Raw genomic sequence first — 54532 nt, forward strand, 5'->3', positions numbered from 1 at the left:
AACTACAACACACCAAAATGAGCCAAGTCAGGTTTCATCGCCCGCGAATCCGGCATTAAAGATCGCCAAGCGCAATACCTCAAGAAGATTGACCGTTGGAGACATCTAACGGTGCTTCTACCCCGGTAGCGTCTGCAGCAGTTATACCTTCAAATTGCCAGCCCACCACTGCATTACGCACGGAGGCTTCAAGGAGGTTGGGTGGCTGAATGCAGCTGATGGTGAGAAGGCGCCCTGGCATGGGGCCTTCGCCCCAGATTGCAGGGTCTTCGGCGAGGCCTTCTTTTACTGGGTCGTGCATGTCGGTGGCGCTATAGACCAGCCAGTTGTCGCCGGAGTTTGCAGTGCGCAGGTAAAGCTTGTCGCCGAGGGCGACCTTGTGCTTGTTTGCGCCGCCGTCGTAGAGGTTGTTAAAGACAGCGGGAACGCCGGCGCCGGTGTGACCGGCGATGACGGTGATGTCTGGTGCATTAGTGCCAGGCAGCGAATATGGACGGTCCGCAGCGGTATAAGTACAGGCCTTCGCCATCGTTTCCGGGTCGATCGCGCCGTTTTTGACGCGGCAGGAGCCATCTTCGAATTCGGCATGGACCTCGATTGCAGGGATGAACATCTCAACAGCGGCGGAGGGCTCAATGACTGGAGCAGCTGCCACAGGGACTTGGTTGCTCTCTAGTCCTTCAGGAGGATCGACCACGCGATGCATCGTGGCGGCAAGGGCCCCACTTGCAAGCGCCGCACTCGCAAGGACACCAACCGTAATACGGAACTTGCCCGAGCTGGACCACAAGTGCAGTACGCGAGTATGGGGCGCCGGCGTGTTCGTTTTTTGTGCGCGGTGGCGGCCACCCTTGCTTCGCGGCTTTGGTCGGGGGTTGTGCTTTTGGCGGTTGGGTAGTGTCTTCGGCGCTGTTGATGTTGATGTCTTCGGCGTCGTTGGGGGAGTGCGCCGCACGTAGGTGGGCTCGCCGTCGGGGTTGCCGTTGCCAGCGCGGCGGGTATCGATGGGTCTGCTATTGATGGGGCGGCGCTGTGTGCTGGCTCTGGTACTGCTGCTGGCACTGTCTGCCCGGGGGCGCGTGTGATCTGCGCTGTGAACTGGCAGATCGTGAGGATTACGCGGGGGCATAGGCGGCGGCTCCAGGAGGTGAGGGAGGTGGGTTCTAAAAGTAAGTAAATATTCTAACCAACTCTAATCCTTGGCAGGCGTTGAGCAGTAATAGCCGCAGAATATACCCAGGTGTGGTGGCTGCAAAGTTGTTGGTGTGGATGGGCTGTTCGCTGTAGTGTTATCGCCGTTATATCTCTAGGTAAAGGAAGTTTCGTGTCTCTCAACGAATCTGCTGCAGCAGCAATCAAGAAAAAAGTGACTCTCCTCGACGAGTCATTTGGCCGCTTCGCCGTCCGCGCAATTCTCGCCGGCGTCTACCTCGCAATCGGTACTGCTTTCGCTGCGGTTCTGGGACAGGCCGTGGAAAAGCATGCAGAGGGCCTCGGAGCTCCTGTCTTCGCTCTGTTCTTCGGCCTTGGCCTTTTTGCCATCGTTATCCTGGGCGCCGAACTGGCTACCGGCAGCATGATGTACGTGGTCTATGGCGCCATCAACAAGCAGGTTGGTTGGGGCAAGGGCCTGTGGTTGCTCATCGTGACCACGTTCTTCAACCTCGTCGGTGCGGCTCTTTTCGCAGCGGCAATGGGCATGTCTGCGAAGCTGGGCCATATAGACCCGACCCACCTCATTTCCACCTTGACCATGGGCAAGCTGGAGAAGGACCCTGCAGGCCTGTTGGTTGAGGGTATGCTCGCCAACTTCGTGGTCAACATGGCCATCGTCGGTGCTGTCTTTGCCAAGGACATCGTTTCGAAGTTCTTCGTCATCGTTCCGATCATCGCGTGCTTCGTGGGCCTGAGCCTTGAGCACGTTATCGCAAACTTCTGCCTGATGATGCTGACTTTCTTCTGCTCCACCCCACTGCCTGACGGCTTCACCTTGGGTGCTGTTCTCACCAACTGGTCCCTGGTGTGGATCGGCAACGTCATCGGCGGCGGCTTCCTCATCGGTGGCGTTTACGCCTGGCTCAACAAGGGCCCTGAGGCTTACCGCGACTAATCATCATCTTCTGCGCGCAGGATGCGCATGGCAACGACGAGTTCCGAGGAATACTCCCGGAGCTCGTCAATTAGGTTTTCACCCACAACGCGCAGCTCGGCGTCGTCGACAGGCTCCAGTGCATCGAGGATGAACAGCGCCGCGGTGGTGTCGTCGTGCAGCGCCGTGCGGGTGCACTGGCGCCAATTCCAACGGCGGCAGGTGACGCCGTTCGCATCGAGCCAGACCACCTCGCCCGGCTCGGGATGCTCGGTTACAGGCTCGCCTTTGTCCATAGTGGCGAAGTTCTCAGCACCGGTAGCTCGCACCAGCTGTGGAGATGATACATAGGCGTTCAGGTCTTCGCCGCCGAAGGGGATCTCATAAGTCACGGACAGCGAGTTATAGATGTCCGTGAGGCGGTTGATGCGAGGCAGCCCCTTTTCCGCGCGGCGCATGAGCGCCTCCGCGCTGTTGCAGGTGCGCGATGGCTTCGCGCCGAATCCTTGATAAGCCTCGCGCCATGCGGCGATGTGCGGGAAATCCGTGACGGCGCACTTGCCCAAGCGTGTGCGGGCGACCTCCTCGGCGTTGCGCAAGAGCTGCTCCGAGTGGGCGTCGGAAGGCGCAGGCGTGATGCCATCGACAGCGATGAGCAGCGCGCGGTAGTCGGGGCGTAAGGCCGCGACCTCGGGGCTGATGCTGGCGTCAGCAAGGAACTCGATGAGTTCGCTAGTACTGCGGATCTTGTTGGAAGAGCTGTTGTTCAACGCTTGAGTTCTCCTGACTTAAGTTCACCTGCGTAGATGTTGAAACGATCGCCGCGGGCAAACCCCACCAAAGCCATGCCGGTCTCCCGGGCAGTCTCCACGGCGAGGGAGGATGCCGCGCTAACAGCAACGAGCATTCCGAACCCCGCCATCGCTGCCTTTTGTACAAGCTCGAAGCTGGCGCGGGAGCTCATAACCAAAATAAGGTCGTCTGCGGGCAGGCGATCTTCAAGGAGCAGGTGCCCAATGACCTTGTCTGCGGCGTTGTGCCTGCCGACGTCCTCCCGCACAACGATGGGCTTGCCGTCTAAGGTGAATGCGCCGGCGGCGTGGATGCCACCGGTCTTGCGGAAGAGCTTTTGCTCGGCGCGCAGCTTCTCGGGCAGCTGCGCAACGACGGCCGGGTCAATCGTGATGGTGGGGAGCGCGTAGCGCGATTTCTTGTTTAAATCCTCGATGGAGCTAGTGCCGCATACGCCGCACGCGGAGTTGCTAAGTGTCAGACGCAGGTCGGACAAGCTAATGACGTTGTCGTTCGCAAGGTCCACGTCGAGCAGGTTGTAGGTGTTCATCCCGTCAACGGTGGAGCCGGCGCAGTAGCGGGCCTCGGCGACGTCGGAAAGCGTTGCGATGTGCCCCTCCGAATGAAGAAAGCCGTGCGCGAGCTCGATGTCGTGGCCCGGCGTGCGCATGGTGGTGGTTAGCGTCTGCCCGCCGACGCGGATCTCTAACGGTTCCTCTCCAGCCACGGTGTCAGCGCGGGTGTCGACCTGCGTGACCTCGATGCCGCTCTCGCCGCCGAGACGCACCTTGGTTACCGCAAAGTTGGATGTGACGCGACTTGCCATTACTGGATTGCCGCCTTGAGCTTGGCGATGTTGGCGCGAGCCTCCTCCGTGTCCTGGGAGGCCAAACCCACCAAGTATGCGGTCAGAGGTGCTGCCGGACGGGCGCGATTGTGAGCAACATCCTTAGTGAGATCGAGGAGCTCACGGACAAGGGCGGTGGCATCGTGCTTGTCGACGCCGAGAAGCTCCGCGGCCTCCTCCAGCCACTGGTGGGCGGATTGGATTGGGTCTTTTTCTTCGGTCATGACGGCAACTGTAGTCTGCCCGCTGTACACGCAACATGGCGGAGGCAACAAGTGGACGCTTTCGGGAAGAAAGCCATGGAACTTGCGCCGGGAGAGAGATTTGGAAAAGGGCAGGTAAGCGAGTAAAGTTGCAGGTCGGACTTGCGCCGAGGCGGCAGTGCGCCAAAATCTTCTTGGGATTTAGGCCCTGTGAGCTGCAGAAAGCGTCAAGCCGAACAAGAATTTAACAACATCAACTTTGTTGTAGGCCCCCCGCCGTTCATGGTGGCCCGTTGTATGTATCAAAGGGTGGCGAGCGCCTTACGGTATTGACCGTGGGGAGCGTGAGTAGCCCGAAATCACACGGAAAACGCTTAGGTGGGCGTGAGCTTAAAGCTCGCGCGTTTCGGAAGAAATGTAGTGGGAACCGCAACGAGAAAGGTACCGGTCACTCACATGACCATGACTGATCCTATCGCCGACATGCTGTCGCGCGTGCGCAATGCAAGCCATGCGCACCACGACACCGTGTCGATGCCGACCTCCAAGATCAAGGCAAGCATCGCCGACATCTTGAAGCAGGAAGGCTACATCGCTGACTACACCGTTGAGGACCGTGAGCTCAAGCTCACCCTCAAGTACAACAACCGTGAGCGCTCCATCGCTGGTCTGCGTCGCGTGTCTAAGCCGGGTCTGCGTGTGTACGCAAAGTCCACCAATCTGCCGAAGGTCCTTGGCGGCCTGGGCGTGGCTATCATCTCCACGTCTCAGGGTCTGCTGACCGACCGTCAGGCTCAGGAGAAGGGCGTAGGCGGAGAAGTTCTCGCCTACGTCTGGTAAGGGAGGATTGACACATGTCTCGTATCGGTCTAGCACCAATCGCCGTACCATCCGGCGTTGAAATCAAGGTAAACGGCCAGGAGGTCGAGGTTAAGGGTTCCAAGGGCACCCAGACCGTCGTTCTGCCAGAGCCAATCACCATCGCAGTCGAGGATTCCGTAATCACGGTTTCCCGTCCAGATGATGACCGCAAGCACCGCGCTCTGCACGGCCTGTCCCGCTCCCTCGTCAACAACGCTGTTGTTGGCGTGACCGAGGGCTACACCATCAAGATGGAAATCTTCGGTGTCGGTTACCGTGTCCAGCAGAAGGGCAAGGACCTCGAGTTCGCTCTGGGTTACTCCCACCCGATCCTCATCGAGGCTCCGGAGGGCATCACCTTCGCTGTGGATGGCGCAACCAAGCTCTCCGTATCTGGTATTGACAAGCAAAAGGTCGGACAGGTCGCCGCTAACATTCGCCGCCTGCGTAAGGACGATCCTTACAAGGGCAAGGGCATTCGTTACGAAGGCGAGCAGGTCCGCCGCAAGGTCGGAAAGACGGGTAAGTAAGCAATGGCTAACACTGAAAACGCAAAGCGCACCCCAATCGGCAAGGACATCTCCTCCCGCCGTCGCGAAGCACGCGCACGCCGTCACTTCCGCATCCGTAAGACCCTGCGCGGCACCCCTGAGGCACCGCGTCTGGTCGTTCACCGCTCCTCCCGCCACATGCACGTCCAGGTCATCGACGACCTGGCTGGCCACACCCTGGTCGCAGCTTCCTCCATGGAAGCTGACGTTCGTGCACTCGAGGGCGACAAGAAGGCAAAGGCCGCCAAGGTTGGCGCCCTGGTCGCTGAGCGCGCCAAGGCTGCTGGCATCGAGACAGTTGTCTTCGACCGTGCTGGCTACAAGTACCACGGTCGCGTTGCCGCTCTCGCAGAGGCAGCTCGTGAAGGTGGTCTGAAGTTCTAATGATCATGGCAAACGGAAACATCAACGGAAGGAACGCCTAATGTCGGACCGTGAAAAGCGTGACGGCGGACGCTCCGCCGAGAACGGTCGTAACAACGACCGCAACAATGGCGGTCGTCGCAACGATCGTCGTAATCAGCAGGACAACGAGCGCGATAAGTACATCGAGCGCGTAGTCACCATCAACCGCGTCTCCAAGACCGTTAAGGGTGGCCGCAACATGTCCTTCACCGCTCTCGTCGTCGTTGGCGATGGGCAGGGCATGGTTGGCGTTGGCTACGGCAAGGCTAAGGAAGTCCCTGCCGCAATTCAGAAGGGTGCAGAAGAGGCTCGCAAGAACTTCTTCCGCGTCCCGATGATCGCCGGCACCATCACCCACCCGGTCGAGGGTCGCGACGCAGCTGGCATCGTCATGATGAAGCCTGCCGCACCTGGTACCGGTGTTATTGCCGGTGGTGCTGCACGTCCGGTGCTCGAGTGCGCTGGTGTGCAGGACATCCTGTCGAAGTCCCTCGGCTCCGACAACGCCCTCAACGTCGTCCGCGCTACCGTGGACGGCCTCAAGCAGCTGGTTCGCCCTGAAGAGGTTGCCGCACGTCGTGGCAAGTCCCTCGAAGAGGTTGCTCCGGCCCAGATGCTGCGTAAGCGCGCAGGTCAGGAGGCATAAACAATGGCTCTGAAGATTACTCAGGTAAAGGGCCTGGTGGGTACCAAGCCGAATCATCGCAAGAACATTGAGGCTCTCGGCCTCAAGAAGATCGGCCAGTCTGTTGTAAAGCAGGACACCCCGATCATCCGCGGCATGGTTCATAAAGTACGCCACCTGGTCACCGTCGAAGAAGTGGCAGGGGAGTAAACCATGGCTGATATTATCAAGCTGCACGACCTGCGCCCATCCGCAGGAGCAAACAAGCCTAAGACCCGCGTCGGCCGCGGTGAGGCATCCAAGGGTAAGACCGCTGGTCGCGGTACCAAGGGCACCAAGGCTCGTAAGCAGGTTTCCGCTGCTTTCGAGGGTGGCCAGATGCCGATCCACATGCGTCTGCCGAAGCTGAAGGGCTTCAAGAACCCGAACCACGTTGAGTACCAGGTAGTCAACGTTGCTGACCTCGCAGAGGCTTTCGCAAACGGTGGCGACGTCACCGTTGCGGACATCGTTGCTGCTGGTCTGGTTCGCAAGAACCAGCCGGTCAAGGTTCTGGGCAACGGCGACATCAACGTCAAGCTGAATGTCACCGCTGACAAGTTCTCCAAGTCCGCTGTTGAGAAGATCGAGGCTGCTGGTGGCTCCGCCACCGCTACCAAGTAATCAACGCGATTCTTGACTAGATAGGTGCCCGTTTCCCCAAGGGGAGACGGGCACCTTTATAGTTTTATTACTCAATTCCTACCTGCATTGTGGCTAAGTTAGGTCAGGCTGGTAGGCTTGCAGGGTCATAAGTGTTCAACCGTCCTTTAGGGCTTCCCATAGCTCGCAGTGTTTAGCGTGCCAGGGTGGTCTGAACAGGACAGATGAGTTCCACCTCCACGCTGCCACCTATTGCCTTAGGCGTTGGCTGCGTAGGAAGGCCAGGAGGATTTTGTAGTGTCCGCCATTTTGCAGGCTTTTAAGGACGCCGACCTGCGTAAGAAGATCATCTTCACCATCGTGATGATCATTGCTTACCGCATCGGTGCCCAGATTCCATCCCCAGGTGTTGATTACGCGTCCATCGCTGGCCGCCTGCGCACCCTGACTGAGGAGTCCGGCAACCTGTACTCCGTCATCAACCTGTTCTCAGGTGGTGCGCTGTTGCAGCTTTCCATCTTCGCCATCGGCATCATGCCGTACATTACGGCGTCGATCATCGTCCAGCTGCTCACCGTAGTCATTCCACACTTCGAGCAGCTAAAGAAGGAAGGTCAGTCTGGTCAAGCCAAGATGACGCAGTACACGCGTTACCTGACCCTCGCACTGGCGCTGCTGCAGTCCTCCGGCATCGTGGCCCTCGCAGACCGTGAGCAGCTGCTTGGCCAAGGCGTCCCTGTGCTTGCTGAAGACCGTAACTTCTTCACCTTGATTGTCCTGGTTATCACGATGACCGCAGGTGCAATCCTCGTTATGTGGATGGGCGAGCTCATCACTGAGAAGGGCATCGGTAACGGTATGTCCCTGATGATCTTCGCGGGTATTGCAACTCGCCTGCCAACCGATGGCATCAGCATCATGAAGAACAACGGCGGCCTCGTCTTCGCCATGGTTGTCGCTGGCCTGATCATCCTTGTCGTTGGCATCACCTTCATCGAGCAGGGTCAGCGCCGCATTCCAGTCCAGTACGCAAAGCGCATGGTTGGCCGCCGCCAGTACGGTGGCTCTTCCACCTACCTGCCGCTGAAGGTCAACCAGGCCGGCGTTATCCCGGTCATCTTTGCGTCCTCGCTTATTTACATGCCGGTTCTCATCACCCAGATCGTTAACTCTGGCTCTGCAGTAGTTCCGGATAACTGGTGGCAGCGCAACGTGATTGCACATCTGCAATCTCCAAGCTCGTGGCAGTACATCGTGCTTTACTTCGTGCTGACCATCTTCTTCTCCTACTTCTACGTATCGGTTCAGTACGACCCTGCTGAGCAGGCCGACAACATGAAGAAGTATGGTGGATTTATCCCGGGCATCCGCCCGGGCCGTCCCACCGCGCAGTACCTCGGTTTCGTTATGAACCGTCTGCTGTTCGTTGGCTCCCTATACCTTGCATTGATCGCTATCTTGCCGAATATCCTTCTGGACCTCGGAGTTGGCCAGTCCACTGCGAATGGCGTCTCCGCATTCGGTGGTACCGCGATCTTGATTATGGTCTCTGTCGCCTTGACCACGGTCAAGCAGATTGAGTCCCAGCTCCTGCAATCCAACTACGAAGGACTTCTCAAGTAATGCGTTACGTACTCCTCGGCCCTCCCGGTGCTGGCAAAGGCACCCAAGCAGCTATCCTGAGCGAAAAGCTCGGCGTCCCGCACATCTCTACCGGCGACCTGTTCCGCGCCAACATCGGCCAGGGCACCCCACTTGGTGTTGAAGCAAAGTCCTACATCGATGCCGGCAAGCTGGTGCCAACTGACGTCACCGCACGCATGGTTGAGGATCGTCTGAACCAGGACGACGCTGCCAATGGCTTCCTCCTGGATGGCTTCCCACGCACCGTGGAGCAGGCTGATATCTTGGCTGATCTGCTGGAGAAGAAGGGCCAGAAGCTCGACGGCGTTATCAATTTCGAGGTCTCTGAGGACGTCGTCGTTGAGCGCATGCTTGCTCGCGGTCGCGCTGATGACAACGAGGAGACCATCCGTACCCGCCTCGGTGTCTACCGCGACGAGACCTTCCCGCTCATCCAGCACTACGGCGATGACATCATCAACGTTAAGGCTGAGGGCACCGTTGAGGAGATCAACGAGCGCACCCTGAAGGCTATGGGTAAGTAAGACTCATGGGTTTTAGACGCCGCAGCAAAGCAATCCCCGCTCGTACCCCGGGTGAACTCGACGCAATGCAGGCCGCCGGTGAAATCGTCGGCAAAGCATTGCAGGCCGTACGCGATGCTGCGGCGTCTGGCGTATCTACCCTCGAACTTGATGAGGTGGCCGAGCAGACCATCCGCGATGCCGGCGCAACCCCTACGTTCAAAGGGTACGAGGGTTTTCCTGGTTCGATTTGTGCGTCTGTCAACGACGTCATTGTTCACGGGATCCCCGGCAAGGACATCGTTCTTGCTGAAGGTGACTTGGTCTCCATCGACTGCGGTGCCACGCTCGACGGTTGGGTAGGGGACAGCGCCTGGACTTTTGGCGTCGGCAAGCTTTCTCCCGAAGCAGTTGCGCTTAACGACGCCACCGAATGGGTCCTGATGGAAGGACTCAAGGCTATGCTCCCCGGGAATCGTCTAACTGATGTCTCGCACGCCTTGGAGCAAGCCACCTACCGCGCCGAGGATAAGTTCGGTGTGGATCTGTTCATCGTAGATGGATATGGCGGCCACGGTATTGGCCGCACCATGCACGAAGAACCCTACCTCGCTAATGAAGGCAAGGCCGGTCGTGGGCCTTTGATTCAGGAAGGTTCGGTACTAGCGATTGAACCAATGCTCACCCTGGGTACGGAGGATAACGCCGTGCTTGACGACGATTGGACTGTGGTCACCCTTGACGGCAGTCTCGCCGCTCACTGGGAACACACCGTCGCCGCGACCGCCGACGGCCCACGAATCCTTACTCCTCGCTATTAGCCTTAATCCTTCCTATTAACCTGTCCCGCTGCGAGACTCCACAGCTGGTAGGTGGAAATTGCTGGGGGAGGACAGTGGCCGCGTCGAGTATGCGGATTCCACTTCAGGGTTTATACTCGTTGCCATGTCTAAACTTCGCCTCCGCAACGTGTCTGCTAAGGCACGTCGTGCCCTAATTGCCCCTATGACCGCCGGTGTCATGACCGTCTCCGTCCTGGCAGGCGCCCCAGCAGCTTCCGCTCAGACCGTTCCTTCCATTGAGTCCATGAGCTCCGATGTGCAGGCACAGATCGATAACTTCGTCGGTCAGTCCCGCGAGCAGGCTTGGAACACCCGTAACCAGATTCTGGATCAGGTCAAGGTCTTAAACCCTGCTGCGGCAGACGCTATTCAGCCGGCTGTTGATGCAGCTGTGAACGCAATCTTCCCTGGACTCATTGACCAGAAGAACGCAGAAGCTCGCGCTGCTCGCGAGGCTCAGGAGCGTGCCCACGCTGAGCAGGTTGCTCGCGAGCATGCTGCGGCCCAGGCTGCTGCCCGTGAGGCCGAGGCGCAGCGCCAGCGCAACGCTTTTGACCGCGGTCCGTGCCCGGCTGATGCACGTGTTTGCGTTGACCTCAAAGGCAAGCGTTCCTGGCTGCAGGATAACGGCAACGTCACCTACGTGGCATCTGCCATCTCCTCCGGCATGGCTGGTGAAGAGACCCCACGCGGCACCTTCTACATCAACCGCAAGGTAAAGGATGAGATCTCCCGCGAGTTTGGCAACGCGCCGATGCCTTACTCCATGTACTTCACCAACAATGGCCACGCTTTCCACGAGGGTTCCCCGGCATACGAGTCCAACGGTTGCATCCACCTGCCGCACCAGGACGCAGTCCGCTTCTGGAACGACGTTCCGGTTGGTTCCAAGGTTTTCATCTACTAAGCCGGAGCAACTAAAGCTTTAAGGCATTTCCTCATTCCCTTCGCGGCAAGAGCCGATGGAAGGAATGGGGATTTTTCATGTTTTGGTGTGTCGCTACGACTCTGCAGGTAGATGAGTTTGGAGATTGCGTCTGTGCAGCGTATGCTTGAGCGCTGGTGTATGTTTACGGATCTTAGGAACCGGGACGTCGCCAAGCAGTAGACAACAAACATGCAGGTGGCACGCACTTGTTGCCGCCTAGAAAAGTAGAGGTTATGGCTAAGGAAGGCGCAATCGAGGTCGAGGGTCGTATTATCGAACCTTTGCCAAACGCAATGTTCCGCGTCGAGCTCGACAACGGACACAAGGTTCTTGCTCACATTTCGGGCAAGATGCGTCAGCACTACATTCGCATTCTCCCAGAGGATCGCGTGGTTGTGGAGCTGTCCCCTTATGACCTAACCCGCGGACGCATCGTCTACCGCTACAAGTAAACACTGTAAGCCTCCTTACCCAACCGGCATAGGCTCGCTATGCCCACTCCACCTCAGGCTGCGATGGCCTGAGCCCGCGCTGGTAAGTAGCCCACAGATCCGGCATCGGCCCGGGCGAAGTGCTGCATGGAGCGGGACGGATAGGGAGAAAACCATCGTAACAACCCGAAAGGACACGCCACATGGCACGTCTAGCTGGTGTTGACCTCCCACGCAACAAGCGTATGGAGGTTGCTCTCACCTACATCTACGGCATCGGTCCAACCCGTGCCAAGGAACTGCTGGAAAAGACTGGCATTTCTCCTGACCTGCGCACCGACAACCTCGACGACGATCAGCTGTCGGCGCTGCGTGACGTAATTGAAGCTACCTGGAAGGTCGAGGGTGACCTCCGCCGTCAGGTTCAGGCTGACATCCGCCGCAAGATTGAGATTGGTTGCTACCAGGGCATCCGCCACCGTCGTGGCCTGCCTGTCCGTGGTCAGCGCACCAAGACCAACGCTCGTACCCGCAAGGGCCCGAAGAAGACGATCGCAGGAAAGAAGAAGTAATTCATGCCTCCAAAGACTCGCTCCGGCGCGCGTCGTACTGGCCGTCGCGTCGTAAAGAAGAATGTGGCCGCAGGCCACGCATACATCAAGTCCACCTTCAACAACACCATCGTGTCTATCACTGACCCGTCCGGTGCTGTTATCTCCTGGGCATCCTCCGGCCACGTCGGCTTCAAGGGATCCCGTAAGTCCACTCCGTTCGCTGCGCAGATGGCTGCTGAGAACGCTGCTCGCAAGGCAATGGAGCACGGCATGAAGAAGGTTGACGTTTTCGTCAAGGGTCCGGGCTCCGGCCGCGAGACCGCCATCCGTTCCCTGCAGGCTGCAGGCCTCGAGGTTTCCTCGATTACGGATGCAACCCCACAGCCGCACAACGGCTGCCGTCCAACCAAGCGCCGCAAGGTTTAAGGGAAAGAAAGAGGTAAGAAAATGGCTCGTTACACTGGCCCCGCTACCCGCGTATCCCGCCGTCTGCGCGTCGACTTGGTCGGCGGCGACATGGCATTCGAGCGCCGCCCGTACCCACCGGGACAGGCTGGTCGCAACCGCATCAAGGAGTCCGAGTACTTGCTGCAGCTTCAGGAGAAGCAGAAGGCAAAGTACACCTACGGTGTCCTTGAGCGTCAGTTCCGTCGTTACTACGCCGAGGCTAACCGCCGCCCGGGCAAGACCGGTGACAACCTGGTCGTTCTGCTCGAGTCCCGCCTCGACAACGTCGTCTACCGCGCTGGTCTGGCTAACACCCGTCGCCAGGCTCGTCAGCTTGTCTCCCACGGTCACTTCACCGTGAACGGCAAGAAGATCAACGTTCCTTCCTTCCAGGTTTCGCAGTACGACATCATCGATGTTCGTGAGCGTTCCCAGAAGATGGAATGGTTCGAAGACGCTCAGGACCGCCTCGTCGATGCCAACGTACCGGCATGGCTGCAGGTCGTTCCTGACACCCTGCGCATCCTCGTGCACCAGCTGCCCGAGCGCGCTCAGATCGACGTTCCGCTGCAGGAGCAGCTCATCGTCGAGCTTTACTCGAAGTAAACTCTGTAACCGAGTGCTGCCCCGGCTGCATTCGGAGAAGAGTGAATCTTCGAAACCTTCGTCTTTACCCCTTCTACCGGCGTCATATAGCGGGCGTCGACAAGGAGAATTTCAATGCTCATTTCCCAGCGTCCTCAGCTCACCGAGGAATTCATCGACTCGTCTCGTTCCAAGTTCGTCATCGAACCGCTCGAGCCGGGCTTCGGTTACACCCTCGGTAACTCCCTTCGTCGAACCCTGCTGTCCTCCATCCCGGGTGCAGCAGTAACTTCCATCAAGATCGATGGTGTTCTCCACGAGTTCACCACCATCAACGGTGTGAAGGAAGACGTCTCTGAGATCATCCTCAACGTCAAGGGCTTGGTTCTGTCCTCCGACTCGGACGAGCCGGTTGTTATGTACCTGAGCAAGGAAGGCCCAGGTGTTGTTACCGCGGGCGATATCCAGCCGCCGGCTGGCGTGGAGATCCACAACCCGGATCTGCATATCGCATCCCTGAACGACACCGCCAAGCTGGACATGGAGCTCGTCGTCGAGCGTGGCCGCGGCTACGTTCCAGCAGCACCGACCTCTGGCGAAATCGGACGCATTCCGGTTGACCAGATTTACTCCCCGGTTCTGCAGGTCTCTTACAAGGTCGAGGCAACTCGTGTTGAGCAGCGCACCGACTTTGACAAGCTGATCATCGACGTCGAAACCAAGAACTCGATTTCTGCCCGCGATGCCCTGGCTTCCGCCGGCGGCACCTTGGTCGAGCTCTTCGGCCTGGCTCGCGAGCTGAACAATGCTGCTGAAGGCATCGAGATTGGTCCGTCCCCACAGGAGACGGAGTACATCGCGGCTTACAGCATGCCGATCGAGGACCTGAACTTCTCCGTTCGCTCCTACAACTGCCTGAAGCGTCAGGAAATCCACACCGTTGGTGAGCTCGCAGAGTGCACCGAGTCGGACCTGCTGGATATCCGCAACTTCGGTCAGAAGTCGATAAACGAGGTAAAGATCAAGCTGGCTAACCTGGGCCTGGCTCTCAAGGACACCCCTGAGGACTTCGACCCAACCCAGCTCGAAGGTTACGACGCAGAAACCGGTGACTTCAAGGATCCGTCTGCGGACGATTCCGAGTAAAGCACCACACTGAACTGCGGCTGGACTTTCCAGTCCAACCGCGCGCTCACTTTATCCGCACACGAGGAGTACATAATGCCAACCCCTAAGAAGGGTGCCCGTCTCGGCGGCTCCGCTACCCAGCAGGCTCACCTGCTGAGCAACCTGGCTGCTAGCCTGTTCGAGCACGGCGCAATCAAGACCACCGATGCGAAGGCGAAGATGCTTCGTCCTTACGCTGAGAAGATCATCACCAAGGCTAAGTCCGGCACTCTTGCTGACCGCCGCGCAGTGCTGAAGCTCATCCCGCACAAGGATGTTGTTGCGCACCTGTTCGACGAGCTGGGCCCTAAGTTCGAAGGCCGTGAGGGCGGCTACACCCGCACCATCAAGCTGGAGAACCGTACCGGCGACAACGCCCCGATGTCCCAGATCTCCCTCGTTCTCGAGGAGACCGTGACCTCCGAGGCCAACCGCGCTACCCGCGCAGCTGCTTCCAAGCAGGCTGAAGAGGCTAAGGTCGAGGAGACCAAGGCTGAAGAGGCTGAGGAAGCAAAGGCAGAGGCAACCGAGGCAGAGGTCGAGGAGACCGCTGCTGAGGAGACCGAGGAGAAGTAAAACTTCTCTCGCCTTAACTAGGCTGCAGAACCACCTTAGGTGGGGCTGCGGCCTTTTGTTATGCTTTCTGGGCCATATAACCCCGACCAGAACGTATACTCTATGACCCCGCTGTTTACTGTGCTGTACGTAATCGGCATCGTCTCTGAGGCGATGACCGCTGCGCTGTCCGCTGGCCGGCAAAAGATGGATTTGTTCGGCGTCATCATGTTGGGCGCTGTCACCGCATTGGGCGGCGGCACGATCCGTGACATGGTGCTGGGCGCCTACCCGTTGACGTGGGTAGCGGAACCGCGCTTCCTCTTGGCCGTGGTGGCCGCCGCCGTCGCCACGGTTTACATGTCCTTCCTCATGCACTATTTCCGGCATGTATTCCTGCTTCTCGACGCCCTGGGCCTTGCGGTATTCAGCGTTCTTGGCGCTCAAAAGGCCCTGGAACATGGCCATGGATTGGTTATAGCTGCCGTGGCTGCGGTGCTGACCGGTGTCTTTGGCGGTATTTTGCGTGACTTGTTGTCCGACCGTATTCCGCTGGTCTTGTCCGCGGAGCTGTACGCCTCCATTTCTGTTCTTGCTGCCTTTTCTTACGCGGGATTGATGGAGCTGGGGCTCAGCGCTGAGGTCGCTGGCGTAGTCACGGTATGCCTGGCGTTGGCGCTGCGCGTGGCCGCGATCTACTTCGGATGGTCGCTGCCGGTGTTTGAGTACCGGGGAGCCGAGCAACCCATGGACCCGCGCCTGCGCTTGTCAGCCCGCATTGTTCGGGATGGCGCCCGCAAGGCCAAGCGCAAAGCCGGCCAGGCCAAGGAGAATCTAAAGCACCCCAAGCGGGCTGGCTATGCCGCTTTGAGCAAGCTGGGCGTGAGCAAGAGCGCGAAGGGGCAGCGCGCGTCCCAGGATTGGGAACTCAATCGCGAGTGGAATGCCAACGACTAGGTAGGATCAGCATCCATGACTAACGTTCGCCTTCGCCTAGACCTAGCCTACGACGGCACCGACTTCCACGGGTGGGCCCGCCAGAAGGGGGATTTGCGTACAGTCCAAGGGGTTCTCGAGGACAATCTTTCAATGATCCTGCGCCACGACGTAGAGCTGACTGTTGCGGGGCGTACCGATGCAGGCGTGCATTCCGCGGGGCAGGTAGCGCACTTCGACGTACCGCCGGAGGCTCTAGAACAGCGATCGATTGATGGGGACCCGGCCAAATTGGTGCGTCGTCTAGCAAAGCTCCTTCCTGAAGACGTTCGTGTGCATGCCTGCACAGCGGCGCCAGAGGGATTCGACGCCCGCTTCTCGGCACTGCAGCGCCACTACGTTTACCGCATAACCACGCACCCACGCGGCGCACTTCCGACCCGCGCGCGGGATACCGCGCAGTGGCCAAAACCGGTGGACATTGACGCAATGCAGGAAGCCGCGACCACCTTGGTGGGTCTCCACGACTTCGCTGCGTTCTGTAAGGCCAAGCCGCACGCCACCACCATCCGGGACCTGCATTCCTTCGAGTGGGTGGACGTCTCCACGCCCACCGAGCCGCAGCTCTATGAAGCACGCGTGTCCGCAGATGCCTTCTGCTGGTCTATGGTGCGTTCCTTGGTGGGCTGTTGCTTGCGCGTGGGGGAGGGCGCACGCGACGTCGACTTCGCCGCAGCGATGCTCGCTGAGAATCAGCGTTCTTCCCAAATACCGCTGGCGCCAGCCAAAGGCTTGAGCTTGGTACGCGTGGACTATCCGGCCGATGAGGAGCTCGCGGCGCGCGCGGCGGTGACTCGGGATCGTCGCGCTGCGGATGACGTGCAGTTGGGCTAAAGTAGCGCGCAGACTTACACAAATAAGCGCAGTCGCGTGAGGCGGTGGGGTGCCGCCTTACAATCCTTAGGGTAGGGGTTCGTTGACGCCATCCGCGGGGTGCGCACTGCGCGTGAATTTCGGGGGAGGTTCGCATGGCTCGTCCCATGCCTACGACAAAAGCACACGTCTCAGGGTATAAGTTTCTGCGCCGACGGGTGGAACACGGCTTGGTTCTGGGCGATATCCGGATGATTCATGATCCGCTCGCCAAGCGGCGCCGCGCGCTCGTCTTCGGCATCATCGCCGTGGCCTTTCTAGGGGTTGGCTCGGGGCTTATGGCGTGGTTGCAACCCAATCCCAATCCGGGGGATGCGCCCATCGTGCGCACGGACCAAGGCCAGCTCTTTGTTCTGGTGAATGAGGCCTACCATCCAGTCGCTAATCTGACGTCCGCACGTTTGATTGTGGGCGAGCCGGCGACGCCGCATGCCATCGGCACGGACTTTCTGGGCGGTGCCCGCCTAGGCGCGCCGCTGGGAATTGCAGATGCGCCGAACTATCTGGCGGATCCCACCTCGCCGCATTCGGCGTGGGCAGCCTGCTATTCGCCGCAGGAAGACGTAGGCGATGAAAACCTCACCACCATCGACGACGATGCGGGGCGCCCAGGAGAGACCATCGTCGTGGCGAATGCGGATGTGCAAGGATTCACAGCGCAGGCCGCAGCCTTGGTGGAGTCCGGTGGCAAGAAGTGGTTGCTCACCGAGGCAGGGCGCGTGGCATTGCCCGCGGACACGAGCACACAAGGCAGGGTGCTGCGCCGCGCATTGGGGCTGCGCGATGACACGTATGCGTGGAAAATCTCGGAGGAGCTTCTCAATGCTTTCGCAGAGTTGCCGCCGCTGTCCTTTCCAGCGGAGCTACCGGAGATCCTGGATACCGGTGACGGCCTGTGGGCGCGCAGTGAGCAGGGAGTAGCAGCGATTACTCCCACCCAGGCGGAGATGCTGGTGGGGATGGGGGCGCAGCGCCTGAACACTGAAGCAACGGAGGTCGCAGCGCTTGGCGACGCCCCATTAGGCTTCAACCTGCCTTCTACCAGGTACGAGTTCCATGGCCCCGATGCGGGCTGGCTGTGCGCCAACGACGAAGGCGGAGGTGCTCTCAGCACACCAGTCGCGGGCAGCGTCGCCGTGGCGGGCGAAAGCGCTGCAGACCGGTTCGTGGGCCTAGAAGCTGGCGGGGTGGGCGTCGACAGTGGTCATGGCTACCATGTGATTTCCGCTACTGGACTTCGGCATGCAGTCTCCCAAGGCACCCTCATGGAGGCTCTCGGGACTACCAGTGACGTGCAGGTTCCTTGGGAAATTTTGCGGCTTCTGCCTGAGGGATCGCCCCTGGAGCGAGATGAGGCGCTGCGCGGCTGAAAGCGGTGCTCGGAAGAGATGCAGGCGGGCCGGACAGGTAGCTAGAATCAGTGCGCATGGGAACAATGCGCGAGGCGGTGCATGAGCGCGTAGAGAATTTTCGTGACCGGCACTCGCGCTCAAAGGAAGCCAAGTACGGCTTCTTGGTCCGTCCACTGACGCTGACCTTGGGATGGACCATCCTGATCGTCGGACTCATCACCATCCCGCTGCCCGGCCAAGGATGGCTCACCACCTTCGTAGGAATCGGGATTCTCTCCCTTGAGGTGCACTGGGCCCGTCACCTTTTGGAGTGGGGTGTTCACCAATACGATCGCTTCTTCGACTGGTTTGGCCGTCAATCCATGCGTACCCGCGCGCTGCTCATCACCTTGCTGATCGTGATTATTTGGCTCGTCTTCGCGCTCATTCTGTGGGGCTCATGGGCAACCGGATACCTGGACTTCCTCAACGGTTTCTTCGCGTGGTTGGGAATCACGCGTCCCGAATTCGGCGCAGCGTAGCGCTTAAGACAACAAGCCCGCCCAATGAGGCCACGAGCGCCATCAACCGCGCGGGCGCAACACTGCGTTCAGCGGCGGCTGGCCGAACAACTACGGACTTTTCTGGTGCAGCTGCATCAGCGCTCGCGTTGGGGCTTTCCCGATCCTGGTGGAAGGTCAGGGCGCTGAGCGGATCGATGAAACCGTTGCCTGGTTCGGCAGCAGCATAGATGCGGGCACGCAGCTTCGCGGGGCTTTCATGCGGATAGCGCTGCGCGAGCAAGGCGACGGTTCCGCTGAGAACCGGTGCGGCAAAGGAGGTGCCGTGGAATGGGGAGGGCTGGCCGTCGCCGGTGGTCTTGGCGCGTGCCCACTCGCCGCCAGGGGCTAGCGCCAAGGGCACGTGGCCGTCGGCGCTGAGACGACGATCCTTGTCGTGAATAGGGATGGAATACTCGGCGACGTCGTGGGCGTTTGCCAGTGCGCCCACGGCCAGCACGGTGGCAGCATGCGCAGGATAGACCACGTCTTCTTTGGTGCAGCCGCCCGAGGACGCATTGCCGGAAGCTGCAACAATCACCGCACCGCTATCCTCGGCCCGCTGCAACGCGGCGTCGAGATCGCGCGTGTCCACCCGGTGTGCGTCCTTGCGCGGAACGCAGGAAATTACAGAAATGTTGATGACTTTGGCTCGCTCATCCAGAGCGCTGTTGATCGCAGCGGCAAGCGTCTCCAAGGTCCCGGAGGAACTGAGGTTGTCCTCTGAGCGATGGCGGTAGTGCCCGCTGGTCTGCCGGATAGACACAATTTCCGCACGGGGTGCGATGCCGATGTCATAGCCAGCAATCACGCCGGCGACGGCCGTTCCATGGATATCGCAATCCCGTAGGGAATCGGGTTCTTCCGGGGTGACGAAGTCGCTGCCGCCGCGTAACGCCCGTAGTTGCGGATGCGGGCTGACACCAGTGTCGATGACGGCCACGGTGATTCCTTCACCGGTGGCAAAGGAATGCAGCCGTGCCCGGTACGCCGCTTGTTCCTGCGAGGAACGCGGTGAACGCTCCGCAGGAATAGGCACTGCGCATGCGACGTCAGGTTCGCGGGCCTGCGCCGGCGCGGGAAGAATCAACGACACCCCAAGAAGCATCAATGTAGCCGCCACCCGAAGTGAGCGGGCGAGAGCGCAGCCTGAGGCAAAAGACTCCTGAGCTTGCATGGCGTTTCCTATCCGAGACCACGGATGAGAAGGAAGATGCCTGCCACGTGTGCGGCTAGCGGTAAGCACGCCGCAATCGCGAGCGTCTCAGCGCGCTCGCACCACGCAATCGTGGTGGGCGCAGCCAGCGCAACCTTGGACGCCCACAGGGGAGTGGACACCATCGCGGCGAGCACACCTACAGCGAGTGCGCTGAGTACCCAGATGCTCCACGGCGGACTGGTGGTGAGAGTGCTCCAGCTGCGGGCAGCATAGATAGCGGCCACAGCCGTGGCGGCCACCGCCAGCCCAGTCAATGCCCACGATGACACCACGCGGGCATGGCGTACCGCATGCAGCACCGTGGCGCCAGCGAGTGCCACGCACAAGAGCTGGGCGAAGAGGACCGCCACCAGGTTGGTAGAGCTCACCGGCATTACGGCCAGAAGCGCCAATGCCGGAAGGCCCGCCGCGGCAGCGCCGATGCACACGCCCTCGTAGGCCAGCCCGGCGCGATCTGCGCGCTGATCCACGTCATCCTGCACGGAGTCCGAGACGTTGAGGTCTTGACCCGCGGTGGGCAGTTGCGGGACCTTGAGCCCGACTAGGTGCGTGGTGAAGGAGGGCGCACCGGCCAGCAGTATCACCGTCGCGGCGAGCGCGCATGCAGCGCCTGCTGAGGGAACTACTTCCGGGGCCTGGGTGCCCACGAGGTCGGCGCCCTGCGCGCCGGGGAGTAGGCTGCCTGCGGCGCCGATCGCGCACAACAATGCGGTGGTTAATGTGGCAAGGCTCAAGCGCATCCCGCCTAGTTTGGTGACGTGGCAGGCTGCCAGAGCAATAAGCGCACCGACGCACCCGGCCCAGAGCGCCCAGGGGCGTTCGGCTTCTTGGGGCGAGATAAACACCCAGCCCGCGACGGCTGCCGCAGCGATACACAGGCAGGTCAAGAGAGCCGAACGCGTCCATAACGCCAGTATGAATGTCCCAAGTGCAACGAGCATGGCGGCCGGAAGCAGGCCCAGCGTGGCCGCGATGATGCTGCTTGCGGCAAGCAAACCGGCGCCGGCCCACACGGTTGCGGATTGCGCTGGCAGTCCCGCCGCCGCATTGTGGGCTAGAGCTTCTGCCGCGTCACGCACTACCGGCGCCGGTTTCTCTTCGACCGGCTCGATGATGAGTACCGAGCCTTCACGCAACGGTGTTCTTTCGAGCATGGTGCTAAGCGGGATTGCCTTGCCGCCCGCAGTGCTTGCCTGGAGTGGGACGGTGAAAATGGGGGCGTCGACAAGCTGCATCAGCTCCCCTAAAGACTCCCCAATGCTGGCAGCCAGCGGCAGCGCAACGTCTGCCTCCTTGCGGAATTCAAAAATATGGAATCGCACCGTGACCCGCACTGATTGCGTCTGCGTGGTGCTCAAAACTTCCGTCATGCAGAAATCCTCCCCCGAGAAAAACTGGTGCCTTATGGGCCTTCCCCACAAGGCTTCCCCCTTGCCTAACTCCACACATTGTGGCTTACTAGTGGCATCGTGTCCACCGCAAACGGTTAATCCGATTCACGGTGATGCATGGTGTAGGGCTGGGGTGCCGTGCACTGTGCAACGTAGTGAAAAGCAGTGGGGACGTGGGGAAATCGGAGGGATTTTATGGGGGAATTATGTCCATACCTGGACTCTCACATGCGTTATACAACGGAGTAAACAATTCGCTTGCGCGCGAAAAGATTGTCGAAGTACTAGATTCCGGCCAGCGTGAACCGGCACCACCTTTGCCGCAAGGCAGCGTGGATGCGGAGGCAGTGCCGGAGGCGGTGCGACCGCAACCGGTGCCTTTGATACGTATTCTTATGCCGCTGGTGATGGTTGGCGCGATGCTGGGCATGGTCGCATTGATGGTGTTGGGTGCGGGGCCAGAACGCCGCGTGAGCCCGATGGGCTTGATGTTTCCGCTCATGATGCTGGCGAGCGTCTTCATGATGTTCAATCCACAAGGCGGCGATCAGAATCCCGATGAGACGCGGCGGACCTACCTGCGGCACCTGAAGGCGTTGCGGGAAAAAGTCTTGGAGCTGTCAGCGGCGCAACGCGCGCATGAGGAGCACCGAAATCCGGCGCCCGAACAGGTGGCAGCGTTGGTGGGAAGTTACCGGATGTGGGAGCGCGTCGCCGACGACCCCGATGCGCTTGAAGTGCGCGTGGGCACTGGGCCGATGTCTTTGTGCGTGCCCATCAACGTGCCTGATTCAGGTGCCACGGAAGACCTTGATCCGGTGTGTGCGGTGAGCGTGCGGCACACGGTCAATGCCTTGCGGACGTTGGCGGAGATGCCGGTGGTCATTCAGCTGCAGGCATTTACCTGCCTGGGGCTTTCGGGGGAGCGAGCCGCGGATGTGGCACGCGCGATGTTGCTGCACTTGGCCGTGGCCCATGGCCCGGAGACGGTGGGCATTGAGCTGCACCCGCGGTGCAACACTGAGTGGGAGTGGGTCAAATGGTTGCCGCATACGAAAAGGCCTGAGCAGGCACGGTTTCGCATTGTGCTTGTCGACGCCACCCGCATCCCAGCGCATGCCGATCTACCGGAGGATGATGAGGTCACGAGCTATCTCTGCGTGGGCGTGCAGCGGCATACGCCGCTTGGGCAGCGTGCGGAAGAAGACGGAATCTTTCTCGTAGCAGGCGAGGATTTGCAGGTCGTTACCGCTGCAGGGGATGAGGTACTGGGTGTGCCCGATGACGTCGATGCTGAGACAGCGCTGCTGGTCGCGCGACAGCTGGCACAGTATCGCCGTCCCGACTTGCACGGCGCGGTCCGCTCGCGCAGGCGCAGTAACGACCTCATGGATCTGGTGGGCTGTGGGGACATCGATGAGCTGGCCGCCAGTGGAATGTGGGCGGGCAGACAGGCTGAGCAACGCCTCAAGGTCCCGATTGGGCTGGACGAGGTGGGGCAACCGGTGTACCTCGACCTCAAGGAATCCGCACAGGGCGGCATGGGGCCGCATGGCCTGTGCATTGGGGCTACCGGCAGCGGAAAGAGCGAATTGCTGCGAACACTCGTGGCCTCACTTGCTGCGACCCATAGTCCGAAAGAACTCAACCTAGTCCTGGTCGACTTCAAGGGCGGTGCGACCTTCCTGGGCTGCGATACGCTGCCGCATACCTCGGCTGTCATCACCAACCTGGAAGGAGAGTCCACGCTGGTGGAGCGTATGCACGATGCCATTTCTGGTGAGATGAATCGCCGTCAAGAGCTGCTGCGCGCAGCAGGAAACTTTGCCAACGTCGATGCTTTCAACGCCGCTCCGCGCGCGGTAGAGGAGTTTGGCCGCATCCCGGCTCTTGTCATCGTGGTCGATGAATTCTCTGAGCTGTTGGGACAGCATCCCGACTTCGCGGAGCTCTTCGTCGCGGTGGGCAGGCTTGGCCGTTCCCTGCACGTGCACCTGTTGCTGGCTTCGCAACGCCTAGAGGAAGGGCGGTTGCGTGGACTGGATTCTCACTTGTCCTATCGCATTGGTTTGAAGACTTTTTCTGCTGCGGAATCACGGCAGGTTCTCGGCGTCACGGACGCCTATCATCTGCCCGCCCAGCCCGGCGCGGGCTATCTTAAGACGGATGCCGACGCGCCAACGCGCTTCCAAGCCGCCTACGTTTCGGGCCCGGTAGAGCGCCGCGTCGCAGCACCAGAATCCCAAGGCACTGCGGACTCCGCGGGGCGAATGCAGCAGACGCGGCCGCGCGTGACGTTCTTCTCCGGATGGGCGCCGGCACAGGATGAGGACGTTGACGCGCACGCAGTAGCAGCGCAGCACACGGTGGTTGATGAGTCGCAGTCGCTTCTCGACGCCCTCGTTGCAGCCGCCGAGCTGGAGGCGCGGCGTCGCCAGCAGCATGCGCACCGCATTTGGCTGCCGCCGCTGCCGCCTGTGGTGGAGCTTTCCGCAGTGGTGGCAACACCTGAAGACCGGGGCAGGAATGCAGGTGCACAGCCCTTCCTAGAGGCGGCGATCGGCATCATCGATAGGCCTTATTACCAGCGTCAAGACCCGCTCGTGGTGGATCTTGCTGCGGAAGGCGGGCACCTCGCCATTTGTGGCGGCCCGCAATCCGGAAAGTCGATGGCCCTGCGCAGCGTGGTGACGGCATTAGCTGTGGTGAACAAACCGGCGCACGTGCGCTTCTACGTCATTGATCTGGGTGGTGGGCAGTTGACCGCGCTAGCACGGCTGCCGCACGTTGCGGGAGTGGCCAGCCGGGATGAGCCCGAGAAGGTCCGGCGAATTGTGGATGAGGTGGCGGGCCACATTCGCCGCCCCAGTGAACCACATACGTTCCTCGTCATCGATGGATGGCATCACATCGGCACTGCCGGCGCCGAGTACGAAGACCTGGCGGAGCCCGTCACCGCAATCGTGGCCGATGGTGCATCGGCGCGGGTTCACGTGGTGGTCACCACCAACCGGTGGACTAGTATGCGCCCGAATGTCCGCGATCTGATTTCCCAACGTCTTGAACTGCGCCTTGGCGAAGCGATGGATTCGCTCATCGACCGCAAAGCGCAGCAGAAGCTCCCCGCCGCGCCGGGCCGGGGACTCACGGTGGGCGGCGAGAACATGCTCATTGCGGCCACGGCCAATCAAGACCTAGCGCATGTCGCAAGGATTCACGTCGATTCTGAACCGGTGCCTGCACTCAAGATGCTGCCGGACGTGCTGCGTGAGGTCGAAAACGTGGAAGGAATCAGCGGAATCACCTGGGGTATCGGCGGGCCCGACCTGGAACCGCTGGCCTGGGATCCCGCGGCGACGCCACACGTGGTGTGCGTGGGCTCCCAAGGCTCTGGAAAGTCAGCGTTTCTCAGCACTGTGTTGCAAGGAATAGAAAAGCTTCCGCGGGAGGAAGCGCGCATCGTCGTCATCGACCACAGGCGCGCGCACCTGGGGACACTCGAACCTGACATGGTGGCGGCCTACGCGGCCAACACCGCGGCCACACAGCAGACGATCATCGATACAGCGCGCACCCTGGAGGCGCGTCTTCCTGGCGCGGACGTGACGCCCGCTGAGCTCGCCGCGCGTTCCTGGTGGCAGGGCCCGGACATTTACCTGGCAATTGATGACTTGGATTTGGTCAGCGAGATTGCCTTGGCGCCTTTACTTGAACTGCTTCCGCATGCGCGTGATATCGGGCTGCACCTGCTGATTGCTCGCAAATCGGGCGGAATTGGCAGGGCACTTTATAGCCAGTTCCTCTCCGCCGTCCGCGACCTTCAACCCGCAGTATTTCTTCTCGACTCCGATCGTGAGGAAGGCACCATCTTCGGCCTCAAACCCGCGGCCCAACCACCTGGACGCGGTCAGTGGTCCATTCGTGGCGCCCTCGTTGGCGTTGCCCAATCTCTTTACACCGAATCAACCCAGGAGAACTTCTCATGACTTCCACTCTTTCCGGCCAATTTACTTCCGCAGGGCTCGGCGACACCGACACTCTCATAATCACCATTTTGGATGCAGCCACCATCTACGAGGGCCCAGAAACGGTCTATCGTTATGACCTTCCCGGTACCGGCATCGTGGATGGCTGGGCGCTGTCCCCAGTAGTAGAGCAGTGTTCCAAGATTTGTGGTCCGCAATGGCCAGAGGTAACAGCTGAGGTCATCGTCGACGTTTCCGGCACAGAAATTTCGGTGGAGGCGTCGGCAATTTTGCGTAGGCAACTCGAAGTGGCGGGGGTCTTGGTGGCTTCAGATACCGATGCCGAATACGCCGGGCCTGTATTTACACCCGACATGGAACCCGCAGAAACGCCGACCCAAGAATTCCACGTAAAGAACACTTCAGTCACCGAGCGCCCAAGTGCAGGATATGAACTTGATGATCGTGGGTACCAGGAGCACATGCTTGACGACGCCGCGACTTCGAAACCTAAAGCAAAGCCCCGCAAGGCAGCCAAGCGGCCGAAACTCAAGCCCCTCTCATTGCCCGCCTGGTTTGATCCTTTTTATGCGGGTATTGCTGCAGTCGTATTCACTGTCGCTGGCCTGTCCTGGTGGGCAATGGGGCGCCACGAGGAACAAGCATCAGTAGAGCGACTTTCGCAGACGGTAGCCCAAGCGCCACAACCAAGCGCTGCGCCAAGTAGCGTCCCTGCCGCTGAGGAAGCCAAACCGGGTTTGAACCCAGGGCAGAAGGAACTCGACGTTGAGGGGATGAACGTGGTTCTCCCACAAGGTTTCCACCCCAAGGTTGAAGATGGCGTGGTGACAGTAACCGGTGAGGACCCGAATTTGCGCATTTTGCTTTCCGCCGATCCCCTCTACGCAGTGCCAGTGGACATGCTTTTTAAGGAGCTGCACGCGGAAATCGAAACGGATCCCGCTTTGTCCGAGCCAAGGGAGGAAGCTGGGCGCTTAAACTATCTGGAAGATCCCGGCGATGGTTCCAAGGTGTCGTGGATGACATGGGCCGATGGCGAGCACCAGCTTTCGGTTGGATGCCATACGCGCTACGAGCCGAATGTGGTGCAAAAAGCCGCCTGCCGCATGGCAGCGGAGTCATTGGTGAAGAAGAACTAAAGAGTTTTTCGGTTCCGGGGAACCGATTCTGATTCAGCGCAGTCTAATAAGTATGAGAAAGCCGCACTCGGCTTTTTCGGGGGAAATACACACCACTTTGAGCCCAAGGAAGGGGCAAGAAATGACTCAGCTGTTTAAGACTGAAGCCGATGTAATGGTGGCTACTGCTGGACGCGTGGACTCCACCAATGACGAGGTGCAGGGGGAACTCACTCGTCTGCAGGGCGTCGTGGACTCGGTGCGTTCCAACTGGGATGGCCGTGCGCAGGTCTCATTCGACAATCTCATGCAGCGCTACAACACCTCGGCACAGCAGCTGCGCGAGGCGCTGACCGCAATCTCTGACAACATCCGTGACAACGCTCGCAACTTCGACGATGTAGAAGCCACCAACGCGCAGGCCTTTTCCAACGTCGGCGGAGCAGGCCTTGCCCTCTAAGCCGTTCAAGGCTTAAAACTCACAGCACAACTGGCAATCACAGGAAGACGCAAAGAAGGAAAACATGTCTGCTATCAAGTACGAATTTGGCGCCATCGCGGGTGCTGCTGCCGATATCAACTCCACTTCCGGCCGCATCAACGGTTTGCTCGGGGACCTCAAGTCCACCCTGCAACCAATGGTGGCTACCTGGGAAGGCGAATCGGCCGCGGCTTATAACGAGGCGCAGGCAAAGTGGGACAACGCTGCTGCAGAGCTCAACACTGTTCTGGCCACCATTTCCAAGACCGTCTCGCAGGGCAACGACGCAATGAGTGACGTCAACCGCCGTGCGGCAGCAAGCTGGGGCTAAGGAGGAGTTGCTCATTCGCATCGAGCCGGGCCAATCTTCTTAAACACACCACACCGAGTAGGGAGCAAGGCGAACGCAACTGGTCTCGATGCACGCACCCCGGGCTTTGATATAAGCCCGGGGTGCGTATGTTTTCGCACCCTTAGTGCGAGAGGGGCGTCGCCAAGCAAAGCGTTTTGGGTTTTGAGCAGCTGACGGCTAAAGTTGTAGCCCTATGTGTTTGCATCCTTTTGGGGTGCGCGCTTTCTGCAGGTCTCCACCGGCCGCTGTACGGAAGCGTAAGGCATTCATAGCGTTGGCCGGCAGTCCTCAGACAGACTTTCAAGGAGTCATTTTGTCTACTTTCCACCCGAAGAGCGGTGACATCACCCGCAAGTGGTACGTCATCGACGCTACCGATGTGGTGCTGGGCAAGCTTGCTTCCACCGTTGCAGACATGCTGCGCGGTAAGCACAAGCCACAGTTCGCACCGAACGTTGATTGCGGCGACCACATCATCATCCTGAACGCGGACAAGATCCACGTTTCCTCCAACAAGCGCGAGCGCGAAATGCGCTACCGTCACTCCGGTTACCCGGGCGGCCTGAAGTCCATGACTCTTGGTCAGTCCTTGGACGCCAACCCGGTTCGCGTTATCGAAGAAGCTGTTAAGGGCATGATGCCGCACAACAAGCTTTCCGACGCCTCCATCAAGAAGCTGCACGTCTTCGTTGGTGAGGAGCACCCTTACGCCGGTCAGAAGCCGGAGACCTTCGAGTTTAAGCAGGTGGCACAGTAATGACCGAGCAGAACATCGCAAACGCTGACAACAACGTAGCCGACGCTGCCGACATCGCTGCAGCAACCGCTGCTACCGAGGAGTTCACCAACACCATCGGTGATTCCATCGCTACCTCCACCGAGGCAGAGGTTGAGACCGCTGCTCCGATTCACGAGGGCCCGATCCAGACCGTTGGTCGCCGTAAGCGCGCCATCGCTCGTGTTCGCCTCGTTGCTGGTTCCGGCGAGATCACCGTGAACAGCCGTTCCTTCGACAACTACTTCCCGAACAAGCTGCACCAGCAGGACATCCTCCTGCCGCTGACCCTGCTTGAGCGCGAAGGCCAGTTCGACATCAAGGTCACCGTTTCTGGCGGCGGCCCAACCGGCCAGGCAGGCGCTCTGCGTCTGGCTATCGCCCGCGCACTCAACGTCTACAACCCGGCTGACCGCCCGGCCCTCAAGAAGGCTGGCCTGCTCACCCGTGACGCACGTGCCGTGGAGCGTAAGAAGGCTGGTCTGCACAAGGCACGTCGTGCCCCGCAGTACTCCAAGCGTTAATTCTTCGCTTACGTACAGCTCGAGCCGTTGCTTCCTTTTCGGAAGTGACGGCTTGTGCCGTTTTCGCACCCGGCAAGGCTTACCTCATGCTGCGTGGTGGTGGGGCCAAAGTGCATAATTGAATCCATGACTCGACTTTTCGGAACCGACGGCGTTCGTGGTCTCGCGAATGAAAAACTCACCCCTATCCTGGCTCTGCGGTTGGGACAAGCGGCGGCGCAGGTGCTCACGGCAAACCGTGAGTCTTATGAGCGCCGCCCACTAGCCATCATTGGACGCGACCCCCGTGTCTCCGGCGAAATGCTGGATGCCGCCATTGCTTCTGGCCTGTCCTCCCGTGGCATCGACGTCGTGCGGGTGGGAGTTTTGCCCACCCCAGCTATTGCATTCCTGACCGATGATTATGGGGCAGACCTGGGCGTGATGATTTCCGCATCCCACAACCCGATGCCAGACAACGGCATCAAGTTCTTCTCCGCGGGCGGCAAGAAGCTGCCTGACGACGTCGAGGATCGGATCCAGGCCGCCATGGAAACCCTGACCGAGAATGGGCCTACGGGTACCAAGCTCGGCCGCATTATTTCCGAAGCTCCGGACGGACGTGAGCGCTACCTGAAGCACCTAGCCGAGGTGGTCACCACTGATCTTTCCGGAATCAAGGTAGTTGTTGACACCGCAAACGGTGCCGCCTCGAAGGTTGCGCCGAAGGCATACGCGGATGCCGGTGCTGAGGTCATCGCAATCCACAACAAGCCGAACGCGTTCAACATCAATGAAGACTGCGGTTCTACCCACATCGAGAAGACCCAGGCGGCCGTGGTGGAACATGGCGCTGATCTCGGCTTGGCGCACGACGGTGACGCGGATCGCTGCCTGGCTGTCGACGCCGAGGGAAACGTCGTTGACGGTGACCAAATCATGGCCCTTCTGGCAGTGGGCATGAAGGAAGAAAATGACCTGCGTTTCAACACTCTCGTTGCAACGGTGATGTCCAACCTTGGCTTGAAGCTGGCCATGCAGGAGCAGGGCATTGAGGTTAAGGAAACCGCTGTCGGTGACCGCTACGTGCTGGAAGAGCTCAACCGCGGTGACTACTCGCTGGGCGGCGAGCAATCTGGACACTTGGTTCTGCCTGATGACTGCACCACTGGTGATGGCACCCTGACTGGTTTGTCCATCATGGCTCGCATGGCTAAGTCGGGGAAGTCCCTCAAGGAACTGGCATCAGTGATGACTGTGCTGCCGCAGGTGCTCATTAACGTGCCTGTCTCTGATAAGTCCAGCATCATGTCTTCCGCCGAAGTACTGGAAGCAATTGCTGTAGCAGAAGAAGAGCTCGGTTCCACCGGCCGCGTGTTGTTGCGTCCGTCTGGCACGGAGGAGCTGTTTCGCGTGATGGTTGAGGCCGCTGAGAAGGAGCAGGCCCGCAAGGTTGCTGGAAGGCTCGCAGCTGTAGTCTCCGCAGTCTAATCCGCAGACTGAGCGGTAGCCGGGAGCCACGAATTTCTTGTGGTTCCCGGTTTCTGTAGTTTTGGGGGAACCGTCAGAGGCAAAGCGCAGTCCAATAAGGGCAGGAATTGATCTCGGCTGGCCTAGGAGTGCCTACAGTGACGGATGTATTTTTTGATGAGCAAGATATAGCTCAGCGTATTAACCGCGTCTTGGATGAGACACAAATTCAACGCATCGCCCATCTAGCAGATGCTCCCTCGTTTCCGCCCAGTGCCGCTGGGCGCGACTTTGCGGGACATGGGGCGCGGATTCAGGAGATGTTGGAACGCCTGCATGAGAGAGGCACGTGGCGTTTGGACAGTATAGCTTCGCACGCCGAAGCAGTACGGGCGCAAGTACAGGAATTTTCAGAGGCCGATATTGAGCATTCTGGGAATTTGACTCGCGTAACCCCGGACTTGGCGGGAGGGGAGAAATGAGCACGGCTACCAAGTCTTTGTTAGGGGACTATTCGCAGGCGGTGTCGCAGTTTCAAGCGGCAAGCCAAGGCTCATATGGTGGTCCGAGCACTCCGCTTGACCTACTTGGGAGTATGATTGGTTCTGTTGACGGAATCAAGCCTCAAGAGCTGGTGCAGGGCACTATCGCGGCGATGGGCGGTAAACGCCCAGCACGTGGCGGGGGAGGGCTGAAGGGTTTCCTTGTAGGGGTAGTGCTGAGCATTGCCGGCGACGCTTTGCTGGAACACCTCGGCGGTGTGCAGGAGGACTTCGAAAAAGAACGGGACGAGGCGGATGAGCTGACTGATAAAGCACAACAATGCTCTAACGCTATTGAAGAAATCGTCGATGTCTCTGACACAGCTTTGACGGAACTCATTTCTGCAGTTGTGCCATTGCTCAACATCTTGACCATGATCGCGGCAAAGCATCCGCTAGGGCGTTTCATTGTTCCCATTATCGCGACCATTGGCGCTGACCTTATCGAGCGCACGAATGACACAATCGTCAATACATGCCGTGACCGGGACTCCGCAATTGAACAGTGCTACGACAAATTCGAGGAGAGCTGCACAAAGGTTTGTGAACGCCAGCTACCCGAAACCGCACCAGATCCAGCTCGCAAGTGCCCGCAGCCAGCGGCAGAGACACCTTGTCAGCCCAGTTCACCAGGCGGGGTGATCCCAACGGCGCCTGCGCAAAAAACTGAACCACTGACAGCAGGGGGCGCTGATCCAGTCGTCGAGAAGCAAGCGTGTGAGACGAAGCCAAGCAACGCACCCAAGGAGGAGTCGCACCCAGAGCCGAATCCAAAACCCAAACCAGAACCAAAACCTGAACCAAGACCTGAACCAAAACCTGAACCAAGACCTGAACCAAGCCCAGAACCACGGCCTGAGCCGTGTCCCAAGCCGGAGCCCAAGATTAAGCCAGCACAGGTGCCGTGTCCGGAAGAACCAGAACCAAGACCTGAATCAAAACCAGACCCAGAGCCGTGCCCGCAGCCAGAAGAACAAAAACCTGTGGAGAATGAAGAAACACCCACGGATGACTGCGAGCACGATTGCAATGACGAGGCTCCCGTTGCCGAATGCGTGCCAGAGCAAGCATGCTGTGGTTGCTTGGGTGCGCTCGGGGTTGGAGTAGCCATCATGGGGGTTGGGCTTTTAATAGCGGCGGCAGCAGAATGCCTTGAGAATATGCCGGAACCTGAGGTGCCGGCTCCCGAACCGCCCCCAGCACCAGAGCCGCCAGCACCTGAGCCATGCCCAGAGCCAACTAATGACGGCGTGATTCCACCACCACCGGAGCTAGCGGAAGTAAAGGAACCGCCGCCACCGCCGGAAAAGGTGGCACACATGCAGGCCGCTACGGCGCCTGAACCAGTAGCTGTACCGCAGGAATCTGCTGCTCCAGCGCCAGCTCCGGCCCCTAGCCCGGCGCCTGCTCCGGAACCGGCGCCCACACCGCAACCAGAAGAAAAGACAGTTCACGCACGGAAGGCAGGGCAGTGGTAATGGCACCAGTAAATGATGAGTTTGCAGAGTTTGCGCGGGGGTTTAGGGAGCGCACCGCAGCCCGGCTGCTTGAGTTTGAAAAGGCGATGGCGAAGGCGCAGGATGAGCTCGAGAAGTCAGCTGAGAAAGCTACTGCAAGAGCACACATGGCTAAACAATCGCCGCAGTCGCAGACTGAGCGGCGACATCTGGGGCAAGGTCAGGTGGCCCAAAATCCGGCAGCGCAACGTTATATAGGAACATCCGGCCAGGTTAGTTCCTCTAGCAGGAGGGGCAACAGGCAAGTGAAGTCGGTGTTGCGGAGAGGAAATTAGTGCATCACATTGCCCGGTGCTGGCCACAATGCACAATGCCAGCCCGCGTTTAGCGGACTGGCATTGTGTTAGCTAGGCACCGGCGTGGTGTCTGTGGCATTTCAGTGGCCGTTTAGCTGTCCTTTTAGCCGCGGTGGATGCCTGCCTTTTGGGCTAGCTCTTCACCGAAGTAGCTCGTAACGCCCTTGGCGGTGGCGTCAGCTTCAGCGAAGTCGTCGTACTTAGACTCGCCGGCCAGAGTGGAAAGCAGGAAACCGGTTACTAATGCCCGTGCCGTTTCGGTCGCTCCAGCCTGGAACACGCCTGAGCCGATGGCTAGCTTGACCAAGCGATCCTCAGTGAAACCAGCCTGTGTTCCCTTGGCGAGCTCGCGGTAGGCGACCTTGCCGCCCCAGTTGTTTGCCAGCTCGGCCGGGTTACCCGCGCGGAACAAATCCTCGCGCTCAGAGCCCAAGATCAGTGCTGGGGCGGTAATCGAGCGGGCTGCCGCGTAGGAAGAAGGCGCAGTATCCGCTGGATAAATCGCAGCAACGGCGCGAATCTTTGGGTTATCAACTGCAGTCAAGGCAGCGACGCCGCCACCCATGCCGTGGCCTACTACGCCAAGCTTGGACGGAGAAACCGCAATTTTGCCGGTTCCCAGCTTTACACCCGCAGCAATTTGTAGCGAAGACTCCAAATCTGCCGCCAAGTTGCGGTGATTTGGCACTAGGCCGGTTTCCGTATCTGGAGCGACTACAACGATTCCCCAGCTTGCCAAGTGGCGCAGCGTGGCGTGGTAGTTCTTGACCTTCTTGGTCCAATCATGGGCGAATGCCACAGCAGGCAGGCCTTTTCCCTCAGCCGGGGTATAAACCTTGCCGTTAATACCGGCGTAAGAAAGGTCGCCGACGAGAACGCGGTGCGGGCCGCGCTTGGACAGAGTTCCTAGATGCTTCTTTAGATTCGCAGACACGCATTCCAGAATAGAGGAAGAACGCCTTTGGGCGGTGGATAAGCGCCGCGAAAGGCTGCGTGGGGCTTGTGCAGCGTTGCGAAAAAGGGGGGCGTCGTCAAGCGCAAAGCGTGCAAAGAATGCGTGAATCTTGTCATTGGCAAACTTCAACCAATAGAAGCAAACAAAACGGAATGTTTCTAAACGCGCAGGGTAGTCCCAGTCCGAATTGTCTTAAAGGACGGTCTAGCTGGGGCTTTTCTTCTGCTTTTAGGGGGTTTATTACATGCAGTTTGAGAAGACAGGGGCGCGTTTCTTATGAGGTAAGATCTAAGCCTATGTGTGGAATTGTTGGATATGTAGGTCACTTCGCTGGTGACCGTGAATACTACGCCCTGGACGTCGTGCTCGAGGGCCTTCGCCGCCTTGAATACCGCGGTTATGACTCCGCTGGTGTCGCGATGTACGCCGATGGTGAAATCGGTTGGCGCAAGAAGGCAGGCAAGGTTGCGGCGCTCGACGCCGAAATCGCAGCTCGTCCGTTGAAGGACTCTGTCTTGGGCATCGGTCATACTCGTTGGGCAACCCACGGTGGCCCGACGGACCTGAACGCTCACCCGCACGTCGTTGATGGTGGCAAGCTGGCAGTCGTGCACAACGGCATCATTGAGAACTTCGCTGAGCTGAAGACTGAGCTGGCTGCTAAGGGCTACAACTTTGTTTCTGAGACGGATACTGAGGTTGCAGCAACGCTTCTGGGAGACATTTTCCACAACGAAGCTGGCCAGGACCTTACCAAGGCAATGCAGCTGACCGGCCAGCGCCTCGAGGGCGCGTTCACTCTGTTGGCTATTCACGCCGAGCAGGCCGACCGCATCGTGGCTGCCCGCCGCGACTCGCCGTTGGTTATCGGTCTGGGCGAGGGCGAGAACTTCTTGGGCTCTGACGTCTCCGGCTTCATTGACTACACCAAGTCCGCAGTGGAGATGGAAAACGACCAGGTTGTCACCATCACCGCTGACGAGGTTGTCATCACCGATTACGCAGGCAACCCGGAACAGGGCAAGCCATTCGAGATCCTGTGGGACGCTGCTGCTGCAGAAAAGGGCGGCTTCAACTCCTTCATGGAGAAGGAAATCCACGACCAGCCAGCTGCCGTGCGTGACACTCTTTTGGGCCGTTTCGACGAGCAGGGCAAGCTGACTTTGGACGAAGTCCGCATCGATGAATCAATTTTGAAGTCCATCGACAAGATCATCGTCATCGCCTGCGGTACTGCGGCTTACGCTGGCCACGTTGCACGCTACGCCATCGAGCACTGGTGCCGTATCCCAACCGAGGTCGAGCTCGCGCACGAGTTCCGCTACCGCGATCCGATTGTGAACGAGAAGACGCTCGTCGTCGCTCTGTCCCAGTCCGGTGAGACCATGGATACCTTGATGGCTGTGCGTCACGCACGCCAGCAAGGTGCCAAGGTGATCGCTATCTGTAACACCCAGGGTTCCTCCATCCCGCGTGAGGCAGATGCTGCGCTCTACACCCACGCTGGTCCGGAAATCGCCGTGGCTTCCACCAAGGCCTTCCTGGCGCAGATCACCGCCACCTACCTGCTCGGTCTCTATCTTGCACAGCTGCGCGGCAACATGTTCGCCGACGAGGTCAACGCTGTTCTGCAGGAACTGCGTGACATGCCGGACAAAGTGCAGAAGGTCATCGACAATGAGAAGCAGGTCTACGACCTTGCCGTCTCGATGCAGGGTTCTGACTCCGTCCTCTTCCTGGGCCGCCACGTTGGCTTCCCAGTAGCGCTCGAGGGCGCGCTCAAGCTCAAGGAGATTGCTTACCTGCACGCTGAGGGCTTTGCTGCAGGCGAGCTCAAGCACGGCCCGATTGCGCTGATCGAGGAGGGGCAGCCGGTCTTCGTCATCGTGCCGTCTCCGCGCGGGCGTGACTCCCTGCACGCCAAGGTCGTCTCCAACATTCAGGAGATCCGCGCCCGCGGTGCCATCACCATCGTTATCGCTGAGGAAGGCGACGAGGCAGTAGAGGCATACGCTAACCACGTCATCCGCATTCCGCAGTCCCCGACGCTGATGCAGCCGTTGCTGGCTACGGTCCCGCTGCAGATCTTTGCTTGTGGCGTGGCCACGGCCAAGGGCTACGACGTCGATCAGCCGCGTAACCTGGCTAAGTCCGTCACCGTCGAGTAGACGATTAGCGCTACTTTTTAAGGCCGGGATTCCACCGTTGTGTGTGGAATCCCGGCCTTAATTATTGACGGGTCCACATTTTCAGGAGTCGGAGGCGATTGCGCTTGTGTCCAGTGGCACAATAGACCCATGCTTCGAACCAGAATCGACCTTGATGCCATCGCTCACAATGTCTCTTTGTTGAAGGAGAAGGTGGCGCCCGCGCAGCTCATGTGCGTGGTGAAAGCTGACGCTTATGGGCATGGCGTCAAGGAAGTAGCGCCCGTCATGGCGGCGGCAGGCGCGGATGCTTTTGGCGTCGCCACCCTTGATGAAGCCGTCGAGCTGCGCCGCAGCGGCATCGATCAACCCATCGCGGCTTGGATTTGGGATTCTACGGACGAGGTAGCGGAAGCACTGGCTTGCCGCATCCACATCGGCGTGCCCTCGCCCACCCACGCGCGCTGCCTAGTGGAGACGGAAGTCGCCGCGAAGGTGTACATCAAGGTGGAGACGGGCCTGCATCGCTCCGGCGTCGACGAGTCTGATTGGGACGAGGTCTTCGCGCTGTTTCGCGATGCCCCGCAAATCGAGGTCTTGGGCCTCATGTCCCACTTTGCTTGTGCCGACGAGCCCGATAATCCTTTCAATGATGAGCAGGAAGCGACTTTCCGCCGTGCAATTGAGCGCGCACGCGCTGCTGGCCTTGAGTGTCCTATCAACCACTTGGCCAATTCCCCGGCTGTGCTGGACCGTCCCTCTGCTTACTTCGAGCTCGTGCGCCCAGGCCTTGCGTGTTACGGGCTTGAGCCTATTCCCGGGCGCGACCATGGGTTGAAGCCTGCGATGACATGGGCGGCGTCGATTGTGAATGTAAAACCCATCGAGGCTGGGGAGGCGACCAGCTATGGCCAAACCTGGCATGCAGAAAAGCGTGGGTTCTTGGCCACGGTTCCGTGTGGTTACGCGGATGGATTGCCGCGCGATTTCCAGGGCAAGTTGCACGTGGGTATCGGCGGCAAGCTCTACCCGCAGGTGGGCCGCGTGTGCATGGATCAGATTGTGGTGGACCTTGGCGATAACGAGTATGGCGTGCAACAGGGCGATGAAGCCATTATTTTCGGGGTGGGCGGCATGAGCGCAACTGCGCTTGCCGACGCCGCCGGAACCATCAACTACGAAGTGATCTGCCGTCCGACCGGACGTTCCGTTCGGAAATATGAAGGGGGAATTCGGAAATGATCGGTGATTTTTCCCACTCGGGAACCCGCGAAATTGCGACCGCTGACGCAGCCCGCGAGTTCGGAAAAGAGCTCGGTGCAGTGTTGGAAGCTGGAGATTTGGTGATTCTTGACGGTCCTCTGGGCGCGGGGAAAACCACCCTTACGCAGGGAATTGCCGAGGGGATGCAGGTCAAAGGCAGGGTAACCTCACCCACCTTTGTGATCGCCCGTGAACATCGCTCCTTGGTGGGCGGACCGTCCTTGGTGCATGTTGATGCTTACCGGCTATTGGATCATTCGGAAAATCCTCTTGGTGAGCTCGACGCCCTAGACTTAGATACCGAGCTCGAAGACGCTGTGGTCGTTGCCGAATGGGGCGACGGATTCATGGACCAGCTGTCGGAGGCTTATCTCTTCATCAATATCAACCGCGAACGTGATGATGACACTCGAGTCATCACTTGGAACTGGGTGAACTAAATGCTTTCCTTCCTTGCTGAACAACCTCTCCTGACACTTTTTCTCATCATGGCGGTAGGTTTGGCTGTCGGCAAGGTAAGCGCCTGGGGCGTCTCCTTGGGCGCCGCTGCCGCGATGTTCGTGGCTCTAGGTCTTTCCACGGCGAATCCGGACATCGCGATTCCGCCCTTTGTGTATCAGTTCGGCCTGGCGGTCTTCGTGTACGTCATCGGCCTGAACTTTGGACAGTCCTTCTTCCGCGACTTCCTCTCCCGCGGTTGGAAGGTATCCCTGCTCATCGTCATAATGTTGCTGATCTTGGCAGGCGTCACGGTTGGCTTCCTGCATGCATTCGACCTAAATCCGGCTATCGCGGTCGGTACCCTCGCAGGATCTATCTCCTCGACGCCGGGTATGGCCGCGGCCGTCGAAGCTTTAGGCGGCGATTCCACGCCTGTGGTCGGCTACTCGCTGACTTACCCGGGCGCCGTCATCGGCACCATCATCGTTGCTGCCATCGGGGCGAAACTGCTGAAGGTTAACCACATCGATGACGCCAAAGCCGAAGGCATGATCGCCGCGCCCCTCGAATGGAAGGGCGTGCGTTTGGGCCGCGACTTTGCGGGAACAATCGACGATCTTTCCGCCATCACTGGTGAACGCATCATCGCAACCCGACACATCAACAACCCGCACGACCACAACTTGGCCTACCCGGAGCTGCCACTGCGCAAAGGCATGGAGATTATCGTCAACGGCACTGATGAGGCAATCGACAAGGCCATCGCCGTACTCGGCGAAGAGATCTACGTGAACCTGCACGAGGAAGATGGTCTGGTCTACCGCCGCGTCACCGTCTCCAATCCCGAGGTCGCCGGCCGCACTATTGATGAGCTCAACACCGAGGACAAGGGTTTCATCATCGCCCGCGTGCGCAAAGGCGACTCCGACGTGGTCCCTGCGCCCGAGATGGTGCTTAACTATTCCGACCGCGTCCGCGTCATCACCGCGCCAGGCCGCCTTGACGACGTCCGCCGCTACCTCGGCGACTCTGAGTCCAAGCTCGGCAACGTAGACCTCCTGCCGTTTGCCCTCGGGCTCTTCCTCGGCCTCGCCCTCGGCGCTATTCCAATCCCGCTGCCGGGCGGCACCACTTTGAGCCTTGGCTTCGGCGGTGGCCCCATTGTTATGGGCCTTATCCTCGGCGCTGTCGGACGTTCCGGCCCTATCAACTGGCAACTGCCTTTCCACGCGAAGCAGACTCTGTCCACATTGGGACTCACGCTCTTCCTGGCCGGTGTCGGTACCTCGGCTGGCGGTAGCTTCCGCGCCGCGCTTTCCGATCCTTCCTCCCTCATCTACATCGGCGTCGGCCTAGCGCTGACTCTCATTTCGGCACTCGGCCTGGCTGCGGGCAGCATGCTCCTGTTCAAGCTGAAATTTGACGAGGCCATGGGCGTCGTCGCCGGCATGACCACAAACCCGGCCATCATGGCCTACCTTAACCCGCAAACCGGCACCCAACTCGCGGAAAGGGGATACGCCACGGTCTATCCCACATCGATGATCGGCAAGATTCTGGTCTGCCAGGTGCTCGCGCTGCTGCTGGTCTAGGAGCAAAGACGCACGGTGCGGCGGCTACCGGATGGCTAACCTTCCAGGCGCTTCTTGTAGGATTAGCGGGGTCAACTACCCGTGACGTGCAAGGAGCGCTTTCATTATGACCAAATTCGGTCAATTCATCACCACTTTCCTCATCGGCCTGTTCATCATCGCCTTGGGCGCCATGATTGCACTGTCCAACATGCGTGAGCAGCCGCCAGTGGAGCGCACCCTGGAAAGTGCAATTTCGTCTCTCGACAAAACCAACCTCAGCGTCAGCGCCGTTGTCCCAAGCGAGGTCCTGGGCCACAAGTGGCAGGGCATGACCACTATCTGCGCTGACACCAAGAAGTCCGAAATCAAGGAAATCTACGGCATCAATGCAGAAGATTTGGGCATCACCGAAGACGTGGACAAGAACACCAATTACTTCGTAGCTATTGGCGGCCCAAACAAGTTCTATGCAGAAAAGCTCAACCGCGAGAAGATTAACCTGTGCCCAACGGGCCAGCCGCTGCAGCCTGCTTCGACTCAGAGCATTCTCCCGTTCGTCAAGGAAGGCGAGACCTGGAAGCTGGCCGCCTAATGCGCGTCCTCGCCATTGATACCGCCACCACTGACCTCGTGACCGGCGTGGTGGATACCGAAACCGGTGCAGTCACTGAGCGCATCCTGACTGACACCCGCGCGCACAACGAGCAGCTCATCCCCACGGTTGAGGAGCTGCTGCAGACCACGTCGCTGACTTACCCGGACCTTGACGCCATCGTGGTCGGTTGCGGTCCGGGGCCGTTCACCGGCTTGCGCGTGGGCATGGCCACCGCATCTGCGCTTGGCGACGCCCTTTCCATTCCGGTCCACGGAGTCTGCACACATGATGCCATCGCGGCGTCGGCAGCAGCACAGGGCCGCACCCTCGTGGCCACCGATGCCCGCCGCAAGGAAATCTACTGGGCAACCTATGAGGATGGGCAGCGCGTGGAGGGGCCGGACGTCGTCAAGCCTGCGGAGATTCAGGTCGCCGTGGACGCCGTAATCATCCCGGATAACCTCGTGGCAAAGCTTCCCGAAGAGCTGCAGAACCTGCCGCACACCGCGGCGAACCCACGCCCGGCGGGCCTGGTGGCTGTAGCCAACCTGGATGCCGCTCCGGAGCCGCTGACCCCGTTCTACCTGCGCCGGCCTGACGCGGTTCCGCCGAAGCCGAAGCCACGCTCCGCCGCGCTTCCTGACGTCGCCGGGTTCAACCTGTGAAACTCCGCGAACTCACCGCGGCAGACGCGCCCCGCTGCGCAGAGCTAGAAATCGTGCTCTTTCCGGGCGAAAGCCCGTGGCCAGCGGCGGCGTTCGTGCAGGAAATTGCCCAGCCGCACACGTTTTATCTCGGCGTAGAGGACGAGGAGACCCACACGCTCGTGGGCTATGCCGGAATCGGAATGATGGGGCCCGCGGCAGACCCGGAATTCGAGATTCACACCATCGGCGTCGACCCTGCCGCGCAACGCCGCGGGGTAGGGCGAATGATGATGGACAACATCGTCTACATCGCAGATCTGAAGAACGCGCCGGTCTTCCTTGAAGTTCGCGTGGGCAACGACCCAGCAATTGGTCTGTACGAAGCCTACGGTTTCATCAAAACCGGCATCCGCCGCAATTACTATCAACCTTCTGGCGCAGACGCGCACACCATGTTTCGGCCGCGCTCAAGTGAAAGGACCGCGAAGTGAAAATCCTAGGAATCGAGTCTTCTTGCGACGAGACCGGGGTGGGCATCATCGAGCTTTCCGCAGATGGGCATATGGAAATCCTCGCCGATGCCGTGGCTTCCTCGATGGAACAGCACGCACGTTTCGGTGGCGTGGTGCCCGAGATTGCTTCGCGTGCGCACCTCGAGGCGATGCCGCAGGTGATGCGCGCAGCCTTGGACGAGGCGGGCATTTCTAAGCCGGACGCCGTCGCCGCGACGGTAGGGCCGGGGCTTGCGGGCGCGCTGCTCGTGGGCGCTTCCGCGGCGAAGGCCTATGCTGCGGCGTGGGGCGTGCCTTTCTACGGCGTGAACCACTTGGGCGGTCACGTGGCGGTGGCGAACTTGGAAGGGGAGGAGTTGCCGCATGCGGTGGCCTTGCTGGTCTCCGGCGGGCATACTCAGCTGCTCGAGGTGCAGGCAGTGGGCAAGCCGATGAAGGAGCTGGGCTCCACGCTTGACGACGCCGCCGGCGAGGCCTACGACAAAGTCTCCCGCCTGCTGGGACTGGGCTACCCGGGTGGCCCGGTGATTGACAAGCTGGCGGCGCAGGGCGAGGCCACTATCGACTTCCCACGCGGTTTGTCGCGTGCGGAGGATCTGCGCGGCGAGCACCGCCATGACTTCTCCTTCTCAGGGCTGAAGACGGCCGTGGCGCGTTACGTGGAAAAGGCGGAGAAGGAAGGCCGCGTGGTCTCCATCGAGGACGTGTGCGCCTCCTTCCAAGAGGCCGTGGCGGACGTGCTGACGGCCAAGGCCATCCGGGCGTGCCAGGACACCGGCGCGAAGGTGTTGCTGCTGGGCGGCGGTGTGGCTGCGAACTCGCGGTTGCGTGCGCTTGCGGCCAAGCGCTGCGAGTCGGCGGGCATTGAGTTGCGGGTGCCGCGTTTCAAGCTGTGCACGGACAACGGCGTGATGATTGCGGCTGTGGCGGCGCAGCTGATTCATGAGGGCGCCGAGCCTTCCGGCTTGGCGTGCGGTACGGATACTCAGCTTGAGGTGGAAGTTCCGTTGGTCGCAGCGGCTGCGCGCTAACGTTCACCTAAAGTTTGCCTTCCTCCGGATGCGGGGTGGTGAAACCGGCGGTAATCTGCAGATCCGATACTGCCCACTTGGCTTTAAAAGGAGCTCTCATCCGCCATGACCACCGGTTTTCTTGTCAACCCTGATCTGACCCGCCGCAAGATCGAGTTCGAGCTTGAGCATGCCAACCAGTTCCTCGGTGGTGCTACCGAGGATCGCGTTTCCGTAGTCTTCCAGGACGACGGTTCCACCTACGCAGCACTCTTTAACCCACAGGCCAAGGCGGAGGGCGCGGAACCGAACCCGGTTGCCTCCCTGGCTCGCAATGCAGCCGACACCGGCAACTCTGCATTCCTGCAGGACCCAATCCGTGCGATTTCCGGCCCGGTCATCTTCGTCGAGGCGGATGGCGAGTCCGACAACTTTGATGCCGTCATCGATGCCGTCGAGAACGGCATCCGCGCGGTGCGCAACTACCGTGAGGATTTCCCGGAGGAGTACAACCTGTGGCGCGCAGCGGTAATTAATTCCGACAAGTCGGTCTAAGTTCCGCACTCCGCATTCCGAATCTGCCCCGCTTAGGCGGGGCTTTTCGTATATTCGCTAAGGGCGAACGGCGCGCGTCCGGTGTTTGTTGAGGGCTAGCAGTCGCGAGGGTAGAGTGCTAGGAAGGTTGTTTGACCCACAGTTGTTCACCCGCGACGACGGCTGTGCTGGACATCCACAACCGGCACATACAACTAACTTCCCGCTCCGCCACGAACCGTGGGGCAGGCAAAGATTTCATACGGAGGAATCATCATGGCAAACATCAAGCCGCTGGAGGACAAGGTCCTCGTTCAGATCGTCGAGGCTGAGACCACCACCGCTTCTGGTCTTGTTATCCCAGACTCTGCAAAGGAAAAGCCGCAGGAGGCTACCGTCGTAGCCGTAGGCCCGGGCCGTTGGAATGAGGACGGAGACGAGCGCATCGCCCTTGACGTTAAGGAAGGCGACACCGTCATCTTCTCCAAGTACGGCGGCACTGAGCTGAAGTACGACGGCCAGGAGTACCTCCTGCTGTCCGCACGCGACCTGCTCGCTGTCATCGAAAAGTAACCGAGAAGTAGGCGAAAACCCTATGGCAAAACTCATTGCATTCGACCAGGAAGCGCGCGAGGGCATCCAGCGCGGCGTCGACACGCTTGCCGACGCCGTCAAGGTCACCCTCGGCCCACGCGGCCGCAACGTCGTGCTCTCCAAGGCCTTTGGTGGCCCGACCGTCACCAATGACGGCGTCACCATCGCCCGCGATATCGACGTAGAGGATCCTTTCGAGAACCTCGGCGCGCAGCTGGTGAAGTCCGTGGCCGTCAAGACCAACGACATCGCCGGTGACGGCACCACCACCGCAACCTTGCTCGCTCAGGCACTCATCTTCGAGGGCCTGCGCAACGTTGCCGCTGGTGCTAACCCCATCGAGCTCAACCGCGGTATCGCCGCGGCGGCGGAAAAAACCGTCGAAGAGCTGATGAAGCGCGCAACGCCGGTGAACTCGGCGTCGGAAATCGCGCAGGTGGCAACCGTTTCCTCCCGTGACCCGGAGGTCGGCGAGATGGTCGCCGGCGCCATGGACAAGGTGGGCAAGGACGGCGTTGTAACCGTCGAGGAGTCCCAGTCCATCGAGTCCTCCGTGGACGTTACTGAGGGCATTTCCTTCGACAAGGGCTACCTTTCTCCGTACTTCGCTACGGAGGAGGAGACCTACAACGCAGTGCTTGACGACGCCGCCATCCTTCTCGTGCGCAACAAGATTTCCTCTCTACCGGACTTCCTGCCGCTGCTGGAGAAGATTGCTGAGTCGTCGCGTCCTACCTTGATCATCGCGGAAGATGTGGAAGGCGAGCCGCTGCAGGCTCTCGTTGTTAACTCCATCCGCAAGGTGCTCAAGGTTGCCGCAGTGAAGGCCCCGTACTTCGGCGAGCGCCGCAAGGGCTTCATGGATGACCTGGCTGTTGTCACCGGCGCCACCGTTGTGGACCCGGAGGTAGGCATCAACTTGAACGAGGTTGGCCTCGAGGTGCTGGGCTCTGCACGCCGCGTGACGGTTTCTAAGGAAGACACCGTCATCGTCGACGGTGCTGGCTCCGCTGAGGCAGTGCAGGAGCGTCGCGAGCAGCTGCGCCGCGAAATCGAGCGCACCGATTCCACCTGGGACCGTGAGAAGCTCGAGGAGCGTCTGGCTAAGTTGTCCGGCGGCGTGGCCGTCATCCGCGTCGGCGCTGCTACCGAGACCGAGGTCAACGAGCGCAAGCTGCGCGTCGAGGATGCCATCAACGCTGCCCGCGCGGCCGTCGATGAGGGCGTCATCGCAGGCGGCGGTTCCGCACTCGTGCAGATCTCCAAGGAACTGGAAAAATTTGCCGAGGAGTTCGAGGGCGAGGCCAAGACCGGTGTGCTCTCCGTATCCCGCGCGCTGACCCGCCCGGCTTACTGGATTGCGCAGAACGCTGGACTGGACGGTTCCGTCATCGTTGACCACGTTTCGGCACTCGAGAACGGCCACGGCTTCAACGCCGCCACCTTGGAGTACGGCAACCTGCTGGAGCAGGGCATCATCGACCCAGTTAAGGTCACCCACTCCGCAGTGGTTAACGCCACCTCTGTTGCCCGCATGGTTCTGACCACCGAGGCATCCGTAGTGGAAAAGCCAGCTGAGGAAGAAGCTCCCGCTGCTTCCCACGGCCATCACCACTAATTTTTAGCCGCGAATCACCCCGGGTCTCCCACGTGGAGGCCCGGGGTTTCGGCTTAGGATGGCTAGGTGCACAACCAAGAATTCATCCGCGTTTCCGGCGCGCGATAATAATCTCAAAGAGATAAGCGTCGACATCACTAAGCAGAAACTCACCGTCTTCACCGGCGTTTCTGGTTCCGGCAAGTCCTCTCTCGTATTCGGAACCATCGCCGCAGAGTCCCAGCGGCTTACTCATTCAACGTTCCCTCCGCAGCTGGCCAGGGTGCCATCGAGGTCAACGGCGTGAAAGAGATACGCCGCTTCGAGCGCACTGGCGGCATGTGCCCCACCTGCGAAGGAACCGGCCGCGCGTCGCAGATAGACCTCACTCAGGTCGTGGACGAGTCTCTGAGCAGCAACGACGGCGCCATCCTTTACCCAGGCATCAAGATCGATTCCTGACTATGGAAAGCATATGCAGAATCTGGCCTTTATCCTGCGGATAAGCCGGTGCGTGATTTCACCGACGAACAGAAGCATGCCCTGTACTACTTGAGCGATGTCAAGACCAAAATCAACGGCATCAATATGAGCTACCAAGGCCTCATTGTGCGCTTGCAGTCCTCCGTCCTCTCCAAGGACAAAGACAGCCTGCAGAAACACATGAAGGGGTCGACGTCGACATCCCGCTTGGCGTGCTCAGTGCCATCACCGGCGTTGCGGGCTTGGGCAAGTCTTCGCTGCTGGCGTGTCTGCCGGAGGACGTCGCAAAGCGCATGCTCTTCACGGGGCCAAACCCCCATCAAGGGCTCGCGCCGCTCTAACCCGGCGACGTATACGGGAGAGCTGGACTCCATCCGCAAGGCCTTCGCCAATGCCAATTCCACCCCGGATAATACGGTGAAGCCCGCGCTGTTTTCCGTCAACTCGGAGGGTGCGTGCCCGAACTGCAATGGCACCGGCGTGATCTACGTGGAGTTCGGCTTCATGGGCTGCGTCGACGTGCCCTGCGAGGTGTGCGAGGGCCGCAGCTTAATACGCTTTCCGGCGGAGAGCGTCAGCGTCTCAAGCTCGCCGCGCGAATTCGTTGCGCAAAAAGAGCCCCTGACCAGCAGATACTTGGCTGAATACGTGGCTTAGGCGGTGACGGTGGCGCGCGATTGGCGAGTGCGCAGCGCGACAACGCGCTCAGACTCGCTCATGCCGCCCCACACGCCATAAGGCTCAGCGGAACGAAGGGCGTGCTCGCGGCACAGCTCGAGAACTGGGCACGAGTTGCAGATGGCTTTCGCGCGGTTTTCACGCTGGGCGCGAGCCCTTCCGCGCTCCCCGTCTGGGTGATAAAACACGTCCGAATTCTCTCCGCGGCAGGCGCCCTGAAGCTGCCAATCCCAAAAATCTGCATTGGGGCCGGGAAGCGAATGAGGCTGAGACACGTTCAAAACTCCTTTGTGGGGTGGCATCCAAAGCGCTTGAATACGGTGCGCACTTGCATGGATAAGACGATTAAGAAGTCTTGACCGTAGTGGTAAACGGTTGGTTACCGGTTCCTTTCCAGCATATGGACTTGCGAAAACGATCCGAGATTTTACCCCTTTGACCTGTGTGAACCAGCAAGATTAACGGTTTATGAACTTTCGGCGCGCCGGGGAATGAAGCGAAAATATCCACCCAAAAGGGCTAATTTGGTTTAGGTTAGTGGGGAGCTTTACCCTCGCGGTTCGGGCAAATTGGCGTGCATATGCCAAAATTGCAGCCATTGGCCGCGTGTCAGAACGCGGAAACTACCACCAAGGATGAACAGTGAGCGATACCGATAAAGAGCTAGCGGACCTCGTTCCGCTTGCAATTGACGGAAATCGTCGCGCACTCCAAAGCATCATGCGGATCATTCACCCCCAGGTGCTGCGTTACTGCCGTGCTCGCATCGGAGGTGGCCGCCAACCCACGCCCGAGGACGTTACCCAAGAAATTTGCCTCGCCGTAGCCACGTCCATCGGCTCGTACGAGGACAAAGGACGGCCGTTTATGGCTTATGTCTACGGCATCGCATTCAACAAAGTCACGGATGCACACCGGGCAATGGGACGCGATCAGTCTAACCCCACCGAAGAGGTGCCGGAAGGCGCTACCAAAGAGGCAAATCCAGAGGAAACAGCGCTGGTAGCAGACGGTAGTAACAGAGTGCGTGAGTTGCTCGATACATTAAGTGACAAAGCTCGAAACATTATTATTTTGCGTGTGTTCGTGGGCCTGTCGGCAGAAGAAACCGCAGAGATCGTGGGTTCTACTCCCGGCGCTGTTCGCGTCGCACAACATCGGGCATTGTCGCAATTGCGTAAGGCTATCGGCGGTCCCGCCGCATAGTACAAGCGTGTCTCTATTACATATATCTCATTCAAGGAAGGGGGCATCATGGCAAAGAAGGAAGAGCCTACTCACAGCGTTGCTGAGCAGCTACAGCCCTTGGTCGATGATGACGCATTCCTGACCAGCCTTTCTCAAGGACAGGACCCTTCCGCTGGTGAAGATGAGCTGGCTGCTCTCTTCCTCGAGCTGCGTGAGGACGTCGAGCGGCAAATTCCGCCTGCCCCTATCATCGAGGGCGCCGAGCTGGAGCCGGAGGTAATCTCCTTGGCTGCGGCCCGCAAGCGTCGTCGTTCGCGTCCTCTCGTCAATGGTCTTATTGGTGCTGCGGCGGCCACGTTGGTCATTGCTGGTGCTGGTACGGCCGTGTATAACGCAGGCCCGGCTTCGCCCCTATACGGAGTCAATCAGTCGCTGTTCGGCACTGACGACGCCTCCGTGGTCGAGCTTGCAACTACCCTCGAGGAAATGGAACGTCGCTCCGCTGAGGGAGATTTGAACGGTACCCGCGAACTGCTGGAAGCAGCACGCCGCATTATGGATAACGCTCGCTCCTCCAAGGAAAGCGCAGACGACAAACCAGCTCCTGCCCCCGCCCCGCGTACTACCGTGACCTCGACTGAGACCGTTGAGAAGGATGCTCCGGCAACCAACCCAGGGCCAGCCCCGGTAACGGTGACCGAATATCAGACCTTGACCTCGACAGTCGTTGTGACGAGCTCCGCGCCGCAGAACCCCCTGCAGCCCACCGAGGGCCAGACGGAACCGAGTGAAGATAACGGCGAAGGTACAGATAAAGGCAACAGCAATAACCTAGCGCCGGTGCAAACCCAGCGGTAAGAAAAATCCCTAGCTTCCGAAAAGGAGCTAGGGATTTTTTGGTGGCGTAGCCAAGCGCATTAGCGGCCGTCGAGGCCGTCCATGTAACCCAGGGCGTAGTCCCATGGGACGTAGCGGGTGGGGTCGGGCTCAGCGCCCGGCTCGTGGACCGGGGCGAGCTCGCCGGCCAGGGTGGCGCGCATGTTTGCAGCCATGATGTCCCACTCGTAGAAGTGGTTCTCCTCGCAGTCTTCGCAGAGGAAGAAGATGCCATCGATTCCCCGCGGGCCCAGCACCCGGGCAAATTCTTGGACCAAGGCGAGGTCGTGGATGATAGCCAGACGCTCGTCCTCGGAAAGCGGCATGACCTGCTCGTCCTCCTCCAGGAAGGAAGCCGGGTCGTTGGGATCGTCAGCGAATGGGTCGCGTGGCATATTGGCGAAGAAGTTCACCTTTGCGAGCCTATTAAGTCGCACCCCCTTTAGGCAATTTATTCGCCAGAATTCATTAGGTGCAGGTACTCGGACGCCCGGCTACCATTTCGCGCGCTTAAAGCACTAAGGTTGTGGTTACCGCGAAACCCCTCTTGGCCTTTAAGGAGTGTCCTTAACTCATGAGCGATTACCACGTTCGTACTGGTGGCGACGACCCAAACAAGGTAGCCCTCTACGGCTTGACCTTCGACGACGTTTTGCTTTTGCCGGCAGAATCCAACATCGTTCCGTCCGAGGTGGACACCTCGGCGCAGTTCACCCGAAACATCCGTCTTGGTGTGCCACTGGTTTCCGCTGCTATGGATACCGTTACCGAGGCCCGTATGGCTATCGCCATGGCACGTCAGGGTGGTATTGGCGTCCTGCACCGCAACCTGTCCACTGAGGACCAGGCCACCCAGGTCGAGATCGTTAAGCGCTCCGAGTCCGGCATGGTTACTGACCCAGTTACCGCAACCCCGGACATGACCATCCAGGAAGTAGACGAGCTGTGCGCTCGTTTCCGCATTTCTGGCCTGCCGGTTGTAGACGCTAACGGCACCCTGGTGGGAATTTGCACCAACCGCGACATGCGCTTCGAGCCGGACTTCGGCCGCAAGGTTTCCGAGATTATGACCCCGATGCCGCTGGTCGTGGCTAAGGAAGGCGTGGCCAAGGAAGAGGCGCTCGCGCTGCTGTCCTCCAACAAAGTGGAGAAGCTGCCAATCGTCGATGATGACAATAAACTCGTCGGCCTCATCACCGTCAAGGACTTCGTAAAGACCGAGCAGTTCCCTAACTCCTCCAAGGATTCCTCCGGACGCCTGCTGGTGGCAGCGGGTATCGGCACGGGTGAGGAATCCTATGCTCGTGCAGGCGCGCTTGTCGACGCCGGCGTTGACGTCCTCGTCGTCGACTCCGCTCACGCGCACAACAACCGCGTGCTGGAGATGGTTTCCCGTGTACAGAAGGACTTCGGCTCCAAGGTCGATGTCGTGGGCGGCAACCTCGCTACCCGCGAGGCGGCGAAGGCCATGATTGAGGCCGGCGCGGACGCTATCAAGGTTGGCATCGGCCCAGGCTCCATCTGCACCACCCGCGTCGTCGCGGGCGTCGGTGCTCCGCAGATCACCGCCATCATGGAAGCTGCGGCAGTGGCTGGTCCAGCTGGCGTGCCGGTCATTGGAGATGGCGGCATGCAGTACTCCGGCGACGTCGCCAAGGCATTGGCCGCTGGTGCCGACACCGTCATGCTGGGCTCCATGTTCGCAGGCACCACCGAGGCACCTGGCGATATCGTCGTGGTCCAGGGCAAGCAGTACAAGCGCTACCGTGGCATGGGCTCCATGGGCGCTATGCAAGGCCGTGGTCTGAGCGGCGAGAAGCGCTCCTACTCCAAGGACCGCTACTTCCAGGCCGACGTTAAGAGCGAGGACAAGCTGGTTCCAGAGGGCGTCGAGGGTCGCGTTCCTTTCCGCGGTGACATCGATGCCATCGTGCACCAGCTCATCGGTGGCCTGCGCGCTTCCATGGGCTACACCGGTTCGGCCACCCTCGAGGAGCTGAAGACCAAGAGCTTCGTCCAGATCACCGCGGCGGGCCTGAAGGAATCTCACCCGCACCACCTGCAGCAGATCATCGAAGCTCCGAACTACCGCTAAACGAATCTTTCGAGGAAAGAGAACATGCGCGATTACGTTGAAATCGGTATCGGCCGTGAGGCACGCCGTACTTACGATCTTGATCAGATCTCTTTGGTCCCTACCCGCCGTACCCGCTCGTCGAAGGACGTCGACACCACCTGGAACATCGACGCTTATACCTTCGACATCCCGTTGGTATCGCACCCCACTGACGCTTTGTCCACGCTGGAGTTCGTCATCGAGATGGGCAAGCAGGGAGGCTTGGGCGTCATCAACGCGGAGGGTCTGTGGGGCCGTCACGCGGACCTAGAGGAAGCCTTGGCGAAGGTCACCGAGAATCCTTTTGACCTTTCCACGCTGCAGGAGCTGCATGCAGCGCCGCTGAATGAGGAGCTGTTGGCAGAGCGCATCGCACAGGTGCGTGACTCCGGCGTGACCGTGGCGGTGCGTGTGTCGCCGCAGCGCGCGCGGGAATTGGCGCCGGTGGTCATCAAGGCCGGCGCGGAGATTCTGTTTATTCAGGGCACGTTGATTTCTGCGGAGCACGTGCAGCAGGGCGGTGAGCCGCTGAACTTGAAGGAGTTCATCGGTTCCATCGATACGCCGGTTATCGCTGGCGGCGTGGCGGATTACACCACTGCGTTGCACCTGATGCGTGCTGGCGCTGCCGGCATCATCGTGGGCTCGGGCGTTAACACCAACGCGGAGACCGTGGGTATTGATGTACCCATGGCCACCACCATCGCTGACGTCGCTGCCGCTCGCCGCGACTACCTCGACGAGACCGGCGGCCGCTACGTGCACGTGCTTGCCGACGGCGACATCTTCACCTCCGCAGACATCGCCAAGGCGATCGCGTGCGGTGCTGATTCTGTGGTCTTGGGTCCGGTTTTGGCCCGCGCTGCAGAGGCAGGCGGAAAGGGCTACTACTGGCCTTCGACCGCAGGGCACCCACGCTTCCCGCGCGGCGTTATCGAGGCTGCGGACATGGACCTCATCGCGGCAGGATACGCGCCGTTGTCGGAGCCGGAGCAGGTTTCGCTCGAGGTCATCTTGCACGGCCCGTCTAATGAGCCGCACGGCCAGCTGAACCTGGTCGGTGGACTCCAGCGTGCGATGGCCAAGTGCGGCTACACGGACTTGAAGTCATTCCAGAAGGTTGGCCTGGCAGTACGCTAACCGACCTTTGCCCGACTGCGGCGGCGTGCCTTCCACGGCACCCGTCGCAGTTTCGGTTTTGTGCCGCGGGCAGGCACCATCGTCTGTAGTACCGAGGCCATGATAACCAGCGCGATGGCCAGCAGCTTCAACGGACTGAGGTTCTGCGACAGCAGCAGCCAGCCGAAGAAAGCGGCAAACACCGGCTCGAGTGCCACGAGGATGGAAAAGACGTTGGGGTTGAGGCTTCGCAGAGCTGTGATTTCCAGGGAGTAGGGGATGAGCGAGGCGAGCAGACCCGTGCCGAAAGCAAGCAGCAGCAGATGGGAATCGGAGACGAGCACCACGGCGCCTTGGCCGCCCATCGGCAGCAGGGCGATGCCGCCGATTGTTAGCGCGACCGCTAGGCCGTCTTGGCCGGAAAACAGGCTTCCTGCTTTCTTCGAGGCCAAGATATAGGCAGCCCAACAAGCACCGGCGACCAGCACGAGCCCGACGCCGACGGGGTCAAGCGGCTCGCCGGTCAGCGAATCCCAGCCCAGCAGGCCGAGGCCGAAGACGGCGAGGGCGACGCAGACGGCGTCGCGAAGCGAACGCGATAAAAACGCCGCCAGCAGCAGCGGGCCGATGAACTCGATGGTCACCGCTGGGCCGATAGGGATGCGCGCGATGGCCGCGTAGAAGAAGCCGTTCATCATGCCCAGCGAGAGACCGAGCGCAGCTGCGGTGAGCCACTGCTCGCGGCCCCAGGTGCGCACCTTTGGCCGGCTGATGAGTAGCAGGACGGCCGCCGCCATCAGCAGGCGCAGGGCAGCGGTGCCCCAGGTGCCGCCGTCGTCGAAAAGCTGCACTGCGAGCGCCGCACCGAGCTGCAGGGAGATGCAGGATCCGATGACGCACAAGATAGCGAGAGGATTTGTCATGCCCATATTGTGCGGCAGAGGCAAACTGTTAGTCTATCTACACTTTTTGACATGTACCTGTAAGGAAAACTGCAATGTTGGATTTGCATCGCCTCCGCGTGCTTTTTGAGCTGCAACGCCTCGGAACCGTAACCGCAGTGGCGGAAGCTTTGCAGTACACCCACTCCGCTATCTCGCAGCAACTCGCGCAGTGGCGATCGTGCCGCGGCTGTTCCTGCCAAATCTCGGCAGCGTCCGCGTGCTGGACCTACCTGGAAATAGCACCCGCACGCTATACACAGCAGTCCGCTCCGGCCGCGAATCCCACCCCGGTCTGGCAGCATTTCGCGTTGCTTTAGCCACGGCAACGCAGCACGCGCTCGCCCGCGCGCCAGAGCCCGAAGTGTAGCGGCCACCGCTTCCCACAACGAACTGGGGTACCCCGTATTTAAAGGCGGTTCAATGGGCTAAACTGTAGCGCGTGACTAACCCAACCACTACTCCGCGTCCAGTCCTCGTTGTGGACTTTGGCGCTCAGTACGCGCAGCTCATCGCACGTCGCGTCCGTGAGGCCAACATCTACTCCGAGGTTGTTCCTAACTCTGCCACCGTGGAAGAAATCAAGGCCAAGAATCCGGTCGCTCTGATTCTTTCCGGCGGTCCGTCTTCTGTCTATGAGGATGGCGCTCCTTCTCTGAAACCCGAGCTGCTTGAGCTGGGCATCCCGGTCTTTGGCATCTGCTACGGCTTCCAGGCTATGACCCAGGCGCTTGGCGGTACCGTGGCGTCGACTGGCTCCCGTGAATACGGCCGCACCGACGTCAACGTTTCCGGCGGCGTCCTGCATCAGGGCCTCGAGGCTACACACAAGGTGTGGATGTCCCACGGCGACTCTGTCTCCAAGGCTCCGGAAGGCTTCGAGGTCACTGCCTCCTCGGCGGGTGCGCCGGTGGCGGCTTTCGAGTGCGTCGCCAAGCGCATGGCGGGCGTGCAGTACCACCCTGAGGTTCTGCACTCTCCGCACGGCCAGGAAGTGCTCACCCGCTTCCTCACCGAGGTTGCAGGCCTCGAGCAGAACTGGACCGCAGACAACATTGCGGAGCAGCTCATCGCTGATATCCAGAAGCAGGTTGGTCCTGAAGGTCGCGCTATTTGCGGTCTGTCCGGCGGTGTGGATTCTGCTGTGGCTGCCGCGCTCGTGCAGCGTGCCATCGGCGACCGTCTGACCTGTGTCTTTGTGGACCACGGTCTGCTGCGCGCGGGTGAGCGTGAGCAGGTGGAGAAGGACTTCGTGGCGTCGACAGGCGCAAAGCTCGTCACCGCAGACGAACGCGAGGCGTTCCTTGCCAAGCTCGCCGGCGTTACCGAGCCGGAGGCCAAGCGCAAGGCAATCGGTGCGGAGTTCATCCGCTCCTTCGAGCGTGCTGTTGCAGGCGTGCTTAACGACGCCCCCGCAGGTTCCTCCGTTGACTTCCTGGTCCAGGGCACGCTGTACCCGGACGTCGTGGAGTCCGGCGGCGGTGACGGTACGGCGAACATCAAGTCCCACCACAACGTGGGCGGCTTGCCTGACGACGTCGAGTTTGAGCTCGTCGAGCCGCTGCGTCTGCTGTTCAAGGACGAGGTGCGCGCCGTGGGCCGTGAGCTGGGCTTGCCCGAGGAAATCGTGGCGCGCCAGCCGTTCCCGGGCCCGGGCCTGGGCATCCGCATTATCGGCGAGGTTACTGAAGAGCGTTTGGAGACCTTGCGCGCGGCAGACCTCATCGCGCGTACCGAGCTGACTGCCGCTGGCCTGGACGGCGAGATCTGGCAGTGCCCGGTGGTACTGCTTGCCGACGTCCGCTCCGTCGGCGTTCAGGGCGACGGCCGCACCTACGGCCACCCAATCGTGCTGCGCCCGGTATCTTCTGAGGATGCCATGACCGCAGACTGGACCCGCCTGCCTTATGACGTGTTGGAGAAGATCTCCACCCGTATCACCAATGAGGTCAAGGACGTTAACCGAGTGGTCTTGGATTGCACCTCCAAGCCGCCAGGAACCATCGAGTGGGAATAATCCCGCCTACCCCGCAGCGCCTCGCCGAACTCCGGCGGGGCGCTGCGCGCGTTTTAGACTGCTGCCATGGCCGAATTCAACGGCTTCGCCCAGGGCGAGTATGGCCTGCCCGGCCCGCTGCGCGACGAGCTCGTCGCTGCCATCCTTGCTGGCGCAAAGACCGCAACGTCCTCTCTCTACGCCGCGTACGGCGACGAGCCTCTGCCGCGCGTGGGCGAGGGCGAGATCCTCCTCGACTCCGCGGGTGCGCCCGTCGCGGTCCTGCGCACCACCGACGTCGAGCTGCGCGCGTTTGGCGACATCGACGCTGACTTCGCCCGCGCCGAGGGCGAGGGCTTTACCGATGTCGCCGCCTGGCGCGCCGCCCATGCGGACTTCTGGGGCGAGCACCCGCTTTCCGATGCCTCCCTCGTCGTCGCCCAGCGCATCGCCCTCGTCGCAGTGCTCGGCCAGCCCATCACCCGTGCTCATCCCGCGGACGCCCCGGCGCTCGCCCGGCTCGAGGACGTGTGCTTCCCGCCCGTGCAGGTCGCCGCGCCCGTGCAGGTCGCCGCGCGTTTGGCCGCATTCCCGGAATGCTTTTGGGTCCTGCGCGAGGACTCCGGCATCGTTGCCGCCGTGAGCGGCTTCGCAACGAACCGCCGCGACCTCACCGACGATATGTACGCCGACGCCGCCGCGCACGAGCCCGACGGCGCGTGGCAGATGATCTTTTCGGTCATCACGGACCCAGTCCGCCGCGGCGAGGGTCTGGCCACCCGCGTCCTCGATCGCGCCATCGCGGATTCCCGCGCACGCGGCCGCGCCGGCCTGGTGCCCACGTGCAAGGACGAGCTCGTCGGGTTCTACGCGCGGCTCGGATTCGTCGACGAAGGCACGAGCGCCTCGACTCACGGCGGCGTGGTCTGGCACCAGATGCGACTGTCTTTTTAGAAAGCGGCATGCCGAATCGCCCCGGCCGCGGCCGGGGTTTCGTTTGTGGGGGTTAGTCCACGGTGCAGAGGTAGCGCTTGCCGTAGGGCGTGACGTACCAGTAGTTGCCCTCGGCATCGCGGGTATACGAGTCCCCGTCGGCCTTGCGTCCGTTATGGAACCGGCATAACGGTACGAGGTTCGCGACGTTCGTGTCGCCGCCCTTGTTCCGCGGGATGAAGTGGTCACGCT

The 54532-nt window shown here is 60.3% G+C and carries 63 protein-coding genes and 1 pseudogene; 52 read left to right on the plus strand and 12 right to left on the minus strand.

Annotated features, from left to right (window positions below):
* Positions 1–79: 79 nt before the first annotated feature.
* On the minus strand, positions 80–706 hold the full coding sequence (locus HMPREF3148_RS05555) for a sortase family protein (protein WP_049146971.1): 627 nt from the start codon (positions 704–706) through the stop codon (positions 80–82).
* A gap of 618 nt (positions 707–1324) precedes the next feature.
* Here HMPREF3148_RS05555 and HMPREF3148_RS05560 point away from each other — a divergent pair.
* Positions 1325–2110: a formate/nitrite transporter family protein gene (locus HMPREF3148_RS05560; RefSeq protein WP_049146958.1), complete on the plus strand. Its 786-nt coding sequence runs from the start codon at positions 1325–1327 to the stop codon at positions 2108–2110.
* Here the strand turns inward: HMPREF3148_RS05560 and HMPREF3148_RS05565 are convergent.
* Genes HMPREF3148_RS05565 through HMPREF3148_RS05575 form a run of 3 tightly spaced genes read right to left on the minus strand, consistent with a single transcriptional unit; the run spans position 2107 to position 3952 of the window.
* On the minus strand, positions 2107–2859 hold the full coding sequence (locus HMPREF3148_RS05565; RefSeq protein WP_201271429.1) for a B3/B4 domain-containing protein: 753 nt from the start codon (positions 2857–2859) through the stop codon (positions 2107–2109). The two genes, HMPREF3148_RS05560 and HMPREF3148_RS05565, sit on opposite strands and share 4 nt — an antisense overlap.
* The gene (fdhD, locus tag HMPREF3148_RS05570; protein ID WP_070508857.1) at positions 2856–3707 is read right to left on the minus strand and encodes a formate dehydrogenase accessory sulfurtransferase FdhD; all 852 of its coding nucleotides are present in this window, start codon (positions 3705–3707) and stop codon (positions 2856–2858) included. The genes HMPREF3148_RS05565 and fdhD overlap by 4 nt, the downstream gene beginning before the upstream one ends.
* Positions 3707–3952 (minus strand): DUF6457 domain-containing protein, encoded by a 246-nt coding sequence (locus HMPREF3148_RS05575; RefSeq protein ID WP_005527780.1) that lies wholly within the window; start codon positions 3950–3952, stop codon positions 3707–3709. The genes fdhD and HMPREF3148_RS05575 overlap by 1 nt, the downstream gene beginning before the upstream one ends.
* 435 nt (positions 3953–4387) lie before the next feature.
* Here HMPREF3148_RS05575 and rpsH point away from each other — a divergent pair, with 435 nt between their 5' ends.
* From rpsH to rpsD, 14 genes are all read left to right on the plus strand, one after another.
* Positions 4388–4771 (plus strand): 30S ribosomal protein S8, encoded by a 384-nt coding sequence (gene rpsH, locus HMPREF3148_RS05580; protein WP_005527782.1) that lies wholly within the window; start codon positions 4388–4390, stop codon positions 4769–4771.
* A gap of 14 nt (positions 4772–4785) precedes the next feature.
* Positions 4786–5322, plus strand: a complete 537-nt coding sequence (rplF, locus tag HMPREF3148_RS05585) for a 50S ribosomal protein L6 (RefSeq protein WP_005527784.1) — start codon at positions 4786–4788, stop codon at positions 5320–5322.
* Positions 5323–5325: 3 nt separating this feature from the next.
* Positions 5326–5727: a 50S ribosomal protein L18 gene (rplR, locus tag HMPREF3148_RS05590; protein WP_005527786.1), complete on the plus strand. Its 402-nt coding sequence runs from the start codon at positions 5326–5328 to the stop codon at positions 5725–5727.
* A 40-nt stretch (positions 5728–5767) separates the two neighbouring features.
* A complete protein-coding gene (rpsE, locus tag HMPREF3148_RS05595; RefSeq protein ID WP_005527787.1) occupies positions 5768–6394 on the plus strand; it encodes a 30S ribosomal protein S5 in 627 nt (208 codons plus the stop codon).
* A gap of 3 nt (positions 6395–6397) precedes the next feature.
* Positions 6398–6583: a 50S ribosomal protein L30 gene (gene rpmD, locus HMPREF3148_RS05600; protein ID WP_005527789.1), complete on the plus strand. Its 186-nt coding sequence runs from the start codon at positions 6398–6400 to the stop codon at positions 6581–6583.
* A 3-nt stretch (positions 6584–6586) separates the two neighbouring features.
* Positions 6587–7036: a 50S ribosomal protein L15 gene (gene rplO, locus HMPREF3148_RS05605; protein ID WP_070508859.1), complete on the plus strand. Its 450-nt coding sequence runs from the start codon at positions 6587–6589 to the stop codon at positions 7034–7036.
* Between the two features lie 276 nt (positions 7037–7312).
* Positions 7313–8638, plus strand: coding sequence for a preprotein translocase subunit SecY (gene secY / locus HMPREF3148_RS05610; protein ID WP_070508861.1), 1326 nt, complete (start codon positions 7313–7315; stop codon positions 8636–8638).
* Positions 8638–9183 (plus strand): adenylate kinase, encoded by a 546-nt coding sequence (locus HMPREF3148_RS05615; RefSeq protein WP_005527795.1) that lies wholly within the window; start codon positions 8638–8640, stop codon positions 9181–9183. Before secY ends, HMPREF3148_RS05615 begins: the two co-directional genes overlap by 1 nt.
* A 5-nt stretch (positions 9184–9188) precedes the next feature.
* On the plus strand, positions 9189–9983 hold the full coding sequence (gene map, locus HMPREF3148_RS05620; RefSeq protein WP_034656515.1) for a type I methionyl aminopeptidase: 795 nt from the start codon (positions 9189–9191) through the stop codon (positions 9981–9983).
* Between the two features lie 124 nt (positions 9984–10107).
* Positions 10108–10911, plus strand: coding sequence for a L,D-transpeptidase (locus HMPREF3148_RS05625; RefSeq protein ID WP_046646784.1), 804 nt, complete (start codon positions 10108–10110; stop codon positions 10909–10911).
* 254 nt (positions 10912–11165) lie between these two features.
* Positions 11166–11384 (plus strand): translation initiation factor IF-1, encoded by a 219-nt coding sequence (gene infA, locus HMPREF3148_RS05630; protein ID WP_004566852.1) that lies wholly within the window; start codon positions 11166–11168, stop codon positions 11382–11384.
* A gap of 182 nt (positions 11385–11566) precedes the next feature.
* Positions 11567–11935 (plus strand): 30S ribosomal protein S13, encoded by a 369-nt coding sequence (gene rpsM / locus HMPREF3148_RS05635; protein WP_034656519.1) that lies wholly within the window; start codon positions 11567–11569, stop codon positions 11933–11935.
* Positions 11936–11938: 3 nt separating this feature from the next.
* Positions 11939–12343, plus strand: a complete 405-nt coding sequence (rpsK, locus tag HMPREF3148_RS05640) for a 30S ribosomal protein S11 (protein ID WP_034656521.1) — start codon at positions 11939–11941, stop codon at positions 12341–12343.
* Positions 12344–12364: 21 nt separating this feature from the next.
* The gene (rpsD, locus tag HMPREF3148_RS05645) at positions 12365–12970 is read left to right on the plus strand and encodes a 30S ribosomal protein S4 (RefSeq protein WP_005527812.1); all 606 of its coding nucleotides are present in this window, start codon (positions 12365–12367) and stop codon (positions 12968–12970) included.
* Here the strand turns inward: rpsD and HMPREF3148_RS14130 are convergent.
* Positions 12958–13092 (minus strand): hypothetical protein, encoded by a 135-nt coding sequence (locus HMPREF3148_RS14130; protein ID WP_256364827.1) that lies wholly within the window; start codon positions 13090–13092, stop codon positions 12958–12960. The two genes, rpsD and HMPREF3148_RS14130, sit on opposite strands and share 13 nt — an antisense overlap.
* Here HMPREF3148_RS14130 and HMPREF3148_RS05650 point away from each other — a divergent pair.
* The 6 genes from HMPREF3148_RS05650 to HMPREF3148_RS05675 all read left to right on the plus strand — a co-directional run bounded on the left by HMPREF3148_RS05650 (position 13085) and on the right by HMPREF3148_RS05675 (position 18413).
* Positions 13085–14095 (plus strand): DNA-directed RNA polymerase subunit alpha, encoded by a 1011-nt coding sequence (locus HMPREF3148_RS05650; protein ID WP_005527816.1) that lies wholly within the window; start codon positions 13085–13087, stop codon positions 14093–14095. The two genes, HMPREF3148_RS14130 and HMPREF3148_RS05650, sit on opposite strands and share 8 nt — an antisense overlap.
* Positions 14096–14170: 75 nt before the next feature.
* A complete protein-coding gene (rplQ, locus tag HMPREF3148_RS05655) occupies positions 14171–14692 on the plus strand; it encodes a 50S ribosomal protein L17 (RefSeq protein WP_005527818.1) in 522 nt (173 codons plus the stop codon).
* Between the two features lie 102 nt (positions 14693–14794).
* Positions 14795–15628, plus strand: a complete 834-nt coding sequence (locus HMPREF3148_RS05660; RefSeq protein WP_070508862.1) for a trimeric intracellular cation channel family protein — start codon at positions 14795–14797, stop codon at positions 15626–15628.
* A gap of 15 nt (positions 15629–15643) precedes the next feature.
* Positions 15644–16501, plus strand: a complete 858-nt coding sequence (truA, locus tag HMPREF3148_RS05665) for a tRNA pseudouridine(38-40) synthase TruA (RefSeq protein ID WP_049160870.1) — start codon at positions 15644–15646, stop codon at positions 16499–16501.
* Positions 16502–16647: 146 nt separating this feature from the next.
* Positions 16648–17910: a type VII secretion protein EccB gene (gene eccB / locus HMPREF3148_RS05670; protein WP_236081533.1), complete on the plus strand. Its 1263-nt coding sequence runs from the start codon at positions 16648–16650 to the stop codon at positions 17908–17910.
* A gap of 56 nt (positions 17911–17966) precedes the next feature.
* Positions 17967–18413, plus strand: coding sequence for a TIGR02611 family protein (locus HMPREF3148_RS05675; RefSeq protein ID WP_005527825.1), 447 nt, complete (start codon positions 17967–17969; stop codon positions 18411–18413).
* On the opposite strand, the gene HMPREF3148_RS05680 is transcribed toward HMPREF3148_RS05675, so the two are convergent.
* Both HMPREF3148_RS05680 and eccD read right to left on the minus strand, forming a co-directional pair.
* Positions 18385–19527, minus strand: a complete 1143-nt coding sequence (locus tag HMPREF3148_RS05680) for a S8 family serine peptidase (protein ID WP_236081532.1) — start codon at positions 19525–19527, stop codon at positions 18385–18387. The two genes, HMPREF3148_RS05675 and HMPREF3148_RS05680, sit on opposite strands and share 29 nt — an antisense overlap.
* A gap of 89 nt (positions 19528–19616) precedes the next feature.
* Positions 19617–21020, minus strand: a complete 1404-nt coding sequence (gene eccD, locus HMPREF3148_RS05685; RefSeq protein WP_070508864.1) for a type VII secretion integral membrane protein EccD — start codon at positions 21018–21020, stop codon at positions 19617–19619.
* Between the two features lie 416 nt (positions 21021–21436).
* On the opposite strand from eccD, the gene eccCa reads away from it, so the two are divergent.
* The 10 genes from eccCa (at position 21437) to HMPREF3148_RS05735 (ending at position 32060) form a co-directional block, all read left to right on the plus strand.
* Entirely contained in the window at positions 21437–25027 is a 3591-nt protein-coding gene (gene eccCa, locus HMPREF3148_RS05690) for a type VII secretion protein EccCa (protein ID WP_236081535.1), read from the plus strand.
* Positions 25024–26166 (plus strand): type VII secretion-associated protein, encoded by a 1143-nt coding sequence (locus HMPREF3148_RS05695; RefSeq protein ID WP_070508866.1) that lies wholly within the window; start codon positions 25024–25026, stop codon positions 26164–26166. The genes eccCa and HMPREF3148_RS05695 overlap by 4 nt, the downstream gene beginning before the upstream one ends.
* Positions 26167–26287: 121 nt before the next feature.
* Positions 26288–26605, plus strand: coding sequence for a WXG100 family type VII secretion target (locus tag HMPREF3148_RS05700; protein ID WP_034656525.1), 318 nt, complete (start codon positions 26288–26290; stop codon positions 26603–26605).
* 64 nt (positions 26606–26669) lie between these two features.
* Entirely contained in the window at positions 26670–26957 is a 288-nt protein-coding gene (locus tag HMPREF3148_RS05705; protein ID WP_005527839.1) for a WXG100 family type VII secretion target, read from the plus strand.
* Between the two features lie 334 nt (positions 26958–27291).
* On the plus strand, positions 27292–27735 hold the full coding sequence (gene rplM / locus HMPREF3148_RS05710; protein WP_046646777.1) for a 50S ribosomal protein L13: 444 nt from the start codon (positions 27292–27294) through the stop codon (positions 27733–27735).
* The gene (gene rpsI / locus HMPREF3148_RS05715) at positions 27735–28277 is read left to right on the plus strand and encodes a 30S ribosomal protein S9 (protein ID WP_070508867.1); all 543 of its coding nucleotides are present in this window, start codon (positions 27735–27737) and stop codon (positions 28275–28277) included. Before rplM ends, rpsI begins: the two co-directional genes overlap by 1 nt.
* Positions 28278–28403: 126 nt before the next feature.
* A complete protein-coding gene (glmM, locus tag HMPREF3148_RS05720) occupies positions 28404–29747 on the plus strand; it encodes a phosphoglucosamine mutase (protein ID WP_049146948.1) in 1344 nt (447 codons plus the stop codon).
* A 137-nt stretch (positions 29748–29884) separates the two neighbouring features.
* Positions 29885–30208, plus strand: coding sequence for a hypothetical protein (locus tag HMPREF3148_RS05725; protein WP_070508868.1), 324 nt, complete (start codon positions 29885–29887; stop codon positions 30206–30208).
* Positions 30209–30321: 113 nt separating this feature from the next.
* Positions 30322–31746: a zinc metalloprotease gene (locus HMPREF3148_RS13155; protein ID WP_236081531.1), complete on the plus strand. Its 1425-nt coding sequence runs from the start codon at positions 30322–30324 to the stop codon at positions 31744–31746.
* Positions 31746–32060 (plus strand): hypothetical protein, encoded by a 315-nt coding sequence (locus tag HMPREF3148_RS05735; RefSeq protein WP_005527850.1) that lies wholly within the window; start codon positions 31746–31748, stop codon positions 32058–32060. The genes HMPREF3148_RS13155 and HMPREF3148_RS05735 overlap by 1 nt, the downstream gene beginning before the upstream one ends.
* Before the next feature lie 124 nt (positions 32061–32184).
* Here HMPREF3148_RS05735 and HMPREF3148_RS05740 read toward each other — a convergent pair whose 3' ends face one another.
* Positions 32185–33015, minus strand: a complete 831-nt coding sequence (locus tag HMPREF3148_RS05740; protein WP_049146962.1) for a dienelactone hydrolase family protein — start codon at positions 33013–33015, stop codon at positions 32185–32187.
* A gap of 317 nt (positions 33016–33332) precedes the next feature.
* Between HMPREF3148_RS05740 and glmS the strand changes: the two genes are divergently transcribed.
* The 14 genes from glmS (at position 33333) to HMPREF3148_RS14025 (ending at position 45090) form a co-directional block, all read left to right on the plus strand.
* Positions 33333–35204 carry a glutamine--fructose-6-phosphate transaminase (isomerizing) gene (gene glmS, locus HMPREF3148_RS05745; protein ID WP_070508870.1) on the plus strand — a complete coding sequence of 624 codons (1872 nt, stop codon included), beginning with the start codon at positions 33333–33335 and terminating at the stop codon, positions 35202–35204.
* Positions 35205–35333: 129 nt separating this feature from the next.
* Entirely contained in the window at positions 35334–36425 is a 1092-nt protein-coding gene (gene alr / locus HMPREF3148_RS05750; RefSeq protein WP_070508872.1) for an alanine racemase, read from the plus strand.
* Positions 36422–36886 (plus strand): tRNA (adenosine(37)-N6)-threonylcarbamoyltransferase complex ATPase subunit type 1 TsaE, encoded by a 465-nt coding sequence (gene tsaE, locus HMPREF3148_RS05755; protein WP_070508874.1) that lies wholly within the window; start codon positions 36422–36424, stop codon positions 36884–36886. The genes alr and tsaE overlap by 4 nt, the downstream gene beginning before the upstream one ends.
* Positions 36887–38479: an aspartate:alanine exchanger family transporter gene (locus HMPREF3148_RS05760; protein ID WP_070508875.1), complete on the plus strand. Its 1593-nt coding sequence runs from the start codon at positions 36887–36889 to the stop codon at positions 38477–38479.
* Positions 38480–38585: 106 nt separating this feature from the next.
* Positions 38586–39053: a hypothetical protein gene (locus tag HMPREF3148_RS05765; RefSeq protein ID WP_049064334.1), complete on the plus strand. Its 468-nt coding sequence runs from the start codon at positions 38586–38588 to the stop codon at positions 39051–39053.
* A complete protein-coding gene (tsaB, locus tag HMPREF3148_RS05770) occupies positions 39053–39721 on the plus strand; it encodes a tRNA (adenosine(37)-N6)-threonylcarbamoyltransferase complex dimerization subunit type 1 TsaB (protein WP_070508877.1) in 669 nt (222 codons plus the stop codon). Before HMPREF3148_RS05765 ends, tsaB begins: the two co-directional genes overlap by 1 nt.
* Positions 39718–40194: a ribosomal protein S18-alanine N-acetyltransferase gene (rimI, locus tag HMPREF3148_RS05775; protein WP_005527865.1), complete on the plus strand. Its 477-nt coding sequence runs from the start codon at positions 39718–39720 to the stop codon at positions 40192–40194. The genes tsaB and rimI overlap by 4 nt, the downstream gene beginning before the upstream one ends.
* A complete protein-coding gene (tsaD, locus tag HMPREF3148_RS05780) occupies positions 40191–41246 on the plus strand; it encodes a tRNA (adenosine(37)-N6)-threonylcarbamoyltransferase complex transferase subunit TsaD (protein WP_005527867.1) in 1056 nt (351 codons plus the stop codon). Before rimI ends, tsaD begins: the two co-directional genes overlap by 4 nt.
* A 105-nt stretch (positions 41247–41351) precedes the next feature.
* Positions 41352–41780 carry a hypothetical protein gene (locus tag HMPREF3148_RS05785; protein ID WP_005527869.1) on the plus strand — a complete coding sequence of 143 codons (429 nt, stop codon included), beginning with the start codon at positions 41352–41354 and terminating at the stop codon, positions 41778–41780.
* A 249-nt stretch (positions 41781–42029) separates the two neighbouring features.
* Positions 42030–42332, plus strand: a complete 303-nt coding sequence (gene groES / locus HMPREF3148_RS05790) for a co-chaperone GroES (RefSeq protein WP_180298343.1) — start codon at positions 42030–42032, stop codon at positions 42330–42332.
* A gap of 22 nt (positions 42333–42354) precedes the next feature.
* On the plus strand, positions 42355–43971 hold the full coding sequence (groL, locus tag HMPREF3148_RS05795; protein WP_005527873.1) for a chaperonin GroEL: 1617 nt from the start codon (positions 42355–42357) through the stop codon (positions 43969–43971).
* 58 nt (positions 43972–44029) lie between these two features.
* On the plus strand, positions 44030–44257 hold the full coding sequence (locus HMPREF3148_RS14015) for an nSTAND1 domain-containing NTPase (protein WP_129721122.1): 228 nt from the start codon (positions 44030–44032) through the stop codon (positions 44255–44257).
* Positions 44254–44412 carry a hypothetical protein gene (locus HMPREF3148_RS14020; protein WP_193387762.1) on the plus strand — a complete coding sequence of 53 codons (159 nt, stop codon included), beginning with the start codon at positions 44254–44256 and terminating at the stop codon, positions 44410–44412. Before HMPREF3148_RS14015 ends, HMPREF3148_RS14020 begins: the two co-directional genes overlap by 4 nt.
* A 48-nt stretch (positions 44413–44460) precedes the next feature.
* The gene (locus HMPREF3148_RS14025; RefSeq protein WP_049152210.1) at positions 44461–45090 is read left to right on the plus strand and encodes a hypothetical protein; all 630 of its coding nucleotides are present in this window, start codon (positions 44461–44463) and stop codon (positions 45088–45090) included.
* Here HMPREF3148_RS14025 and HMPREF3148_RS05805 read toward each other — a convergent pair.
* Positions 45087–45386, minus strand: coding sequence for a WhiB family transcriptional regulator (locus tag HMPREF3148_RS05805; protein WP_034656535.1), 300 nt, complete (start codon positions 45384–45386; stop codon positions 45087–45089). The two genes, HMPREF3148_RS14025 and HMPREF3148_RS05805, sit on opposite strands and share 4 nt — an antisense overlap.
* A 367-nt stretch (positions 45387–45753) precedes the next feature.
* Between HMPREF3148_RS05805 and HMPREF3148_RS05810 the strand changes: the two genes are divergently transcribed.
* Positions 45754–46317: a sigma-70 family RNA polymerase sigma factor gene (locus HMPREF3148_RS05810; RefSeq protein WP_005527881.1), complete on the plus strand. Its 564-nt coding sequence runs from the start codon at positions 45754–45756 to the stop codon at positions 46315–46317.
* A 48-nt stretch (positions 46318–46365) separates the two neighbouring features.
* A complete protein-coding gene (locus HMPREF3148_RS05815) occupies positions 46366–47157 on the plus strand; it encodes a hypothetical protein (RefSeq protein ID WP_070508878.1) in 792 nt (263 codons plus the stop codon).
* Between the two features lie 59 nt (positions 47158–47216).
* Here HMPREF3148_RS05815 and HMPREF3148_RS05820 read toward each other — a convergent pair whose 3' ends face one another.
* Positions 47217–47588 (minus strand): DUF5319 domain-containing protein, encoded by a 372-nt coding sequence (locus HMPREF3148_RS05820; protein ID WP_034656536.1) that lies wholly within the window; start codon positions 47586–47588, stop codon positions 47217–47219.
* Positions 47589–47749: 161 nt separating this feature from the next.
* Between HMPREF3148_RS05820 and guaB the strand changes: the two genes are divergently transcribed.
* Both guaB and HMPREF3148_RS05830 read left to right on the plus strand, forming a co-directional pair.
* Entirely contained in the window at positions 47750–49270 is a 1521-nt protein-coding gene (gene guaB / locus HMPREF3148_RS05825; RefSeq protein WP_005527889.1) for an IMP dehydrogenase, read from the plus strand.
* Between the two features lie 24 nt (positions 49271–49294).
* On the plus strand, positions 49295–50431 hold the full coding sequence (locus tag HMPREF3148_RS05830) for a GuaB3 family IMP dehydrogenase-related protein (RefSeq protein ID WP_049152208.1): 1137 nt from the start codon (positions 49295–49297) through the stop codon (positions 50429–50431).
* Here HMPREF3148_RS05830 and HMPREF3148_RS05835 read toward each other — a convergent pair.
* Positions 50428–51333: an EamA family transporter gene (locus tag HMPREF3148_RS05835; protein WP_049166704.1), complete on the minus strand. Its 906-nt coding sequence runs from the start codon at positions 51331–51333 to the stop codon at positions 50428–50430. The genes HMPREF3148_RS05830 and HMPREF3148_RS05835 overlap by 4 nt on opposite strands.
* A gap of 74 nt (positions 51334–51407) precedes the next feature.
* Here HMPREF3148_RS05835 and HMPREF3148_RS13495 point away from each other — a divergent pair.
* From HMPREF3148_RS13495 to HMPREF3148_RS14030, 3 genes and pseudogenes are all read left to right on the plus strand, one after another.
* A pseudogene (locus HMPREF3148_RS13495) lies at positions 51408–51521 on the plus strand (LysR family transcriptional regulator); the annotation flags it as partial.
* Positions 51522–51793: 272 nt separating this feature from the next.
* On the plus strand, positions 51794–53368 hold the full coding sequence (gene guaA / locus HMPREF3148_RS05845; protein ID WP_046646758.1) for a glutamine-hydrolyzing GMP synthase: 1575 nt from the start codon (positions 51794–51796) through the stop codon (positions 53366–53368).
* 66 nt (positions 53369–53434) lie between these two features.
* Positions 53435–54301, plus strand: a complete 867-nt coding sequence (locus HMPREF3148_RS14030; protein ID WP_080970016.1) for a GNAT family N-acetyltransferase — start codon at positions 53435–53437, stop codon at positions 54299–54301.
* Between the two features lie 52 nt (positions 54302–54353).
* Here the strand turns inward: HMPREF3148_RS14030 and HMPREF3148_RS14220 are convergent.
* Positions 54354–54532 (minus strand): HNH endonuclease (locus tag HMPREF3148_RS14220; protein WP_371440707.1); only part of this gene is annotated, 179 nt, incomplete at its 5' end.

The sequence above is a fragment of the Corynebacterium sp. HMSC05D08 genome, from assembly GCF_001807215.1.
In the GTDB taxonomy this organism is placed as follows: Bacteria; Actinomycetota; Actinomycetes; order Mycobacteriales; family Mycobacteriaceae; genus Corynebacterium; species Corynebacterium striatum.

Coding starts and splice junctions, on each gene's coding strand:
- HMPREF3148_RS05555 (WP_049146971.1), bottom strand. CDS start 706: ATGCATCGCGTGGTCGATCCTCCTGAAGGACTAGAGAGCAACCAAGTC.
- fdhD (WP_070508857.1), bottom strand. CDS start 3,707: ATGGCAAGTCGCGTCACATCCAACTTTGCGGTAACCAAGGTGCGTCTC.
- HMPREF3148_RS05575 (WP_005527780.1), bottom strand. CDS start 3,952: ATGACCGAAGAAAAAGACCCAATCCAATCCGCCCACCAGTGGCTGGAG.
- rpsH (WP_005527782.1), top strand. CDS start 4,388: ATGACCATGACTGATCCTATCGCCGACATGCTGTCGCGCGTGCGCAAT.
- rplF (WP_005527784.1), top strand. CDS start 4,786: ATGTCTCGTATCGGTCTAGCACCAATCGCCGTACCATCCGGCGTTGAA.
- rplR (WP_005527786.1), top strand. CDS start 5,326: ATGGCTAACACTGAAAACGCAAAGCGCACCCCAATCGGCAAGGACATC.
- rpsE (WP_005527787.1), top strand. CDS start 5,768: ATGTCGGACCGTGAAAAGCGTGACGGCGGACGCTCCGCCGAGAACGGT.
- rpmD (WP_005527789.1), top strand. CDS start 6,398: ATGGCTCTGAAGATTACTCAGGTAAAGGGCCTGGTGGGTACCAAGCCG.
- rplO (WP_070508859.1), top strand. CDS start 6,587: ATGGCTGATATTATCAAGCTGCACGACCTGCGCCCATCCGCAGGAGCA.
- HMPREF3148_RS05615 (WP_005527795.1), top strand. CDS start 8,638: ATGCGTTACGTACTCCTCGGCCCTCCCGGTGCTGGCAAAGGCACCCAA.
- map (WP_034656515.1), top strand. CDS start 9,189: ATGGGTTTTAGACGCCGCAGCAAAGCAATCCCCGCTCGTACCCCGGGT.
- HMPREF3148_RS05625 (WP_046646784.1), top strand. CDS start 10,108: ATGTCTAAACTTCGCCTCCGCAACGTGTCTGCTAAGGCACGTCGTGCC.
- infA (WP_004566852.1), top strand. CDS start 11,166: ATGGCTAAGGAAGGCGCAATCGAGGTCGAGGGTCGTATTATCGAACCT.
- rpsM (WP_034656519.1), top strand. CDS start 11,567: ATGGCACGTCTAGCTGGTGTTGACCTCCCACGCAACAAGCGTATGGAG.
- rpsK (WP_034656521.1), top strand. CDS start 11,939: ATGCCTCCAAAGACTCGCTCCGGCGCGCGTCGTACTGGCCGTCGCGTC.
- rpsD (WP_005527812.1), top strand. CDS start 12,365: ATGGCTCGTTACACTGGCCCCGCTACCCGCGTATCCCGCCGTCTGCGC.
- HMPREF3148_RS05650 (WP_005527816.1), top strand. CDS start 13,085: ATGCTCATTTCCCAGCGTCCTCAGCTCACCGAGGAATTCATCGACTCG.
- HMPREF3148_RS14130 (WP_256364827.1), bottom strand. CDS start 13,092: ATGAGCATTGAAATTCTCCTTGTCGACGCCCGCTATATGACGCCGGTA.
- rplQ (WP_005527818.1), top strand. CDS start 14,171: ATGCCAACCCCTAAGAAGGGTGCCCGTCTCGGCGGCTCCGCTACCCAG.
- HMPREF3148_RS05660 (WP_070508862.1), top strand. CDS start 14,795: ATGACCCCGCTGTTTACTGTGCTGTACGTAATCGGCATCGTCTCTGAG.
- truA (WP_049160870.1), top strand. CDS start 15,644: ATGACTAACGTTCGCCTTCGCCTAGACCTAGCCTACGACGGCACCGAC.
- eccB (WP_236081533.1), top strand. CDS start 16,648: ATGCCTACGACAAAAGCACACGTCTCAGGGTATAAGTTTCTGCGCCGA.
- HMPREF3148_RS05675 (WP_005527825.1), top strand. CDS start 17,967: ATGGGAACAATGCGCGAGGCGGTGCATGAGCGCGTAGAGAATTTTCGT.
- eccD (WP_070508864.1), bottom strand. CDS start 21,020: ATGACGGAAGTTTTGAGCACCACGCAGACGCAATCAGTGCGGGTCACG.
- eccCa (WP_236081535.1), top strand. CDS start 21,437: ATGCCGCTGGTGATGGTTGGCGCGATGCTGGGCATGGTCGCATTGATG.
- HMPREF3148_RS05695 (WP_070508866.1), top strand. CDS start 25,024: ATGACTTCCACTCTTTCCGGCCAATTTACTTCCGCAGGGCTCGGCGAC.
- HMPREF3148_RS05700 (WP_034656525.1), top strand. CDS start 26,288: ATGACTCAGCTGTTTAAGACTGAAGCCGATGTAATGGTGGCTACTGCT.
- HMPREF3148_RS05705 (WP_005527839.1), top strand. CDS start 26,670: ATGTCTGCTATCAAGTACGAATTTGGCGCCATCGCGGGTGCTGCTGCC.
- rpsI (WP_070508867.1), top strand. CDS start 27,735: ATGACCGAGCAGAACATCGCAAACGCTGACAACAACGTAGCCGACGCT.
- glmM (WP_049146948.1), top strand. CDS start 28,404: ATGACTCGACTTTTCGGAACCGACGGCGTTCGTGGTCTCGCGAATGAA.
- HMPREF3148_RS13155 (WP_236081531.1), top strand. CDS start 30,322: ATGATTGGTTCTGTTGACGGAATCAAGCCTCAAGAGCTGGTGCAGGGC.
- HMPREF3148_RS05735 (WP_005527850.1), top strand. CDS start 31,746: ATGGCACCAGTAAATGATGAGTTTGCAGAGTTTGCGCGGGGGTTTAGG.
- glmS (WP_070508870.1), top strand. CDS start 33,333: ATGTGTGGAATTGTTGGATATGTAGGTCACTTCGCTGGTGACCGTGAA.
- alr (WP_070508872.1), top strand. CDS start 35,334: ATGCTTCGAACCAGAATCGACCTTGATGCCATCGCTCACAATGTCTCT.
- tsaE (WP_070508874.1), top strand. CDS start 36,422: ATGATCGGTGATTTTTCCCACTCGGGAACCCGCGAAATTGCGACCGCT.
- HMPREF3148_RS05760 (WP_070508875.1), top strand. CDS start 36,887: ATGCTTTCCTTCCTTGCTGAACAACCTCTCCTGACACTTTTTCTCATC.
- HMPREF3148_RS05765 (WP_049064334.1), top strand. CDS start 38,586: ATGACCAAATTCGGTCAATTCATCACCACTTTCCTCATCGGCCTGTTC.
- tsaB (WP_070508877.1), top strand. CDS start 39,053: ATGCGCGTCCTCGCCATTGATACCGCCACCACTGACCTCGTGACCGGC.
- HMPREF3148_RS05785 (WP_005527869.1), top strand. CDS start 41,352: ATGACCACCGGTTTTCTTGTCAACCCTGATCTGACCCGCCGCAAGATC.
- groL (WP_005527873.1), top strand. CDS start 42,355: ATGGCAAAACTCATTGCATTCGACCAGGAAGCGCGCGAGGGCATCCAG.
- HMPREF3148_RS14015 (WP_129721122.1), top strand. CDS start 44,030: ATGGCTAGGTGCACAACCAAGAATTCATCCGCGTTTCCGGCGCGCGAT.
- HMPREF3148_RS05815 (WP_070508878.1), top strand. CDS start 46,366: ATGGCAAAGAAGGAAGAGCCTACTCACAGCGTTGCTGAGCAGCTACAG.
- guaB (WP_005527889.1), top strand. CDS start 47,750: ATGAGCGATTACCACGTTCGTACTGGTGGCGACGACCCAAACAAGGTA.
- HMPREF3148_RS05830 (WP_049152208.1), top strand. CDS start 49,295: ATGCGCGATTACGTTGAAATCGGTATCGGCCGTGAGGCACGCCGTACT.
- HMPREF3148_RS05835 (WP_049166704.1), bottom strand. CDS start 51,333: ATGACAAATCCTCTCGCTATCTTGTGCGTCATCGGATCCTGCATCTCC.
- HMPREF3148_RS14030 (WP_080970016.1), top strand. CDS start 53,435: ATGGCCGAATTCAACGGCTTCGCCCAGGGCGAGTATGGCCTGCCCGGC.